General features: G+C 74.8%; 48 protein-coding genes and 1 tRNA gene (1 of these 49 running past the window's edge). 30 read left to right on the top strand and 19 right to left on the bottom strand.

The window, feature by feature from the left end:
• The 6 genes in view from G6553_RS06365 to G6553_RS06340 are tightly spaced (at most 18 nt apart) and all read left to right on the top strand, a layout consistent with a single transcriptional unit that may run on beyond the window.
• Positions 1-940, top strand: partial view of a molybdopterin oxidoreductase family protein gene (locus G6553_RS06365; RefSeq protein ID WP_347565542.1) — the 3' portion only. It extends 1127 nt beyond the left edge of the window; 940 of the gene's 2067 nt are visible here — the last part of the coding sequence; its start codon lies beyond the left edge, outside the window; the stop codon is at positions 938-940.
• On the top strand, positions 937-2346 hold the full coding sequence (locus tag G6553_RS06360) for an FAD-dependent oxidoreductase (protein WP_166190231.1): 1410 nt from the start codon (positions 937-939) through the stop codon (positions 2344-2346). The genes G6553_RS06365 and G6553_RS06360 overlap by 4 nt, the downstream gene beginning before the upstream one ends.
• Entirely contained in the window at positions 2343-4862 is a 2520-nt protein-coding gene (gene nirB / locus G6553_RS06355; RefSeq protein ID WP_166190229.1) for a nitrite reductase large subunit NirB, read from the top strand. Before G6553_RS06360 ends, nirB begins: the two co-directional genes overlap by 4 nt.
• Positions 4859-5236, top strand: a complete 378-nt coding sequence (nirD, locus tag G6553_RS06350; protein WP_347565541.1) for a nitrite reductase small subunit NirD — start codon at positions 4859-4861, stop codon at positions 5234-5236. The genes nirB and nirD overlap by 4 nt, the downstream gene beginning before the upstream one ends.
• The gene (locus G6553_RS06345; RefSeq protein WP_166190227.1) at positions 5233-6348 is read left to right on the top strand and encodes a uroporphyrinogen-III synthase; all 1116 of its coding nucleotides are present in this window, start codon (positions 5233-5235) and stop codon (positions 6346-6348) included. Before nirD ends, G6553_RS06345 begins: the two co-directional genes overlap by 4 nt.
• Positions 6349-6366: 18 nt before the next feature.
• Positions 6367-7038: a CbiX/SirB N-terminal domain-containing protein gene (locus tag G6553_RS06340; protein ID WP_166190226.1), complete on the top strand. Its 672-nt coding sequence runs from the start codon at positions 6367-6369 to the stop codon at positions 7036-7038.
• Between the two features lie 101 nt (positions 7039-7139).
• On the opposite strand, the gene G6553_RS06335 is transcribed toward G6553_RS06340, so the two are convergent.
• Genes G6553_RS06335 through G6553_RS06315 form a run of 5 tightly spaced genes read right to left on the bottom strand, consistent with a single transcriptional unit; the run spans position 7140 to position 11886 of the window.
• Entirely contained in the window at positions 7140-8663 is a 1524-nt protein-coding gene (locus tag G6553_RS06335; RefSeq protein WP_166190224.1) for a cation acetate symporter, read from the bottom strand.
• Entirely contained in the window at positions 8660-9091 is a 432-nt protein-coding gene (locus tag G6553_RS06330) for a hypothetical protein (RefSeq protein WP_207619433.1), read from the bottom strand. Before G6553_RS06330 ends, G6553_RS06335 begins: the two co-directional genes overlap by 4 nt.
• Positions 9088-9837 (bottom strand): LytTR family DNA-binding domain-containing protein, encoded by a 750-nt coding sequence (locus tag G6553_RS06325; protein WP_166190222.1) that lies wholly within the window; start codon positions 9835-9837, stop codon positions 9088-9090. The genes G6553_RS06330 and G6553_RS06325 overlap by 4 nt, the downstream gene beginning before the upstream one ends.
• A 10-nt stretch (positions 9838-9847) precedes the next feature.
• Positions 9848-10963, bottom strand: a complete 1116-nt coding sequence (locus G6553_RS06320; RefSeq protein ID WP_166190220.1) for a histidine kinase — start codon at positions 10961-10963, stop codon at positions 9848-9850.
• A 32-nt stretch (positions 10964-10995) separates the two neighbouring features.
• Positions 10996-11886: a class I SAM-dependent methyltransferase gene (locus tag G6553_RS06315; protein WP_166190218.1), complete on the bottom strand. Its 891-nt coding sequence runs from the start codon at positions 11884-11886 to the stop codon at positions 10996-10998.
• Positions 11887-11921: 35 nt separating this feature from the next.
• Between G6553_RS06315 and G6553_RS06310 the strand changes: the two genes are divergently transcribed.
• Positions 11922-12641 (top strand): oxidoreductase, encoded by a 720-nt coding sequence (locus G6553_RS06310; RefSeq protein ID WP_166190216.1) that lies wholly within the window; start codon positions 11922-11924, stop codon positions 12639-12641.
• 434 nt (positions 12642-13075) lie between these two features.
• Here G6553_RS06310 and G6553_RS06305 read toward each other — a convergent pair whose 3' ends face one another.
• Entirely contained in the window at positions 13076-13873 is a 798-nt protein-coding gene (locus G6553_RS06305) for an HAD family hydrolase (RefSeq protein WP_166190214.1), read from the bottom strand.
• A gap of 124 nt (positions 13874-13997) precedes the next feature.
• On the opposite strand from G6553_RS06305, the gene ssd reads away from it, so the two are divergent.
• The 7 genes from ssd (at position 13998) to G6553_RS06270 (ending at position 18857) form a co-directional block, all read left to right on the top strand.
• The gene (gene ssd, locus G6553_RS06300) at positions 13998-15071 is read left to right on the top strand and encodes a septum site-determining protein Ssd (protein ID WP_166190212.1); all 1074 of its coding nucleotides are present in this window, start codon (positions 13998-14000) and stop codon (positions 15069-15071) included.
• Entirely contained in the window at positions 15068-16252 is a 1185-nt protein-coding gene (locus tag G6553_RS06295) for a TadA family conjugal transfer-associated ATPase (RefSeq protein WP_166190210.1), read from the top strand. The genes ssd and G6553_RS06295 overlap by 4 nt, the downstream gene beginning before the upstream one ends.
• Entirely contained in the window at positions 16249-17046 is a 798-nt protein-coding gene (locus G6553_RS06290) for a type II secretion system F family protein (RefSeq protein ID WP_166190208.1), read from the top strand. The genes G6553_RS06295 and G6553_RS06290 overlap by 4 nt, the downstream gene beginning before the upstream one ends.
• Positions 17043-17768 (top strand): type II secretion system F family protein, encoded by a 726-nt coding sequence (locus G6553_RS22065; RefSeq protein WP_166190206.1) that lies wholly within the window; start codon positions 17043-17045, stop codon positions 17766-17768. Before G6553_RS06290 ends, G6553_RS22065 begins: the two co-directional genes overlap by 4 nt.
• 149 nt (positions 17769-17917) lie before the next feature.
• Entirely contained in the window at positions 17918-18124 is a 207-nt protein-coding gene (locus G6553_RS06280; protein ID WP_166190204.1) for a DUF4244 domain-containing protein, read from the top strand.
• Positions 18121-18498 (top strand): TadE family type IV pilus minor pilin, encoded by a 378-nt coding sequence (locus G6553_RS06275; protein ID WP_166190202.1) that lies wholly within the window; start codon positions 18121-18123, stop codon positions 18496-18498. Before G6553_RS06280 ends, G6553_RS06275 begins: the two co-directional genes overlap by 4 nt.
• Entirely contained in the window at positions 18495-18857 is a 363-nt protein-coding gene (locus tag G6553_RS06270; RefSeq protein ID WP_166190200.1) for an Rv3654c family TadE-like protein, read from the top strand. The genes G6553_RS06275 and G6553_RS06270 overlap by 4 nt, the downstream gene beginning before the upstream one ends.
• Before the next feature lie 23 nt (positions 18858-18880).
• On the opposite strand, the gene G6553_RS06265 is transcribed toward G6553_RS06270, so the two are convergent.
• Positions 18881-21208 carry a DEAD/DEAH box helicase gene (locus G6553_RS06265; protein ID WP_347565540.1) on the bottom strand — a complete coding sequence of 776 codons (2328 nt, stop codon included), beginning with the start codon at positions 21206-21208 and terminating at the stop codon, positions 18881-18883.
• 152 nt (positions 21209-21360) lie between these two features.
• On the opposite strand from G6553_RS06265, the gene G6553_RS06260 reads away from it, so the two are divergent.
• Positions 21361-21699 carry an anti-sigma factor antagonist gene (locus G6553_RS06260; protein WP_166190198.1) on the top strand — a complete coding sequence of 113 codons (339 nt, stop codon included), beginning with the start codon at positions 21361-21363 and terminating at the stop codon, positions 21697-21699.
• A gap of 204 nt (positions 21700-21903) precedes the next feature.
• Complete coding sequence (locus G6553_RS06255; protein WP_166190196.1) at positions 21904-24366, top strand: sodium-translocating pyrophosphatase; 2463 nt, start codon at positions 21904-21906, stop codon at positions 24364-24366.
• Between the two features lie 81 nt (positions 24367-24447).
• On the opposite strand, the gene G6553_RS21635 is transcribed toward G6553_RS06255, so the two are convergent.
• Positions 24448-25773, bottom strand: a complete 1326-nt coding sequence (locus G6553_RS21635) for an Ig-like domain repeat protein (RefSeq protein WP_166190194.1) — start codon at positions 25771-25773, stop codon at positions 24448-24450.
• Between the two features lie 136 nt (positions 25774-25909).
• A complete protein-coding gene (locus G6553_RS06245) occupies positions 25910-27514 on the bottom strand; it encodes an Ig-like domain repeat protein (protein WP_166190192.1) in 1605 nt (534 codons plus the stop codon).
• A 257-nt stretch (positions 27515-27771) separates the two neighbouring features.
• On the opposite strand from G6553_RS06245, the gene G6553_RS06240 reads away from it, so the two are divergent.
• Both G6553_RS06240 and topA read left to right on the top strand, forming a co-directional pair.
• Positions 27772-29247, top strand: coding sequence for a methyltransferase (locus tag G6553_RS06240; RefSeq protein WP_166190190.1), 1476 nt, complete (start codon positions 27772-27774; stop codon positions 29245-29247).
• A 199-nt stretch (positions 29248-29446) separates the two neighbouring features.
• Positions 29447-32164, top strand: coding sequence for a type I DNA topoisomerase (gene topA, locus G6553_RS06235; protein WP_166190188.1), 2718 nt, complete (start codon positions 29447-29449; stop codon positions 32162-32164).
• 69 nt (positions 32165-32233) lie between these two features.
• On the opposite strand, the gene G6553_RS06230 is transcribed toward topA, so the two are convergent.
• Positions 32234-33214 (bottom strand): YihY/virulence factor BrkB family protein, encoded by a 981-nt coding sequence (locus tag G6553_RS06230; RefSeq protein WP_166190186.1) that lies wholly within the window; start codon positions 33212-33214, stop codon positions 32234-32236.
• A 64-nt stretch (positions 33215-33278) separates the two neighbouring features.
• Between G6553_RS06230 and tmk the strand changes: the two genes are divergently transcribed.
• The 3 genes from tmk to G6553_RS06215 are packed head-to-tail and all read left to right on the top strand — an operon-like array spanning position 33279 to position 36636.
• Positions 33279-33911 carry a dTMP kinase gene (gene tmk / locus G6553_RS06225; protein WP_166190184.1) on the top strand — a complete coding sequence of 211 codons (633 nt, stop codon included), beginning with the start codon at positions 33279-33281 and terminating at the stop codon, positions 33909-33911.
• The gene (locus G6553_RS06220) at positions 33908-35059 is read left to right on the top strand and encodes a DNA polymerase III subunit delta' (RefSeq protein ID WP_166190182.1); all 1152 of its coding nucleotides are present in this window, start codon (positions 33908-33910) and stop codon (positions 35057-35059) included. The genes tmk and G6553_RS06220 overlap by 4 nt, the downstream gene beginning before the upstream one ends.
• Positions 35056-36636: an alpha/beta hydrolase gene (locus tag G6553_RS06215; RefSeq protein WP_166190180.1), complete on the top strand. Its 1581-nt coding sequence runs from the start codon at positions 35056-35058 to the stop codon at positions 36634-36636. Before G6553_RS06220 ends, G6553_RS06215 begins: the two co-directional genes overlap by 4 nt.
• Before the next feature lie 64 nt (positions 36637-36700).
• Here G6553_RS06215 and G6553_RS06210 read toward each other — a convergent pair whose 3' ends face one another.
• Together G6553_RS06210 and G6553_RS06205 are read right to left on the bottom strand one after the other, a co-directional pair.
• Entirely contained in the window at positions 36701-37681 is a 981-nt protein-coding gene (locus tag G6553_RS06210) for a TauD/TfdA family dioxygenase (protein WP_166190178.1), read from the bottom strand.
• Between the two features lie 51 nt (positions 37682-37732).
• Positions 37733-38659, bottom strand: coding sequence for a LysR family transcriptional regulator (locus tag G6553_RS06205; RefSeq protein ID WP_166190176.1), 927 nt, complete (start codon positions 38657-38659; stop codon positions 37733-37735).
• Between the two features lie 104 nt (positions 38660-38763).
• Here G6553_RS06205 and G6553_RS06200 point away from each other — a divergent pair, with 104 nt between their 5' ends.
• The 3 genes from G6553_RS06200 to G6553_RS06190 all read left to right on the top strand — a co-directional run bounded on the left by G6553_RS06200 (position 38764) and on the right by G6553_RS06190 (position 41855).
• Positions 38764-38946, top strand: a complete 183-nt coding sequence (locus G6553_RS06200; RefSeq protein WP_166190174.1) for a hypothetical protein — start codon at positions 38764-38766, stop codon at positions 38944-38946.
• A gap of 103 nt (positions 38947-39049) precedes the next feature.
• Positions 39050-39122, top strand: a tRNA-Thr gene (locus tag G6553_RS06195).
• 138 nt (positions 39123-39260) lie between these two features.
• The gene (locus G6553_RS06190) at positions 39261-41855 is read left to right on the top strand and encodes a SpoIIE family protein phosphatase (RefSeq protein WP_166190171.1); all 2595 of its coding nucleotides are present in this window, start codon (positions 39261-39263) and stop codon (positions 41853-41855) included.
• 27 nt (positions 41856-41882) lie between these two features.
• Here the strand turns inward: G6553_RS06190 and G6553_RS06185 are convergent, their stop codons facing one another.
• The 5 genes from G6553_RS06185 to G6553_RS06165 all read right to left on the bottom strand — a co-directional run bounded on the left by G6553_RS06185 (position 41883) and on the right by G6553_RS06165 (position 46738).
• On the bottom strand, positions 41883-43901 hold the full coding sequence (locus G6553_RS06185; protein ID WP_166190169.1) for a cytochrome c oxidase assembly protein: 2019 nt from the start codon (positions 43899-43901) through the stop codon (positions 41883-41885).
• Positions 43902-43912: 11 nt separating this feature from the next.
• Entirely contained in the window at positions 43913-44494 is a 582-nt protein-coding gene (locus tag G6553_RS06180) for a copper resistance CopC family protein (RefSeq protein WP_166190168.1), read from the bottom strand.
• The gene (locus G6553_RS06175) at positions 44491-45138 is read right to left on the bottom strand and encodes a vitamin K epoxide reductase family protein (protein WP_166190166.1); all 648 of its coding nucleotides are present in this window, start codon (positions 45136-45138) and stop codon (positions 44491-44493) included. The genes G6553_RS06180 and G6553_RS06175 overlap by 4 nt, the downstream gene beginning before the upstream one ends.
• Positions 45135-45941 (bottom strand): thioredoxin domain-containing protein, encoded by an 807-nt coding sequence (locus G6553_RS06170; protein ID WP_166190164.1) that lies wholly within the window; start codon positions 45939-45941, stop codon positions 45135-45137. Before G6553_RS06170 ends, G6553_RS06175 begins: the two co-directional genes overlap by 4 nt.
• 107 nt (positions 45942-46048) lie before the next feature.
• Positions 46049-46738, bottom strand: coding sequence for a hypothetical protein (locus G6553_RS06165; RefSeq protein ID WP_166190163.1), 690 nt, complete (start codon positions 46736-46738; stop codon positions 46049-46051).
• 339 nt (positions 46739-47077) lie between these two features.
• Here G6553_RS06165 and G6553_RS06160 point away from each other — a divergent pair, with 339 nt between their 5' ends.
• The 4 genes from G6553_RS06160 (at position 47078) to uvrA (ending at position 52538) form a co-directional block, all read left to right on the top strand.
• Positions 47078-48025 carry a MetQ/NlpA family ABC transporter substrate-binding protein gene (locus G6553_RS06160; RefSeq protein WP_166190161.1) on the top strand — a complete coding sequence of 316 codons (948 nt, stop codon included), beginning with the start codon at positions 47078-47080 and terminating at the stop codon, positions 48023-48025.
• Positions 48026-48038: 13 nt separating this feature from the next.
• A complete protein-coding gene (locus G6553_RS06155; protein WP_347565539.1) occupies positions 48039-49130 on the top strand; it encodes a methionine ABC transporter ATP-binding protein in 1092 nt (363 codons plus the stop codon).
• Positions 49130-49789, top strand: coding sequence for an ABC transporter permease subunit (locus G6553_RS06150; RefSeq protein WP_166190159.1), 660 nt, complete (start codon positions 49130-49132; stop codon positions 49787-49789). Before G6553_RS06155 ends, G6553_RS06150 begins: the two co-directional genes overlap by 1 nt.
• 271 nt (positions 49790-50060) lie before the next feature.
• Positions 50061-52538 carry an excinuclease ABC subunit UvrA gene (gene uvrA / locus G6553_RS06145; RefSeq protein ID WP_166190157.1) on the top strand — a complete coding sequence of 826 codons (2478 nt, stop codon included), beginning with the start codon at positions 50061-50063 and terminating at the stop codon, positions 52536-52538.
• A 450-nt stretch (positions 52539-52988) separates the two neighbouring features.
• On the opposite strand, the gene G6553_RS20985 is transcribed toward uvrA, so the two are convergent.
• Complete coding sequence (locus tag G6553_RS20985; protein WP_242680066.1) at positions 52989-53213, bottom strand: hypothetical protein; 225 nt, start codon at positions 53211-53213, stop codon at positions 52989-52991.
• A gap of 125 nt (positions 53214-53338) precedes the next feature.
• Here G6553_RS20985 and G6553_RS06135 point away from each other — a divergent pair, with 125 nt between their 5' ends.
• Both G6553_RS06135 and G6553_RS06130 read left to right on the top strand, forming a co-directional pair.
• Positions 53339-55237 (top strand): sigma-70 family RNA polymerase sigma factor, encoded by a 1899-nt coding sequence (locus tag G6553_RS06135; protein WP_166190155.1) that lies wholly within the window; start codon positions 53339-53341, stop codon positions 55235-55237.
• A 239-nt stretch (positions 55238-55476) separates the two neighbouring features.
• Positions 55477-56223, top strand: coding sequence for a response regulator transcription factor (locus G6553_RS06130; protein ID WP_166190153.1), 747 nt, complete (start codon positions 55477-55479; stop codon positions 56221-56223).
• Between the two features lie 68 nt (positions 56224-56291).
• Here the strand turns inward: G6553_RS06130 and G6553_RS06125 are convergent.
• The coding region (locus tag G6553_RS06125; RefSeq protein WP_166190151.1) for a DUF1116 domain-containing protein at positions 56292-57671 on the bottom strand (1380 nt) is incomplete at its 5' end.

The following is a 57671-nucleotide window of genomic DNA, read 5'->3' as shown; positions in this document are numbered from 1 at the left end:
CTCCCTGCCGGGCCCCGGCCGGTCGGCGTACGAGCTGCTCGACACGCTCGGGACCGACGACGGCGCCCGGGCGCTGCTCGTGCTGGGCAGCAACCTCGTGGTCTCCGCGCCGAACGCCACCCACGTCACCGAGCGGCTCGCCGCGCTCGACCTGCTCGTCGTCGCCGACATCGTCATGTCGGAGACCGCCGCGCTGGCCGACGTCGTGCTGCCGGTGACGCAGTGGGCCGAGGAGACCGGCACGATGACCAACCTCGAGGGGCGGGTGGTGCTGCGCGAGCAGGCCGTCGCCCCGCCCGAGGGGGTCCGCAGCGACCTCGAGGTGATGGCCGGGCTGTCGGAGCGGCTCGGCTCGCCGGTGCCGTTCTCGACCGACCCGGCGGAGGTCTTCGCCGAGCTGGGGCGAGCCTCGGCGGGCGGACGGGCCGACTACGCGGGCATCACCTACGACCGGATCCGCGCCGGGCACGGGGTGTTCTGGCCCTGCCCGGACACGGACCACCCGGGGACGCCCCGGCTGTTCGCGGACGCCTTCGCCACGCCGGACGGCCGCGCGCGGTTCGTCGCGGTCGACCACGTCGGCGCCGCGGAGCAGCCGGACGCGGCGTACCCCCTGCATCTGACGACGGGGCGGGTGCTCGCGCAGTACCAGTCCGGCGCCCAGACCCGCCGCGTCCGCGACCTGCCCGACGACGGCCCGTTCGTGGAGCTGCACCCGCTGCTTGCCGAGCGGATCGGCGCGCGCGACGGGGAGCCGGTGGTGGTGACGACGCGGCGCGGCGAGCTGAAGGCGCCCGCCCGCGTGGTGACGACCATCCGGCCCGACACGGTGTTCGTGCCGTTCCACTGGGTCGGCGCGAACCGGCTGACCAACGACGCGCTCGACCCTTCCTCGCGGATGCCGGAGTTCAAGGCCTGCTCGTGCGCGGTGCGCGCATGACCGGGCCGGGGACGCGGGAGCGGGTGGTCGTCGTCGGCGCCGGGATGGCGGCGGTGCGGCTGGCCGAGCTGCTCGTGGCCGGCGGACGGCACGAGGTGGTGCTGCTCGGTGACGAGCCGCACGCGCCGTACAACCGGATCCTGCTCTCCGCCGTGCTGGAGGGCACCCACGACCCGGCGGCACTCGCGATGCGACTGCCCGACGGGGTCGACCTGCGGCTCGGCACCCGCGTGGTGGACGTGCACCGGGCCGAGCGCGAGGTGGAGCTCGCGGACCGCAGCCGGGTGCCCTACGACCGACTCGTGCTGGCGACCGGCAGCATCCCGACGCTGCCGCCGATCCGCGGGCTCGTCCGCGTCGACGGCCGGCTCGACGAGCGGGTGCACGCCTTCCGCAGCCTCGAGGACTGCCGCCGGCTCGATGCCGCCGTGCCCGGCGCCCGCCGCGCGGTCGTGGTCGGCGGCGGCCTGCTCGGCCTGCAGGTCGCTCGCGCGCTGGCCGTCCGCGGCCTGGCCACCGAGGTGGTCGAGGGCGGCGAGCACCTGCTGCGCAGCCAGGTCGGCCCGGCCGCCGGGTCCGTGCTTGCGCGCGGGCTGCGCCGGCTCGGGACGAACGTCTACACCGGGGCACGGGCGGTCCGGCTCGTCGACGAGGGTCCCACCTGTCGCCTGAGGCTCGACAACGGGCACACGCTCGAGACCGACCTGGTCGTGCTGACCGCCGGCGGTCGACCGTCGACGTCGCTCGCCCGCCGGGCCGGCCTCGAGGTGCGCCGCGGGGTCGTCGTCGACGAGCACCTGCGCACCAGCGACGAGCGGGTCTCCGCGATCGGTGACTGCGCCCAGCGCGGCGACCGGACGACCGGGTTCGTGCCGCCGGCGTGGGAGCAGGCCGGCGTGCTGGCCCGGCACCTGCGCGGCGAGGACGCGACGTACGACGGGTCGCGCGTCGTCGCCCGCCTGCGCGCCACCGACCTCGACGTCGCCGTGCTCGGCGACCCGACCACCGCCGAGGGCGAGGTCGTCGAGGTGACCAACCCGGTCGTCGGCTCGCACCGGCGCCTCGTGGTCCGCGGCGGCCGGATCGTCGCCGGGACCCTCGTCGGCGACCTCTCCCGGATCGGCCTGATCACCCAGCACTACGACCGCGGCACCGTGCTCGGCCCGACCGAGCCCGGCCACCTGCTCATGCCCGACCGCGTCACCGCGGCCGAGCCGGCCGTGCTCCCCGACGACGCCGAGGTGTGCTCCTGCGCCGGCGTCAGCGCCGGCGCGGTCCGCGCCTGCGCGTCCCTCGACGAGGTCCGGGCCACCACCCGGGCCACCACCGGCTGCGGCGGCTGCTCCGACGCGGTCCGGCAGCTGCTCCGCACCCGCACCACCCAGCTGGAAGGAACCCCCCGATGAGCCCCCACCTGCGCAGGACCCTCGTGGTCGTCGGCCACGGCATGGTCGGCCACCGCTTCGTCCAGGCCGCGATCGAGCGCGGCCTGACCGAGACCCACGACGTCGTCGTGGTCGGCGAGGAGCCACGGCCGGCCTACGACCGGGTTGCGCTCACCTCGTTCTTCGACGTCGGCGCCGAGGCGCTGTCCTTCCTGCCCGATGGCGAGTACGACGACCCGCGGGTGCGGCTGCTGCTCGGCACCACCGTCGAGGAGGTCGACCCGGCCGCTCGAACCCTGCGCCTCTCCGACGGCGGCGAGCTCGCGTACGACGAGCTGGTGCTCGCCACGGGGGCGGCGCCGTTCGTGCCGCCGGTCCCAGGGCACGACCTGCCCGGCTGCTTCGTCTACCGGACGATCGAGGACCTCGAGGCGATCCGCGAGGCCGCGGCCGGCGCTCGGACCGGCGCGGTCGTCGGCGGCGGGCTGCTCGGCCTGGAGGCGGCCAACGCGCTGCACGGGCTCGGGCTGGAGACCCACGTCGTCGAGATGGCACCGCGGCTGATGCCGGTGCAGGTCGACGACGCCGGTGGCGCGACGCTGGCCCGCCACGTCGAGGCGCTGGGGCTGCGGCTGCACACCGGTGTGGCGACCGAGGCCGTCGTCGAGCGGGACGGCCGGGCTGCCGGCCTGGACCTCGGCGAGGAGACCGTCGAGGCCGACGTCGTCGTCTTCTCCGCCGGCATCCGGCCCCGGGACGCGCTGGCCCGGGCGGCCGGGCTCGACGTGGCCGAGCGCGGCGGCGTGCTGGTCGACGAGCAGTGCCGCACCTCCGACCCGCACGTGTGGGCTGTGGGGGAGTGCGCGGCGCCGGGCGGGCGGATGTACGGCTTGGTCGCCCCCGGCTACGCCATGGCCGAGGTGGTCGTCGACGCGCTGCTCGGCGGCGCCGGGGCGTTCACGGGCGCCGACATGTCGACCAAGCTGAAGCTGATGGGCGTGGACGTGGCGTCCTTCGGGGACGCGTTCGCGACGACGGACGGCGCGCTGGAGCTGGTGCTGGCCGACGCCGTGGCCGGGCTCTACAAGAAGCTCGTGGTCTCCGAGGACGGTCGCCGCCTGCTCGGCGGGATCCTGGTCGGCGACGCGTCGGCGTACGGCGTGCTCCGCCCGATGGTCAGCTCCGGCATCGAGCTTCCCGACAACCCCGAGGAGCTGATCCTCCCGGCGGCCCGCGGCGGTGGGGCGGAGGTCGTGCTGCCCGACGAGGCGCAGGTCTGCTCCTGCAACGACGTCAGCAAGGCCGACATCGTCGCGGCCGCCGCCTGCGACGGCACCACCCGGGCCGGCGCGACCTGCGGCTCGTGCAAGCCGTTGGTCAAGAAGGTGGTCGAGGACTACTACGCGTCCCAGGGCCGCACCGTCGACCGCAGCCTGTGCGAGCACTTCGCGATGACCCGGCAGGAGCTCTTCGACGCGGTCGCCGTCCACGGGCACACGTCGTTCGACGAGGTCGTCGCCGCGCACGGCACCGGCCGCGGCTGCGACGTCTGCAAGCCGACCGTCGCGTCGGTGCTGGCCTCGCAGCTCGGCCGGCACGTGCTCGGCGAGGGACGGGCGGTGCTCCAGGACACCAACGACGCCTACCTCGCCAACATCCAGCGCGACGGCACCTACTCCGTCGTCCCCCGCGTCCCGGGCGGCGAGATCACTCCGGACGGGCTCATCGTCATCGGCGAGGTCGCCCGCGACTTCGGGCTCTACACCAAGATCACCGGCGGGCAGCGGATCGACCTCTTCGGTGCCCGGCTGGAGCAGCTGCCCGACATCTGGCGCCGGCTGGTGGACGCCGGCTTCGAGTCCGGCCACGCCTACGGCAAGTCGCTGCGCACGGTGAAGTCGTGCGTCGGGTCGACCTGGTGCCGGTACGGCGTGCAGGACTCGGTCCGGATGGCGATCGACCTGGAGCTGCGCTACCGCGGGCTGCGGTCGCCGCACAAGCTCAAGGGCGGCGTCAGCGGCTGCGCGCGGGAGTGCGCCGAGGCGCGGGCCAAGGACTTCGGGATCATCGCCACCGAGAAGGGCTGGAACCTCTACGTCGGCGGCAACGGCGGCGCCACCCCCGCCCACGCGCGGCTGCTCGCCGGCGACCTCGACGACGAGACGCTGGTGCGCTACCTCGACCGGTTCCTCCTCTACTACATCCGCACCGCCGACCGGTTGCAGCGGACCGCGCCGTGGATCGACTCCCTCGACGGCGGGCTCGACCGGGTCCGCGAGGTGGTCGTCGACGACGCGCTCGGCCTCGGCGCGGAGCTGGAGGCGGCGATGGCGCGGCACGTCGCGGGCTACCGCGACGAGTGGCGCGACACGTTGGAGGACCCCGAGAAGCTCGCGCGGTTCGTGTCCTTCGTCAACGCCCCGGACGTGCCCGACCCGCACATCGGGTTCCGGGTCGAGCGCGACCAGCAGGTGCCGGCCGAGCCCGGCGGCCCGGTCGTCCTCGGCTCGGCCATCCCGGTCGGGGCGCCCCGGTGAGCGGCCAGGCGGCGGCGGCCGACGTGGCGGCGCACACGCTGGTCTGCCGGCTCGAGCGGATCCCCCGCGAGGCCGGGGTGTGCGCGCTGGTCGACGGGCGCGCGGTCGCGGTGTTCCGGACGCACGACGACGAGGTCTTCGCCCTGGGCAACTACGATCCCTTCTCGCGGGCCTCGGTGCTGGCCCGCGGCATCGTCGGCACGCGCGGGGACGTCCCGTTCGTCGCCTCCCCGATGCACAAGCAGGGCTTCGACCTGCGCACCGGGCAGTGCCTCGACGACGCGGCGGTCCGGGTACCGACGTACGACGTCGCCGTCCGCGACGGGACGGTCCTCGTGGGACCGGCCAGGGAGAGCCCCGGGGAGGGACCGTGACCGAGCCGCTCCCGCTGCGCGGCTACCGTGTCGGTGTCACTGCCGCGCGCAAGGTCGACGAGCAGATCTCCCTGCTCGAGCGTCGCGGGGCCGAGGTCGTGTGGGCGCCCGCGCTCTCGCTCGAGCCCAACCAGGTCGACGACGCCTCGCTGCGTGCCGCGACCGAGGAGGTGCTGGCGCGTCCGGTCGACATGTTCCTGGCGACGACCGGGATCGGGATGCGGACGTGGTTCGAGGCCGCCGACGGGTGGGGCCTGGGCGACGCGCTGGTCGCCGCCCTCGAGAGGGCGGAGATTCTCGCGCGCGGACCGAAGTCGGTCGGCGCGCTGCGGCGACGCGGCCTGCGCGAGCTGTGGGCGCCGGAGTCGGAGTGCTTCGAGGACGTGCTCGAGCACCTGCGCGGCCGCTCGCTCGAGGGGCTGCGGATCGTCGTGCAGGAGCACGGCCAGTCGCTCTCGATGGTCGCGCACGCGCTGCGCCGCCAGGGGGCCGACGTGACCGTGGTGACGGTCTACCGCGTGGAGTCCGCCGAGGACCTGGACCCGCTCTTCCGGTTGATCGACCTGGTCGCCGACCGCGCGCTCGACGCGGTGACCTTCACCTCCGCGCCCGCGGTCGCCGCGCTCATGGACGCCGCCGGGCCCACCGGGAGGCGTGACGACCTGGTCGCGGCGTTCCAGGCCGACGTCGTCGCGTCCTGCGTCGGGCCGGTCACCGCCGCCGCGTTCGAGCTGTGGGGCGTGCCGACCATCCACCCCGAGCGGAACCGGCTCGTCGCGATGGTCAAGCAGCTCGAGACCGAGCTGCCCTCCCGCAGTGCCGGCGTCAGCATCGAGGTCGCCGGCCACACGCTGCTGCTGCACGGCGACGAGGTGCTGCTCGACGGCGCGCCGGTGCGGCTCTCGCCCGCGCCGTTCGCGCTGCTCCAGGCGCTGGTGGTCAACCCCGGGCACGTCGTCTCGCGGCGCGAGCTGCTCGCCGCCCTGCCGTCGGGCACCGCCGGCTCGGAGCACGCCGTCGAGATGGCCGTCGCCCGGCTGCGGGCCGCCCTCGGCACCCGGATCGTGCAGACGGTCGTCAAGCGGGGCTACCGGCTCGCGGTGTCCGTGTGAGCCCGTGGTGAGCCCCTCGTGACGCTGCTCGTCACCGTCGCGCACGGCACGCGGACCGCGGCCGGCAACGAGGTCGCCCGCGAGGTGACCGCGCTCGCCGCCGCCCGGCTCGGCCTGCCCGGTGTCGCGGCGTACGTCGAGCTGGCGGAGCCGCTCCTCGCCGACGTCGCAGGCTCGGCGGCCGGTCGGGGCGAGCCCGGGGTGGTCGTGCCGCTGCTGCTCTCGACCGGGATGCACGTGCGCTCGGACCTGCCGGCGATGGTGCGCGGGTCGTCGCTGCGGCTGGGCCGGCAGCTGGGGCCGCACCCGCTGCTCGCCTCGGCCATGGTCGCGCGGCTGCTCTCGGCCGGTGCCGAGCCGGGCTCGCCCGTGGTCCTGGTCGCCGCCGGCTCGACCGACCCCCTGGCGGTGCGCGACCTGGAACGGTCCGCCGAGCTGGTCGGCCGCGCCTGGGGCACGCCCGTCCGCTGGGCGACGCTGACCGGCCTCGGGCCGCGCCCGGCCGACGTCGTACGCCGGGGGGACGCGGTCGCGCCGTACCTCCTGGCCACCGGCTACTTCGACCGCCGCCTGCGCGAGACCTGCCTCGACGCCGGCGCCACCCTCGTCGCCGACGTCATCGGCCCCCACCCGCTCGTGGTGGACCTGGTCGTCTCGCGGGCGAGCGCGTTGCTCCGCGGCCATTTCTGACGCTTCGCGGCCATGGCGATGGCCGTGGAGCGTCAGCATCCCAAGTCAACTTGGGATGCCTGCTGCTTCGCGGCCATCCTGTGGCCCCCGGCTACCCCCGGCTACCCCCGGTCGAGGTCGAGCGCCTCGGGCGTGTGGAGCCGGACCATGAACCGTCCGGCGTGGGCGGGCACGCGGGAGCGGGTGGCGAGCGAGACGCCGACCATCGTGGCGAAGGCGAGTGGCACCGACCACGCGGCCGGCTGCTCGAGCAGCACCGACGGCCAGCCGGCCGGAGCGGCGGCGGTGAGCGTCGCGAGCACGGCGGCGCCGGAGCCGAGCCCGCCCACGGCCAGCCCGGCGACCGCCCCGGCGGCGGTGAGGCCGCGCCACCAGATGCCGAGGAGCAGCAGCGGGCAGAACGTCGACGCGGCCACCGCGAACGCCAGTCCGACCGCCCGGGCCACCCCGACGTGCGGCGCGGCGAGCGCCATCAGGGTCGGCACGACCACCGCGACGACGGCGCCGAGCCGGAAGGCGGTGACGCCTGCGAGCCGGCGGCCCCGCCACGGCCGGCCGGTGACGTCCTGCGACAGCACGCCGGCGACCGCGATGCACAGGCCGGAGGAGGTCGAGAGGAAGGCCGCGAACGCGCCGGCGGTCACCAGCCCGGTCAGCGCGTCGCCGAGCAGCCCGGGGACCATCAGCCGCGGCAGCTCGAGCACCAGCACGTCGGAACGGCCGGCGGCGGCCAGCTCGGCGGCGTACGCCCGGCCGAGCGCGCCGTACACCGGCGGCAGCAGGTAGAAGAGGCCGAGCAGCGCGAGGACGACGAGCGTCGTGCGGCGGGCGGCGCGGCCGTCGGGGTTGGTGTAGAAGCGCACGACCACGTGGGGCAGGCCCATGGTGCCGAGGAAGGTGGCGACGATGAGGGAGTACGTCACGTAGAGCCCCTGCCCGCCACCGCTCGCCAGGGGCGCGGACCAGTCGCCGACCGGCGCGCCTGCGAGCGAGGACGCGGCGCCGGGCCGGCCGTCGGAGAACCACACGGCGACGAGGACGGCGGCGGGGAGCAGGAGCGCCCACAGCTTCAGCCAGTACTGGAACGCCTGGACGAAGGTGATGCTCCGCATCCCGCCGGAGGTGACGTTGGCGAGCACGACCGCGCCGACGATCACCGGCCCGACCCACGTGGGCGCGCCGACCGCCGAGCGCAGGGTCAGGCCGGCGCCCTGGAACTGCGGGTAGAGGTAGAGCAGCCCGATCGCCACGACCAGCACCGAGCAGACCGACCGGACGTGCCGCGACCCGAAGCGTGCCTCGGCGAAGTCCGGCAGCGTGTAGGCGCCCGAGCGCCGCAGCGGGGCGGCGACCAGGACGAGGAGGACGAGGTAGCCGGCGGTCCAGCCGATCGGGTACCACAGCATGTCCGCGCCGAAGGTCAGCACGAGGCCGGCGACGCCGAGGAACGACGCGGCCGAGAGGTACTCCCCGCCGATCGCGCTCGCGTTCAGCCGCGGCCCGACCGAACGCGACGCGACGAGGAAGTCGCTCGTCGTCCGCGAGACCCGCAGCCCCCAGGTGCCGATCGCGAGCGTCGCCAGCGCGACCACGACGACCGCCACGATCCCCGGCACGCTGGTCACTCGGCCACCTCGCTGAGCAGGTCGAGGAAGTGCTGCTCGTTGCGCTCCGCGCGCCGCACGTAGCGCCAGCCCAGCAGCACCAGGAACGGGTAGACCGCGACGCCGAGCAGCAACCAGGGCAGCGGCGCGCCGAGCAGGCGCACCTCGGTCAGGCCCGGCCACAGGTGGAAGGCCAGCGGGAGCGACCCGACCGCCGCGGCCAGCACCGAGAGCACCCGGACCGCGAGCCACAGCTGCTCGCGCAGCAGCGAGCCCATGTAGACCCCGCCCAGCCGGGTCTCGGCGTCGATGTCGCGCGTCCGCGCGCCAGGGGTACGCCGCCGGGGCGGGCCGGTCACGCGGACCCGCTCGACCCGCACCCGCTCGGGTCGGCCCGGCCGGTCGGGCCGCTCCGGCCGCTCGGGTCGGCCCGGCGGCTGGCCGGTCATGCCCCCGACCGGCGCAGCAGCAGGTCGCGCAGCTCGCGGGTGTGCCGCCGGCTGACCCCCAGCTCGGTGCCGCCCGCGACGACGACCGAGCAGCGGCCGCCGTCCATCCGCAGCTCGGCGACGTGCGCGAGCGAGACGAGCAGCGAGCGGTGGATGCGGACGAAGCCGGCCGGCCCCCACTCGTCCTCCAGCTGCGAGAGCGGCGTCCGCACCAGGTAGGACCCGTCGGGAAGGTGCAGCCGCGCGTAGTCGCCCTGCGCCTCGACGTGGCTGATCGACGACCGGTCGACGAACCGGGTCACCCCGCCGCGCTCGACCGCCACCTGGACCTCGTCGCGCGGCCGTGCCTGGTTCCGCGCCTGCTCGGCCCCCGCCGGCCGCGCGCCGCCCCCGGCCGCGACCACGCGGCGTACCGCCTCGGCCAGGCGGTCGGCCCGGACCGGCTTGAGCACGTAGTCGACCGCCCGCACCTCGAAGGCCTCGACCGCGTGCTCCTCGTGGGCGGTGACGAAGACGATCGCGGGCGGGGTGCGGAAGCGGCTCAGCACCTGCGCGAGCTCCAGCCCGGTGAGGCCCGGCATCTGCACGTCGAGGAACACCACGTCCACGTCGGCGTCCTGGAGGATCCGCAGCCCCTCGGTCGCAGAGTCGCTGGTCAGCACCTCACGGATCCGCGGCTCCTGCTCCAGCAGGTAGCGCAGCTCGTCGAGCGCCGGTCGCTCGTCGTCGACCACCAGCGCTCTCACCGGGCGGCCCTCACGGGTGCACCCCGGGCGCGAACTTGGGCACCCGCACGACGACCTTCGTGCCGGCGCCGGGCGCGGTCTCCACGACCAGCCCGAAGTCGTCGCCGAAGGCGTTGCGCAGTCGCGCGTCGACGTTCCCGAGCCCGACGGAGTCGCTCGAGGCGTCGCCGGCGAGCGCTCGCCGCACCTTCTCCGGGTCCTCGCCCACGCCGTCGTCCTCCACCTCGATCACGCACTCCTGGCCGCGGTCGTGCGCGGTGATCCGGATGTGCCCGACACCCTCGGCGGACTCGAGGCCGTGACGCACGGCGTTCTCGACGAGGGGCTGGATGCAGAGGAAGGGTACGGCGACCGGCAGCACCTCTGGGGCGATCCCGAGCGTCAGCTGCAGCCGGTCGCCGAAGCGGGCCTGCTCGAGGAGGAGGTACCGCTCGACCGAGCGCAGCTCCTCGGCGAGCGTGGTGAAGTCGCCGTGGCGGCGGAAGGAGTAGCGGGTGAAGTCGGCGAACTCCAGCAGCAGGTCGCGGGCGCGGTCGGGGTCGGTGCGCACGAAGCTGGCGATCGCGCCGAGGGAGTTGTAGATGAAGTGCGGGCTGATCTGGGCCCGCAGCGCGCGCACCTCGGCCTCCATCAGCCGGGTGCGCGAGGCGTCGAGCTCGGCGAGCTCCAGCTGGCCCGACACCCACTGGGCGACCTCGTCGTTGGCCCGGGCGAGGCCGGCGGTGGGGTACGGCGCGAACGCCTGCAGCGTGCCGACGACCCGCTCCTCGACGACCAGGGTCGAGACGACCGCGGTCCGCAGCGGGCACCCGGCCTCCTGGCACGGCAGGTCGGCGCGGTCGAAGCCACGGGTGCCGCCGCGCTCGAGCGTCGCGGCGACCAGGGCAGGGACCTGGTCCTCGTGGTGCTGCCCCGTCCCGTCCCAGGCGAGCAGCCCGGCGGTGTCGGTGATCGCCAACGCCGGCGTCCCGAGGAGCGCCCGCAGGTGCCGGATGCTGCGCTCGGCGGACCCGGTGGTCAGCCCCTCCCGCAGCGCCGGGCTCGCCAGCGAGGCGGAGTGCAGCGCGCGGAACGTCGCCCGGTCGGCCTCGCTGCCGAGGTGGGTGCGCCGCCAGGCCCGAACCAACGCTGTCGCCCCTCGTCCGTCCGTGCGGCCGGTCAGCGGAAGTCGATGAGGAGCATGTCGGTGTCGGTGCCGTCGGAGATGGTGTCCGTCATCGGGTCGCGCGCGCCCTCCGGCTCCTCGTCCTGCTCCCCGGCCGGGCCTGCGTCCTCGCGGACGACCATGGCGCGGAAGCACCGGGCGAGGTACGGCAGCTGCATGCCGTCCATCCCGCGGCCGTAGTCGTCGTAGAACGCCACGACCTCGGCCACCTTCGCGGCCCGCTCCGGCTCGTCGAGCAGCGCGACGTTCGACCGGGACCGCACGAGGTCCTGGATCGACTCGCGGTCCACGACCTGCCAGTGCTTGAACGAGGCCTCCTCGACGAACCCGAAGTGCGGCGAGGTCACGACCGCGGCCGCCGGGTCCTCCCCGTGCTCGCCGGTGCCGATCAGCGCACCGAGCCGGCGGACCCACGGGATCCGGGTGTCGGTGACGTTCCAGACCAGCGCCAGCCGACCGCCCGGGCGCAGCACGCGCGCGATCTCCGGCAGCGCCCGCTCGTGGTCGAACCAGTGGAAGCTCTGCGCGGCCACGACCACGTCGACCGACGCGTCGGGCAGCGGCAGCTGCTCGGCCGGCGACTCGCTCACCGGGACGTCGGGCAGGTCGCGCTTGAGGATCTCCAGCAGGGCCGGGTCGGGCTCGGTCGCGTGGACGTCGTGGCCGAGGTCGACCAGGGCCCTCGTCAGCTTGCCGGTGCCGGCCCCGACCTCGAGGACCGTGCAGGCGTCGGTGCCGGCCAGCCAGGCCGCCGCCTCGCGGGGGTACGACGGCCGGCCGCGGTCGTAGGCGTCCGCCACGGCGCCGAAGGAACGCGCGGGACCGGTCGCCGGGCCGTCTGACGCGCCGGGCGACGGGCTGGTCTCGGGGGCCTGGTCTGCCATCGGCCCGAGGCTACCGGCTGCGTACCCTTCTCGCCGTGACCGCCGATCCCCTCGCCTGGCTGGTGTCCCTCGAGGGCGTGCCGTCCGCGTACGCCGCGGCGCGCGACGGCATCGACGTCATGCTCCGCGACCGTGGGCTGCGCAAGACGTCGCCCGAGACGACCGCCGAGTCGCTGCTGCGCGGTGCCCACGCGAGCGCGGTGCTGGAGGGCTCGACGTCGACCCTCGAGCAGGTCCGGGCCGGTGAGGGCGACGCCGTCGCGCAGGACGCGGTGCGCCTCTCCACCGAGCTGCTCGGCCTCTCCCCGCTGCTCTCCCGCGCGCCGCTCCAGGCCTTCGCCCGGCTGCACGCGCTGGCCGCCCGCGGCACGCTCGCCGACGACGAGCTCGGCCGCCCCCGCGACGCCGAGTCCGCCGGTCGGTTGCGCGACATCGCCGCGCTGCTGACCAGCACCACCTCCGCCCCCGCACTGCTGCTCGCCGCGGTCGTCCACGCCGATCTCGTCTCGGTGGCGGCCTTCCCGTCCCACAACGGGCTCGTCGCCCGCGCGGTCGAGCGTCTCGTGCTCGTCGCCCGCGGGGTCGACGAGAAGTCGCTCGTCGTCCCGGAGGCCGGCCACCTCGCCAACCGTGCGGCGTACGAGTCGAACCTGCGCGGGTACGCCGGCGGCACCCGCAACGGCGTCCACTCCTGGCTGCTCTACGCCCCCGAGGCGTACGCCGCCGGCGCCGACGCCAGCCCGCTCCGCGACTGATCCCCCGGACGGACGGTCGGCGTAGTCCGTGACGCTTGCGCGGTTGCCGCGGGTTGTCGGGGTAGTCCGTGACGTTTGCGCGGTGATCCGGGCCCGAACCCCTGCGGAACGTCACGGACTACGCCGCCGCCGGACCGCGACCTGTGGAAGAACGCCCACCACGACAGCCATGCCCACCACATGCAGGTGGCACCCGAATCCCAATCGACTCGAGTGCCACCGCTGACACGTGGATCGTGGCTACCAAGCGTGCATCTCAACTGCTGCCGCGGAAGTCTTCCGAGTGCCAGCGCCCTGAAAAAGGGTGGATCGCCGCGTGGGTACCTCGGTCCCCGTGTACGTCTCTGGAGTTCTGACTCCCGTTCTACGCCGGTCCGGCGGCCCGATCAACCCTTGACATCGGGCCGTCGCACTGGGCGGGCGTGTCGCGCGGGTCAGGCCTCGAGGCGGCGACGGCGGGCGTTGGCCCAGAGCACCCCGCCGACCGCGGCGAGCCCGCCGACGGCCAGCGCGGCGAGCGTCGGGCCGGCCGGCGGCAGCGGCACGCGGGCCCGCAGGGCGACCGGCTTGACGAAGACCAGCACGGGCCAGCCGTTGGTCGCGGCGACCTTGCGCAGGTCGCGGTCGGGGTTGACGGCGTACGGGTGGCCCACGGCCTCGAGCATCGGCACGTCGGTGATGGAGTCGCTGTAGGCGTAGCACTCGGCGAGGTCGTAGCCGCGCTCCTCGGCGAGCTGTCGGACGGCGACGGCCTTCTCCTCGGCGTAGGCGTAGTACTCGATCTCGCCGGTGTAGCGGCCGTCGACGATCTCCAGCCGGGTCGCGACGACGTGGTCGGCGCCGAGCATCTCGCCGATCGGCTCGACGACCTCGCTGCCGGAGGTGGAGACGATGACGACGTCGCGGCCGGCGAGGCGGTGGTCCTCGATGAGGGAGACGGCCTCGTCGTAGACGAGCGGGTCGACGACGTGGTGGAGCGTGTCGGCGACGATCTCGCGGACGGTGGCGACGTCCCAGCCGCCGACGAGGGCGGAGAGGAACTGCCGCAGCTTCTCCATCTGGTCGTGGTCGGCGCCGCCGACGAGGTAGACGAACTGCGCGTACGCCGAGCGCAGCACCGCGCGCCGCGAGATCAGCCCGCCGGCCTGGAACGGCTTGCTGAACGCGAGCGTGCTCGACTTGGCGATGATCGTCTTGTCGAGGTCGAAGAAGGCCGCGGTCGGGCGGGGCATGCCGCCATCGTAGGGCGCCGCGCCCGGCCCCGGAGCCGTCCACAGCGAGCGGCCGAGTGGGGTTGTCCACAACGCCGGGTGCGCCGGGCGGAGGTGGTCGGTGCGCCCGGGAACGGTTCGGGCCATGCATCCCTCACTCCTCGCCACCTCCGACGCCGCCCTCCTCGACGACCTGCGCCGCCTCGCCGCGGCCGCGGGCGTCGACGTGGAGACCGCCGCCGACGCGCCGGGCGCGCTGCGCCGGTGGACGGGTCCTCCCCTGGTGCTGGTCGGCGCGGACCTCGCCGCGGAGCTGGTCGCCCTCGGGCCCGCACGTCGGGCCGGCGTGCACCTGGTGACATGGGGTCCGCCGGGGGAGGGGGCCTACCGCGACGCGGTCGCCGTCGGCGCCGAGTCCGTCCTCGGCCTGCCCGAGGCCGGCCCGCGCGTGACCGAGCTGCTGACCGACGTCGGCGAGGGCGGCTCCGTGCCCGGGGTCGTCGTGGGCACGATCGGTGGGTCGGGAGGTGCCGGGGCGACGACCTTCGCGTGTGCGCTGGGGCAGGTCGCGGCCCGCTCCGGACGCGCCCTGGTCGTCGACGCCGACCCGCTCGGCCCCGGCGCCGACCGGGTGCTGGGGCTGGACGGGTGCGAGGGCTTCCGCTGGGACGCCCTGGGCCGGACGAGCGGACGGCTGAGCGGGCGCGCCCTGCGCGAGGCGCTGCCGCGGCGCGGCGGGCTCGGGGTGCTGGGGTGGTACGCCGGCTCGACCGAGCCGCTGCAACCGACCGCGGTCCGCGAGGTGCTCTCCGCCGCCCGTCGCGGGCACGACACGGTCGTGGTCGACCTGCCCCGGTCGGTCGACGGCCGGCCCGGGTCGGTCACGGACGAGGTGCTGCCCCGCTGCGACCAGGTGCTCGTCGTGGTGCGACCCGACGTGGCGGGGGTGTCGTCGGCCGCACGGTTGTGCGCCCGGCTGCCCGACCGTGACCGGGTCGGCCTCGTGGTCCGCGGTCGAGGGGTCGCGTCAGCCGAGGTCGCCGCCGTCTGCGGCGTGCCCGTCGTCGCCACCGTGGCCGACCAGCGGGGCCTCCACGAGTCCATCGACCTCGGCCTCGGGCCGGTGCGGTCGCCGCGCTGCCACCTCGGCCGTGCGGCCGGTGCCGTGCTCGCGCGCCTGGCCGTCACGGGCACCGCCTCCCTCGGGACCGCGGCGTGAGCCCGCCGGTCGGCGCCCCGGAGGTCGGACCCGACCTCGTGGACGCCGTGCGCGAACGGCTGGCGCGCACGCCGGGCGACCTCACCCCCCACCGCGTCGCCGAGGCGCTGCGCGCTGCGGGTCGACCGGTCGGCGACGCCACGGTCCTGGCCGTCCACGACCTGCTCCGCCGCGACGTCCTGGGCGCCGGCCCGCTGGAGCCCCTGCTGCGCCTGCCCGACGTGACCGACGTGCTCGTCAACGGCCCGGACGCGGTGTACGTCGACCGCGGCGACGGCCTCCGGCGCACCGACGTGCGGTTCCCCGACGACGCGGCCGTGCGCCGGCTCGCGCAACGGCTGGCCGCCCTCGGCGGGCGCCGGCTCGACGACGCCGTGCCGCACGTGGACCTCCGGCTCGCCGACGGCTCCCGGCTGCACGCCGTGCTCGCGCCCGTGGCCCGGCCGGGGACGACCATCTCGTTGCGCGTGCCCCGCGCCCGGACGTTCACCGTGGCGGAGCTGGTCGCGGCGGGGATGCTCACCGGCGAGACGGCCCGGCTGGTCCGGGCCGTCGTCGACGCGCGGCTCGCGTTCCTCGTCACCGGCGGCACCGGCACCGGCAAGACCACGCTGCTCGCGGCGCTCCTGGCGCTCGTGGACGCCGGCGAGCGGCTGGTGGTCGTGGAGGACTCCTCCGAGCTGCGTCCCGACCATCCGCACGTGGTCGGCCTCGAGGCCCGCCCGGCGAACGTGGAGGGCGCCGGCGCGGTCGACCTGCGGACGTTGGTGCGGCAGGCGCTGCGGATGCGGCCCGACCGGATCGTGGTCGGCGAGGTCCGCGGCGGCGAGGTCGTCGACCTGCTCGCGGCGCTCAACACCGGCCACGACGGGGGCTGCGGCACCCTCCACGCGAACTCCGCGGTCGACGTCCCCGCCCGCGTCGAGGCGCTCGCGCTGGCCGGCGGTCTCGACCGGGCAGCCGCCCACAGCCAGCTCGCCTCCGCGCTGGACGTCGTGCTGCACCTGGCGCGGCCGCGTGGCGGGCAGCGACGACTGGCGCAGGTGGCGGTGACGACGCGGTCGGACGACGGCAGGGTGGCGCTCGTGCCCGCGGTCGAGGTCGGGCCCGACGGCTCGGTCCGCGCCGGACCGGGCGCCGGGCGGCTCGAGGAGCTCCTCGACCGCCGGAGCGGGAGGTGACCGGGTCCGGCGGGGCCGCGGTCCTGCTCGCTGCGACTGCAGCCGGGCTGGCGGTGCTGCTGCTCGTCCCGGCGCGCCCGCGCTTGGTCGTGCCGGCCGTCCGTCCGGGCAGGTTGGTCCCGCTGGGGGTCGCCGCGCCGCTCGCCGGGGTTCTCCTGGTGCTGGGCGCGGGCGCCACCACGACCGTGCTGGTGCTGATCGTGCTGGGCGCCGGGCTCGGGGCACGGACCCTGCTCGCCACGCGCCGCCGCCGCTCGGAGGCGCTGGCGACCGGCGACCACGTGCTGGAGACCTGCGAGCAGCTCGCCTCCGAGCTCGCCTCCGGCCAGCCGCCGGCCGCCGCCCTCGACCGGGCGGCCGAGGGCTGGCCACCGCTGCGTCCCGCGGCGGCCGCGCACCGGATGGGCGCGGACGTGCCGGCCGCCCTCCGCGCGGTCTCCGACCGGCCGGGGGCGCGCGACCTGCGCCTGGTCGCCGCGGCGTGGCAGGTCGCGGCGCGCACGGGCCAGGGTCTCGCCGACGCGGTCGACCGGGTCGCTGCCGACCTGCGGGCCGCGCACGCGACCCGGCGGATCGTGCGCGGCGAGCTGGCCTCGGCACGCGCGACCGCTCGGCTGGTCGCCTGCCTGCCGGTGCTAGCGCTGCTGATGGGTTCGGGGGCCGGAGGCGACCCGTGGGGCTTCCTGCTCGGTCACCCGGTCGGGCTCGCGTGCCTCGCCGCCGGGCTCGCTCTCGGTTGGGCCGGCCTGGCCTGGATCGAGGCGATCGCCCGCGACGTGGACGGCGCGACGTGACCGGCCCCGTCGCCGCCCTCGCGGTCCTCGCCGCGGCGATCGCCGCAGCGCTCCTCCCGCCGGCCCGCGAACGGCTGCCCGCGGCCGGCCCGCCGGTCGCCGCCACGGCCGACGAGGGGGGCTGGCTGCGCCGCCAACGGCCGGCCCTCGCGCTGCTGAGCGGTGTGGCGGCGTACCTCTTCGTGGGTGGGGTGGCCGCGCCCGTCGCCGGCGTCGCAGCCACGATCGGCGCCTGGGTGGTGCTGACCCGCGCCGAGCCACCGGAGGTACGCCGCCGGCGTGAGGCCGTCCGCCGGGAGCTGCCCCACGTCGTCACGTTGCTCGCGACCGCCCTCCGGTCCGGCTCGGCGCCGGGGGAGGCCGTCGCGCTGGTGTGCCGGGCCCTGCCGGGACCGGCCGCGGACCGGCTCGCCACCACCTCGGCCCGGCTCGCGCTCGGCGTCGACCCTGCCACGGTGTGGTCCGGACTCGGTGAGGACCCCGAGCTCGCGCCGCTGGGGCGCGCCCTCGCGCGGGCGCACGCGACCGGTGCGCCGGTCGTCGCCACGGTCGAGCGGCTCGCCGAGGAGCTGGCCGCCCGGTCCCGCGCCGAGGTGGAGGACCGCGCGCGCACCGTCGGGGTGCGCGCGGCGGTGCCGCTGGGCCTGTGCCTGCTGCCGGCGTTCCTGCTGGTCGGGATCGTGCCGCTGGTCGCGGGCCTGCTCGGGGAGCTGGCCCGATGACCCGCCTGACGAGCCGCCCTGCGTCCACAACAGCGCGGACCGCACAGCCCTCCACAGCGGCCGCCGGGCTCCCCGCGCGACCCGTCCCCGGACGGCGACGCTCGTCCTCGTCCGGCCACGTCCGTGGCCCTCGACCGAAGGAGCGACGCATGACCCGCACACCCCTCCCCGCCCGCAGAGTCCGCGACCGCAGCCGCAGCCGCGAGGACGGCATCACCACCGCGGAGTACGCCGTCGGCACGGCCGCGGGGGCCGGCCTGGCCGGCCTGCTCTACAAGATGCTCAGCGGCGGCTTCGGCAACGAGCTGCTCACCACCCTGTTCGACCACGTCCTCGGCCTGCTGGGCATCGGGTGAGTCGCCGCACCGGCCGCGGGCGGGACGAGCGCGGAGCGGCCACCGCGGAGCTCGCCCTCGTGCTGCCGGCCCTCGTCGCCGTGACCGCCGGGCTCGTCTGGTTGCTCGCGGTCGGTGCGGCCCAGGTCCGGGTCGTCGACGCCGCCCGGGAGACCGCGCGAGCGGCGGCCCGCGGCGACGACGACGGCTCCGCCGTCGCCCGAGGCGAGCGGGTGGCGCCGCCGGGCAGCACGGTCGCGCTCAGCCGGTCCGGCGGCGAGGTGGTCGTCGAGGCCAGCGGTCGGGTCGACGGCCCTGGCGGGCTCTTCGACGTCCTTCCGGGCGTCCGGGTGCACGCGACCGCCTACGCCCTGGACGAGGAGGCCGGGCCGTGACCCGCGGTCGCGCGGAGGAGAGCGAGGCCGGCTCGGTGACGCTGTTCGCGGTCGGCTGCCTGGCGCTGCTCCTGCTGGTCGGGTCGGCGCTCGGGGTGGTGGCGGCGATGGTCCGGGCCCATCGGGCCGCCCAGTCCGCGGCCGACCTGGCTGCACTGGCGGGTGCTGCCTCCGTCGGCGGCGCGGGACGGGGCGACCCGTGCGCCGCTGCGGCCTCCGTCGCCGAGCGCAACGGCGCCACGCTGCTCGGCTGCACGCTCGCGGGCCGCGACGTCCGCGTCCGCACCGAGGTGCCCGGCCCCCGCTGGCTCGGGCAGGTCGCCGACCTCACCGCCGAGGCCCGCGGCGGTCCCGGATGAGCAACCGGGCCCGGCCGCGGGACTCAGCCGTCGCCGAGCAGGACGTCGAGCAGGGCGGCGGCGCCGTGCTTGTCGAGCGGGTTGTTCTGGTTGCCGCACTTGGGCGACTGGATGCAGGAGGGGCAGCCCTCGACGCAGGCGCAGGAGCGGATGGCGTCGCGGGTGGCGGTCAGCCACTCCCGCGCGGCGGCGTACCCGCGCTCGGCGAACCCGGCGCCGCCCGGGTGCCCGTCGTGGACGAAGACGGTGAGCATGCCGGTGTCGGCGTGCAGCGCGGTGGAGACGCCACCGATGTCCCACCGGTCGCAGGTGGCGAACAGCGGCAGCAGCCCGATGGAGCAGTGCTCCGCGGCGTGGGCGGCGCCGGGCAGGTCCCGCTTGTCGAGCCCGGCCTCCTGCAGCGCGTGGTCCGGCACGGTCCACCAGACCGCGGTGGTGCGCAGCGAGCGGGCCGGGAGGTCGAGCGGTTCCTCGCTGACGACCTCGCCGCTGGGCTGGCGCCGCTTGAGGAAGGAGACGACCTGGTGGGACACGTCGACGTCGCCGAAGGACAGCCGGCAGTCACCCCAGCGCCGGGACTCGCGCTCGGCGACGATCGTGATGTCGGTGACCTCGCGGGCCGAGGTGGAGTAGTCGACCTCGGCGCGGTCGACCACCGCGACGTGCTCGACGAGGTCGAGGTCGGCGACGAGGTAGGTCTCCCCGCGGTGCACGTAGACGGCGCCGGCGTGGGCGGTGCCGTGCGCGCTCGAGGCGTCGACGGTGCCGACGACCCGGCCGGTCCCGCCCTCGACGAGCTGCACGGGGCGACCGCCGGCCGAGCGGATGTCGGCCAGGTCCGCGGCGCGGCGCCGGTCGGTCCAGAACCAGCCGCGCGGGCGCTTGCGGAGCAGGCCGGCCGCGGCCAGCTGGTCGACCACCGCCGGGGCGGTCGGTCCGAACAGCTCGAGCTCGTCGGCGGTCAGTGGGATCTCCTGCGCCGCGGCGCACAGGTGCGGTCCGAGGACGTAGGGGTTGCCGGGGTCGAAGACGGTCGCCTCGACGGGGCGGCCGAGCAGCGTCTCCGGGTGGTGGACGAGGTAGGTGTCCAGCGGGTCGTCGCGGGCGACGAGCACGCCGAGGGCGTCCTGCGCCCCGCGGCCGGCCCGGCCCACCTGCTGCCACAGCGCCGCGCGGGTGCCGGGGAAGCCGGCCATCAGCACCGCGTCGAGCCCGCTGACGTCGATGCCGAGCTCGAGGGCGTTCGTCGCCGCCATCCCGGTGATGTCGCCGCGGCGCAGCGCCTGCTCGAGGTCGCGACGCTCCTCCGGCAGGTAGCCGCCGCGGTACGACGCGACCCGTCCCGGCAGCGAGGGGTCGACGTCGGCCAGCAGCTCTGCGGCCGTCATCGCCACCTGCTCGGCGCCCCGCCGGGAGCGGATGAAGGCGAGCGTCCGCACGTCCTCGACGACGAGGTCCGCGAGCAGGTCGGCGGTCTCCGAGGAGGCCGCGCGGCGGACGGGCGCGCCGTTCTCGCCGGTGTAGGAGGTGAACGGCGGCTCCCACATCGCCAGCGACACCTCGCCCCGCGGGGAGCCGTCCCCGGTGACCGCCAGCACGTCCAGCCCGGTCAGCCGGCCGGCGGCGACCTCGGGGTCGGCGACGGTGGCCGAGGCGAGCACGAACGTCGGGGACGCGCCGTACGACGCGCACACCCGCCGCAGCCGGCGCAGCACGTGCGAGACGTGCGCGCCGAAGACGCCGCGGTAGTGGTGGCACTCGTCGACCACGACGTACTGCAGCGAGCCGAGGAACTGCGCCCACCGCTGGTGCCCCGGGAGCAGCGAGCGGTGGAGCATGTCGGGGTTGGTCAGGACGTACTCCGCGTGGTCGCGGGCCCAGTCGCGCTGGTCGCGGCCGCTGTCGCCGTCGTGGGTGGTGACGCGGACGTCGAGGCCGAGACCGCTGATGCCGGCGAGCTGGTCCTGCGCGAGCGCCTTGGTCGGCGCGAGGTAGAGCACGGTCGCGCCGCGCTGCCCACGACGGCCGCGCCCGGCGAGCGCGCAGGACAGCGCCGGGAGCTGGTAGGCGAGCGACTTGCCCGACGCGGTCCCGGTGGCGAGCACCACGTGCTGGCCGGCGTGCGCGGCGTCGGCGGCCACGGCCTGGTGCTGCCACGGCTGGTCCACCCCGCGGGCCCGGAAGGCCGCCACCACGGAGGGGTCGGCCCACTCCGGCCAGGTCGCCGTCACCGCTGGCCGGGCGGGCAGCGTCTCCAGGTGCGTGAGCCGGCCCTCGCGGCCGGGGACGGAGGAGAGCCGGTCGACCAGGTCCGCCACGGGGAGACGGGGTCGATGGGCGGTCGAGGTCACCGCGCCAGTGTCGCAGGGGCCGGGGACAGTGCCTTCTTTACTGTCTTTGTGCACCGCCTCGGTCGGCGTGGTTTCATAGGGCGGGCCGAGTGTCGGGGTGGGATGCCGACCGCGTACATTCGCCACCGACCGACAGTCTTCAGGGAGAACACGTGGACCTGACTCTTGCGACGCGCGACGTCGATGGGACGACCATCGTTGCCGTCGGTGGCGAGATCGACGTCTACACGGCTCCCAAGCTGCGCGACAAGATCACCGAGCTCGTCGCCGCAGGCGTCTACGACCTGGTCATCGACATGGAGGCCGTCGAGTTCCTCGACTCAACCGGTCTCGGCGTGCTGGTCGGCGGCCTGAAGAAGGTCCGCGCGCACGACGGGTCCCTGCAGCTGGTCTGCACCCAGGACCGCCTGCTCAAGATCTTCCGGATCACCGGCCTGGCGAAGGTGTTCGTGATCCACGACTCCGCCGACGCCGCGCTCGCCGGCAGCTGATCCTCCGCGGGCCCTCCGAGGTCCGCCCCGGCGCGACTCCGCCACCTCTCGACACCACGCCCCGCCCGCGGACGGCGCGCCGCCCGGGCCCCAGGTGGAGACACGGCATGCCTCTGCGTGCGTAGACTCCGGCCGCACGTGATCCAGGTCACGTCGACGTCACCGCCGGCGTGACCTCCGCTTGTCGAGCTCAGGAGGTAGCGCATGCCCGGGATCCATCCCGCCGTCGCCGTCGAAGGGGGGAACCTCGTCCTCGTCATCGTGGTGGCGCTGATCGCGCTCGGTGCGCTTGCGCTGGCGGTGATGTTCCGCCAGGAGGTGCTCGCCGCCGGCGAGGGCTCCCCGAGGATGAAGGAGATCGCCACGGCGGTCCAGGAGGGGGCCAACGCCTACCTCCAGCGCCAGTTCCGGACGCTGGCGGTCTTCGCGGTCATCGCGTTCTTCCTGCTGCTGGTCCTGCCCGCCGACGACGCCGTCGTCCGGGTCTTCCGCTCGGTGTTCTTCCTGGTCGGGGCCGGCTTCTCGGCGGCGATCGGCTACCTCGGCATGTCGCTGGCGGTCCGCGCCAACCTGCGCGTCGCCGCCGCGGCGGAGACCACGGGCCGCGAGCCGGCGATGACGATCGGCTTCCGCACCGGCGCGTTCGTCGGCATGGCCACGGTCGGCCTGGGCCTGCTCGGCGCCAGCCTCGTGGTGCTGTTCTTCCAGGACGACGCGCCCCAGGTGCTCGAGGGCTTCGGCTTCGGCGCCGCGCTGCTCGCGATGTTCATGCGCGTGGGCGGAGGCATCTTCACCAAGGCCGCCGACGTGGGGGCCGACCTGGTCGGCAAGGTGGAGAACAACATCCCCGAGGACGACCCGCGCAACGCCGCCACCATCGCCGACAACGTCGGCGACAACGTGGGCGACTGCGCCGGCATGGCCGCCGACCTCTTCGAGTCGTACGCCGTCACGCTGGTGGCGGCGCTCATCCTCGGGTCGCAGGCCTTCGGCGACAAGGGCCTGGTCTTCCCGCTGCTCGTCCCGGCCATCGGCGCCCTCACCGCGGTGGCCGGCGTCTACCTGTGCAAGCCGCGCGTCGGCGAGAACGGCCTGACCACCATCAACCGCGCGTTCTACATCTCCGCGGGCGTCGCCGCGCTGGCGTGCATCGTGCTGGCCTTCGTCTACCTGCCGACCAGCTTCGCCGACCTCACCGGCATCCCCGCCGGCGGCAGCCCGCTCGACCAGGCGTTCGGCTACGACCCCGCCTCGGGCAACCCGGCCCTGATCGCGGCGCTCGCCGTCGTCATCGGCGTGGTGCTCGCCGCGGCGATCCTCGCGCTGACCGGCTACTTCACCGGCACGGAGTTCAAGCCGGTCAAGGACGTCGGCCGCACCTCGCTCACCGGACCGGCGACGGTCATCCTCTCCGGCCTGGCGGTCGGCTTCGAGTCGGCGGTCTACACGACGCTCGTCATCGGCGCGGCGGTCTTCGGGGCCTTCCTCCTCGGCGGCGGGTCGCTCTCGATCGCGCTCTTCGCGGTGGCCCTCGCGGGCTGCGGCCTGCTCACCACCGTCGGCGTCATCGTCGCGATGGACACCTTCGGCCCGGTCTCCGACAACGCCCAGGGCATCGCGGAGATGTCCGGCGACGTCGGCCCGGAGGGCGCGCAGATCCTCACCGAGCTCGACGCGGTCGGCAACACCACCAAGGCGATCACCAAGGGCATCGCGATCGCGACCGCGGTGCTGGCCGCGAGCGCGTTGTTCGGCTCCTACATCGGCACGGCGGTCGACCAGCTGCGCGACGTCCGCCCGACGGAGGACGACGGGCTGATCAGCTTCTTCGTCTTCAGCCCCGACGTCCTCGTCGGTCTCCTCATCGGCGTCGCCGTGGTCTTCCTCTTCTCCGGGCTGGCGATCAACGCCGTCGGCCGGGCGGCGGGCGCGGTGGTCTTCGAGGTGCGTCGCCAGTTCCGCGAGATCCCCGGGATCATGGAGGGCACCGGCCGGCCGGAGTACGGCAAGGTCGTCGACATCGTCACCCGCGACTCGCTCCGCGAGCTCGCGACGCCGGGCATCCTCGCGATCCTGGCGCCGATCGCGGTCGGCTTCGGCCTCGGCGTGGGGCCGCTGGCCGGGTTCCTCGCCGGCGCCATCGGTGCCGGCACGCTGATGGCGGTCTTCCTCGCCAACGCGGGCGGCGCGTGGGACAACGCCAAGAAGCTCGTCGAGGACGGCCACCACGGCGGCAAGGGCTCGTTGGCCCACGAGGCCACGATCATCGGTGACACCGTCGGCGACCCGTTCAAGGACACCGCCGGCCCGGCCATCAACCCGCTGATCAAGGTGATGAACCTGGTCTCGCTGCTCATCGTCGGCGCGATCGTCTCGCTCACCGTCGGCGAGGACGCCAACCGGCCGTTGTCGGTGGTCATCGCGGTGGTCGCGACCGTCGGCATCGCCGCGGCGGTCGTGATGTCCAAGCGGCGCTCGGTCGTCATCGGCGACGACGACGGCGACCCCGCGCCGCCGCCCGCGCCGCCGGCCCCGCCGGCGGGTGCGACCGACCCGATGGTCGACCCCGCGACCGGCCTGCCGATCACCGGCACCGGCATCGGGGCCGGCGCCGGCCCGGTCGTCGACGAGCAGCCCACCCGGCCGTACCAGTCGCCGACGCCGTAGGGCCGGTCCGCACCACCCGCACGACGAGAGAGCCCCCCGACGCCGCGCGCGTCGGGGGGCTCTCCCTGGTTGTGCGGCGAGCTACTTCTTCAGCACCGTCAGGACGACCTGAGCCGACCGCGACTTCCCCGCGGTCGCGCTGCCGGCGTACACCGCGCGCAGCTTGTGCTTGCCCGGCTTCAGCTTGGGCAGCATCACCGTGCGGACGCCGTTGTCGGAGGGGCGGACGACGTACTTCTTGAGCGCCTTGCCCGCGCGCAGGATGGTGACCTGGCCCGCCGGCTTGAGGCCCTCGGCGCCGAGGCGGATCTTCAGGGCGCCCTTGGCGCCCTTCTCGATCTTCTTCTTGGGCAGGGCGAGCTTGACCGTGCTGGCGGCCTTGGCGACGCGCACGGCGTCGGTGCGGGCCCGGCCGGGCTCGTAGCCGGTGCGGGTGCCGGCGACGACCGCCCACACCTCCTGGCCGGCGTCGGCGCCCTTGAGGAGGTACGACGACTGGGTGGCGCCGAAGATCGGCTCCTGGCCGCGCATCCACTGGTAGGAGAACTGCATCGGGGTGCCGGAGCCGCTCCACGTGCCGGGGGTGACCGACAGGGTGCGGCCGATGACCGGGTTGCCGCTGAGGACGGGCCCGCTGATCGACGTCGGCGCCGCACCGAGCGCGGGGGTGACCTCGGCGGTCGAGACGGTGGTCAGGTCGCCCTTGGCGCCGGTCGCCCTGAACGTCAGCGCCTTGAGGCCGTCCTCGGGAGCGACGGTGTACGACGCGCTCGTGGCGCCCGGGATCGCGACGCCGGAGCGCAGCCACTGGTAGGTGGTGGTGACGCCGTCCTCGAACTGCGCGGCGCCGGTGAGGACCTCGCCGACCTTCGGGGTGCCGGTGACCTTCGCGGCGGTGACGACCTTCGGCGCGGTGGGCTCGGCGCCCGGCAGCTGGATGGCCGAGGTGATCATCTCCAGCGGCAGGAAGCCGAGGAGCGTGGTGGTCACCTTCGCGGCGATCTGGCAGCCCTCCTGCGCCTGCGTGGGCACGAACTTCCACGGGTCGGCGCCGGCGGGCAGCGTGATGAGGGAGCCGTCGCAGAGCCACGAGACGTCGAGCGACAGCAGCTTCTGCAGGTCGATGGGCAGCAGGTCGAAGACCGGCGCCAGCAGCGTGAGGGGGCTGCCGATGCCGGGGACGCCCTCGAGCTTCGGCGGGCTGGTCAGCAGCTGCAGCAGGTCGAGGCCGGGCAGCCCGGGCAGCGGCAGGTCAGGGATGCCCGGAATGCCGGGGATGGCCGCTTCGGCGACAGACGGCTGTGCCGGGGCGGCATGCACCGGGGTGACGGCGGAGCCCGCCACCAGCCCGGTGCTGATCAGCGAAGCGGTGGCGACGGCGCCCAGGGCGCGCTTGTACGACTGCATGTTTCCCTCCCATGTCGGCGCCCTCCCAGGCGCCGGAGATGTGCTTCCTCCGCTCGCGACCGTACGGCGGAGCGTGACCGGGGGCACACGGTTCGCCCGCATGCCCCCGGTGGTCTGGACCGGACGGGCCCGACCGCTACTTCTTCTTGTTCTTCTTGACGACCTTGAGCACGACGACCTTCGAGGTCGACGGAGCCGTGGTCCTCGAGCCGACGTAGGTGACCTTGATCCGGTGCTTGCCCACGCCCATCTTCGGCAGCGTGACGGTGCGCTTGCCGGCGACCGACAGGGTCTTGACCACGCGCTTGCCGTCGTAGATCCGGACCTGGCCGGTCCGCGCGACGCCGGCGGCGCGGAGCGTCACGACGAGCTTGGCCTTGGCGCCCTTGCTGACCTTCTTCTTGGCGAGCTTCGCGGCGGTCACCGAGGTGAGGCGGTTGACGGTGCCGGCGGTGGTCGCGCTCGCGACGGTCTCGGTGAAGCCGGTCGCGGTGGCGGTCACGTCGACGGTCAGGCGCTTGCCGATGTCGGCGAGCTGGACGACGTACGTCGGCCGGGTCTCACCCGGGATCGTGATGCCGTCGCGGCGCCACGCGTAGGTGAACTCGGCGTCCGGCGCGCTCCACGAGCCGGGGCTCGCGGTCAGCGTGCGACCGACCTCCGTGAAGCCGGAGATCGACGGCGCGACCGTCGGGGTCATCGGCTTGTCCACCGCGGTCACGGTGACCGGCGCGCTGGTGGCGGTGCCGTCGGCGTACCCGGCGCGCTTGGCGGTGGCCTTCACGGTGATCACCTTGCCGGCGTCGGCGTCGGTGACGACGTAGGTGGGCGCGGTCGCGCCGGTGACCGGCTGGCCGTCACGCAGCCACTGGTAGGTGTTGGCCGTGGTGCCGGTGCCCGACCAGGTCGGGGCGTTGACGGTGAGCGTCTCGCCGACCTTCGGGGTGCCGGCGATCGACGGCTGCACCGTCGCGGTCGGGGCGTCGCCCTGGGCGACGGTGACGGTGTTGCTGAGCGAGTCCGTCGTGGCAGGGGCCTTCTCGCGGGTGCCGGTCGCGCGCACCGAGAGCGCCTTGCCGAGGTCCTCGACGGTCGGGGTGTAGGTCTGGAGCGTCGCGCCCGGGATGACCGCGCCGGCCCGCAGCCACTGGTAGGTGGTGACGGTCTTGACCTCGCCCGAGTCGTCCCAGGTGGGGGCCGTCGCGGCGAGCGGCGTGCCGACCTTGGCGGTGGTGGGGATCGTGACGGCCTTGGTCGCGACCGGGGCCTTCACGGAGCCCGGCAGACCGGGGATCGCGGGAAGCTGGATCGCGTTGGTGATCCGCTCGATCGGCAGGAGGCCCAGGATGCTGCCGACCACCTTGGCGGTGATGTCGCAGCCCTCCTTCACCTGCTCCGGCACCGGGAAGGTCCACTGGCCCTGCGACCCGGGAATCGCGTTGCCGTCGCAGAACCACTCGATGTCGAGGGTCGCGGCGGCGAGCAGCCCGTCGAGGAGCGGCTTGGTCACGGAGACGACCCGGTCGCCCCCCGGGACGGCGGTCAGGCCGGCGAGCAGGGTCTCGAGCAGGTCGCGCACCGGAGACAGGATCGGGTCGAGCGGACCTGACTGCTGGGCGCGGACGAGCGAAGCCGGCTCGGCCGGTGCGGCCGAGGCCGGCGCGGCGGTCCCGAGCGCGAGGCCCGAGGACAGCAGTGCGGTGGTGGCGAGCGCGCTCAGGGCGCGGTGGTGCGTGGGCATGCGGGTTTCCTCCCCATCGGACGCCCGGTTCCCCACCGGACGTGTCGTCGCGACGCGTCGTGCGCGCCCTGTGTTCCCCCAGGCCTCGCAACCTAGGGGCTCGCCGCGGGGGTAGGAGGCCTCTTTGACTGGACATGGCCCGATCGGACTAGTCCGTCTGGGCTACGTCCCGGACCAGGTCGAACCGTCCGGATGACTCACCCGGGTAGTGCGCCTGGGTGGCGTCGGTGCCCCGTCCAGGCCCTAGGCTCGATCCGATGAGCACCTCCGACCTGCCGGCACGCCTCCGCGCCGCGCTCACCGTCGCCGGCTTCACCTACGACGCGGTCGCCGAGCTGCTCGGACCGCGCACCCACGAGGCGCTCGCGCGCAACGAGACGACGCCGGGGCTGCGGCGTACCCAGGGCGGCTCGCCGCTCGAGACGCTCGTCCGCCTGTTCCTGCTGCAGACCCCGGTCGAGCTGGCGGCGGCCGAGCGGGCGCTGCCCGACCTCGTGGAGCGGATGGCCGCGGAGGGCCTGGTCGAGCAGACGGTGGGTGAGGTGGCGGCGCGCCTGGACGTCCGTCCGTACGCCGCCGACGGCCGCGACCTGTGGGTGGTCAGCGACCTGACCCCCGGCCTCGACGGCGGCCCGCAGGCGGTCGGCGCCGACCACGTGCTCGGCATCAGCCCCGCGTCGACGTCCCTCGCGCAGCTCACCCTCCGCCGGCCGGTCGGCCGCGCGCTCGACCTCGGCACCGGCTGCGGCGTGCAGGCGCTGCACCTCGCCACCCATGCCGACCGGGTGGTCGCGACCGACGTCAACCGCCGAGCGCTGTGGGTGACCCGCTTCAACGCCGCGCTCAACGAGGTGGCCGACCGCGTCGACGTGCGGGACGGGTCGTACTTCGAGCCGGTCGCGGGCGAGACCTTCGACCTCATCGCCACCAACCCGCCGTTCGTGATCTCCCCGGCGACCGGCGAGCGGCTGGTCTACCGCGACTCCGGACTGCCCGGGGACCGCGTGGTCGAGGACATCGTCCGCGCCGCGCCGACGCACCTCGCCGACGACGGCTGGTGCCAGGTGCTGGCCAACTGGGCGGTCCTCGACGGCCGGCCGTGGGACGAGCGGCTGGCGCCGTGGATCGCGGACGACTGCGACGCGCTCGTCGTGCAGCGCGAGCTGCTCGACCCCGCGGCGTACGTCGAGCTGTGGCTCAAGGACGCCGGCCAGCACGGCGCCCCGGACTACCTGGTGCGGTACGACACCTGGCTCTCGTGGTTCGAGGAGCAGGGCGTCGAGGCGATCGGCTTCGGCTGGGTCAACCTGCACAAGGTCGGAGCGGGCGCGAGCCGGCGCACCTTCCTGGACTGGCCGTACGACGTCGAGCAGCCGATCGGCCCGGCGATCGAGGCCTGGGGCGGGGCGGGCCCGGTGCTGGCGGCAGGCGTCGGCGCGGACGCGCGGCTCACGACCCGCGAGGACGTGCGGCAGGAGACCACCGGCCCGGTCGGCGCCGAGGACCCCGAGACGATCGTGCTGCGCCAGCAGCGCGGGCTGCGGCGCGCCCGCCAGGTCGACACCGTCGAGGCCGCCCTGGTGGGTGCCTGCGACGGCGAGCTGACCGTCGGCCAGATCCTCGACGCCGTGGCGCAGCTGCTCGACCGCGACGCCGCCGAGACCCGCGCGACCTACCTGCCGGTGGTCGGCGAGCTGGTCGAGGAGGGGTTCCTCACCGCAGCTCGCCCCTGAGCAGCCATGGCCGGCGGGCCGCGGGACGTCGACGCCGGGTCGTGTGCCCGAGGTCGCGGTCGGGCGAGTCGTGGGGCACACGACCCGTCCGGACCGGGACCCACGGAAGCGGCGCGGTCGGCGCCACGCGCTACCGTGACCGGCTGTGAGTCCCCCGAGCGCGGGGAACCACCCGGCAACGTGAGGAAATGACAGGTCCGTGGCACACAAGTTGGTGATCGTCGAGTCCCCGGCGAAGGCCCAGAAGATCGGGAGCTACCTCGGTCAGGGGTACGTCGTCGAGTCCTCGATCGGCCACATCCGGGACCTGCCCCAGTCCGCAGCCGACATCCCGGCCAAGATCAAGGACAAGTGGTGGGGCCGGTTCGGGGTCGACATCGACAACGGGTTCGAGCCCTACTACGTCGTCCCGAAGCGCTCCAAGGACCAGGTCAAGAAGCTCAAGTCGCTCCTCAAGGACGCCGACGAGCTCTTCCTCGCCACCGACGAGGACCGCGAGGGGGAGGCGATCGCCTGGCACCTGCTCGACGAGCTGAAGCCGAAGGGCATCCCGGTGCGCCGGATGGTCTTCCACGAGATCACCGAGCCCGCGATCCTCGCCGCCGCCGAGAACCCCCGCGACCTCGACATGGACCTCGTCGAGGCCCAGGAGGCGCGCCGCATCCTCGACCGGCTCTACGGCTACGAGGTCAGCCCGGTGCTGTGGAAGAAGGTCATGTCCGGCCTCTCCGCCGGCCGTGTCCAGTCGGTCGCGACCCGCCTGGTCGTCGACCGCGAGCGCGAGCGGATGCGCTTCCACGTGGCGTCCTACTGGGACCTCGACGCGACCTTCGACGCCGGCGCCAAGAACGACCAGCGCATGTTCCCCGCCAAGCTGCACTCGGTCGACGACGTCCGCGTCGCGCGCGGTTCCGACTTCACCCAGGACGGCGTCCTCAAGGACGGCGCGAAGGTCGTCCACCTGGACCGGACCCGTGCCGAGACGCTCGCCGGTGCACTGCAGGAGAGCACCTTCGAGGTGCGCTCGGTGGAGTCCAAGCCCTACCGCCGCTCGCCCTATGCGCCGTTCCGCACCACGACGCTGCAGCAGGAGGCCAGCCGCAAGCTCGGCATGAGCGCCAGCGTGACGATGTCGGTCGCGCAGCGCCTCTACGAGAACGGCTTCATCACCTACATGCGCACCGACTCCTCGACGCTGTCGGGGGCCGCGATCGACGCGGCGCGGTCGCAGGTGCGCGAGCTGTACGGCGCGGAGTACCTCCCCGACGCCCCCCGCACCTATGCCGGCAAGGTCAAGAACGCCCAGGAGGCGCACGAGGCGATCCGCCCCGCGGGCGACACCTTCCGCACCCCCGGCCAGACCGGCCTGACCGGTGAGCAGTTCCGCCTCTACGAGCTGATCTGGATGCGCACCGTCGCCTCCCAGATGAAGGACGCCACCGGCCAGTCGGTCTCGGTCCGCATCGGCGGCGCCGCGGCGACCGGCGAGGACGTCGTCTTCTCCGCGAGCGGCCGCACCATCACCTTCCACGGGTTCCTCAAGGCATACGTCGAGGGCACCGACGACGGCGGGCAGAAGGACGACGCGGAGACCCGGCTGCCGGTGCTGACCGAGGGCGACGCGCTGTCGGCCGCCTCGATCGCGGCTGCCGGCCACGAGACCAAGCCGCCCGCGCGCTACACCGAGGCCACGCTGGTCAAGGAGCTCGAGGAGCGCGAGATCGGCCGCCCGTCGACGTACGCCTCGATCATCAAGACGATCGTCGACCGCGGCTACGTCTACAAGAAGGGCAACGCGCTCGTGCCGGCGTGGCTGGCCTTCTCGGTGATCCGCCTGATGGAGGAGCACTTCCCGCGGCAGATCTCCTACGAGTTCACCGCGCAGATGGAGGACGTGCTCGACGAGATCGCGGCCGGGCGCAAGGAGCGGAAGACCGAGCTCGCGGAGTTCTACTTCGGCTCCGGCGACGTCGAGGGGCTCAAGAAGCTCGTCGACGGCCTCGGCGACATCGACGCCCGCGAGCTGGCGACGTTCCCGATCGGTGGCCCCGACTCCGGCATCCACCTGCGGGTGGGTCGCTACGGGCCCTACCTCGAGGCCGTGCCGACCGACGGGGGCGACGACGACGGCAGCCTCGCCGGCAAGCGCGCGAACGTCCCCGACGACCTGCCGCCGGACGAGCTGACGCTGGAGAAGGCCAAGGAGCTCTTCGCCAACCCCGCCGGCGAGGAGATCCAGCTCGGCCGCCACCCGGAGTCCGGCCTCGAGGTCGTGGCGAAGAACGGCCGCTACGGGCCGTACGTCACCGAGGTGCTGCCCGAGGACGCCAAGAAGTCGGCCAAGCCGCGCACCGGCTCGCTGTTCAAGTCCATGTCGCTCGACACCATCTCGCTCGAGGACGCCGTCAAGCTGCTGTCGCTGCCGCGGGTGGTCGGCACCGCCGAGGACGGCGAGGAGATCACCGCCCAGAACGGCCGCTACGGCCCGTACCTGAAGAAGGGCACCGACTCCCGCACGCTCCCCGCCGAGGAGCAGCTGCTCACGATCACGCTCGACGAGGCGCTGAAGATCTACGCCCAGCCCAAGCAGCGGGGCCGGGCGGCGGCCGCGCCGCCGCTCAAGGAGCTCGGCAACGACCCCGTCTCGGGCCAGCCGGTGGTCGTGAAGTCCGGCCGGTTCGGCGAGTACGTCACCGACGGCGAGTACAACGCCACCCTCCGCAAGGACGACTCGGTCGAGTCGATCACCCTCGAGCGTGCCGCCGAGCTGCTCGCGGAGCGGCGCGAGCGCGGCCCCGCCAAGAAGGGCGCGAAGAAGGCGGCCAAGAAGGCCCCGGCGAAGAAGGCGGCCGCGAAGAAGACCACCGCCAAGAAGGCCGCCACGAAGACGACGAAGGCCGCGGCGAAGAAGGCGTAGCCGCCGAGCTTCCTCGGCTGGTTGAGGAAGGCGCGCAGCGCCTGTCTAGAAACCCGCGGCCCGGCCGGCTCAGAGGTCCCCGACCGCCCGCCCGTGCGGGCGGCCGGGGTCGTCGTACGCCGGCTCCGTCTCGCCGGCGCGGTAGGCCTCGAGCTGTGCGCAGACCGCGGTCCCGTAGAACAGCCCGGTCGCGCTCAGCCACGACCACAGCAGCAGCGCCATGATGCCCGCGAGCGGGCCGTAGGTCTCGCCGAACGACCCGCTCAGCCGGACGTACGCCGCTAGGCCGGCTGCCGCGAGCAGGCTGACCAGCACGGCGGTGGCCGAGCCGAGCGCCAGCCACGACAGCGCCGGCTGGCGTCGCCGCGGCGCGTGGTCGAGCAGCACCGCGATCGTGACGACGAGCAGCGCCAGTCCGAGCGGCCAGCGGGCGATGTCCCACGCGAGCTCGGTGCCCGCGGACCAGCCGTAGACCTCGACCATCGCCTCCCCGAACGCCCCGCCCGCGACGAGCAGCAGGAACCCGAGCCCGACCGGCACGGCGAGCAGGGCGGTGAGCACCGCGGCCCGGCCGTACTTGTGCAGCGCGGGCCGGTCGCGGCGGATGCCGTAGATCCGGTTCGTGCCGCGCTCGACCTGCCCCATCGCGGTCGCCATCGACACCAGCGACAGCAGCAGGCCGAGCACAAGGGCGACCTCGCCGGCGTCCTCGCTGCTGTCGCCGCCGGCCACGGCACCCGCGAGGGCGTCGCCGCCGCCGTGACCGGGCGAGACCTGCTGGACGGTGAGTGCGACGACCTCCGCCAGCCGCTCCTGGTCGAGGTCGGCGGTGAGCCCCGTCAGCGCCAGCAGGAACGGCACGACCGCCAGGCAGGCCTGCAGGGCGAGTGCCCGGCTGTTGGTGAACCCGTCGCCGTACCGGAACCGCACGAACGAGTCGACCGCCACCCGCCGCAGCCCGTGGTGGCGCGCCAGGTGCCAGGCGTCCTCGGCGTCGAGCTCGTCGCCGTCCATCTCGGTCGTGACCGGGACGGTGCGCGCGGTGGTCATGGCCGGGGAGTCTGGCAGGCGCCCGGCGTTGGCCGCCGTCGGTGCCCCCACGTAGGTTCGGCGCGTGCACGCATCGACCGGCGTCCTCGTCTGCTTCGAGGGTGGGGAGGGCTCGGGGAAGTCCACCCAGTCCCGCCGGCTGCAGTCGTGGCTGGAGTCCGAGGGGTACGCCGTCGTGCTGACCTTCGAGCCCGGCGACACCGAGGTCGGGCAGGTGCTGCGGCGCCTGGTGCTCGACCCGGCGACCGGTGCGCTCGACCCGCACACCGAGGCGCTGCTGTACGCCGCGGACCGCGCCGAGCACGTCGCGCGGGTCGTGCGGCCCGCGCTGGAGCGGGGCGAGGTCGTGGTGATGGACCGGTACGTCGACTCCTCGCTCGCCTACCAGGGCGCCGGCCGCGACCTCGACGTGGCGATGGTCGAGCGGATCTCGCGGTGGGCGACCGACGACCTGCGCCCGCACCTGACCGTCGTGCTCGACCTCGAGCCGGAGCAGGGGCTGGGCCGGTTCGCGGAGCGGGACAAGATCGAGGGGGAGTCGCTGGCGTTCCACCGGCGGGTGCGCGAGGCGTTCGTGCGGATGGCCGCGGCGGACCCCGACCACTACGTCGTGCTCGACGCACGCGCCCCCGTCGACGAGATCGCCGCGGCCGTGCGCGCGCGGGTCGAGCCGCTGCTCGGGCAGGCGTCCCGATGACCGTCTGGGAGTCCCTGGTCGGGCAGGCCAGGCCGGTCGAGGCGCTCCGGGCCGCCGCCGGGGGGCAGGGGATGAGCCACGCGTGGCTGTTCACCGGTCCGCCGGGCTCGGGCCGGTCGAACGCCGCCATCGCCTTCGCCGCCGCCCTCCAGTGCGAGCAGGCCGGCTGCGGCGCCTGCCACTCCTGCCGCACGGTCCTCGCCGGCTCCCACGCCGACGTCGTCGTGGTGAGCACCGAGTCGGTGCAGTTCCGCGTCGGCGAGGCCCGGGAGCTGGTCCGCCGGGCGGCGCTCAGCCCGGTCGGCCAGCGGTGGCAGGTCATCGTGGTCGAGGACGCCGACCGCTTCAACGACCACTCGGGCAACGCGATGCTCAAGGCGATCGAGGAGCCGAACGCCCGCACCGTGTGGCTGCTCTGCGCCCCGACCGTCGACGACGTGCTGCCGACGATCCGCTCGCGCTGCCGGCTCGTGACGCTGTCGACGCCGTCCACCCCCGACGTCGCCGCGTTCCTGGAGCGGACCGACGGGGTCGACCCCGCGCTGGCCTCTCGGGCGGCCCGCGCCAGCCAGGGCCACATCGGCCGGGCCCGCGCCCTCGCCCGCGACGAGGGGGCGCGGCGGCGGCGCGACGAGGTCGTGGCGATCCCGGCCAGGCTCACCAGCCTCGGTGCGTGCATGAGCGCCGCGACGAAGCTCGCCGAGGTCACCAAGGAGGAGGCCGAGGCGATCACCTCCGACCGCGACGCGCGGGACAAGGCCGACCTGGACCAGGCGTTCGGCTACGAGGACCGTGGCCGGCGGGCCCGGGAGTACGCCGCCGCGCTGAAGAGCCTTCAGGAGGACCAGAAGCGGCGAGCCAAGCGACGGGTCCTGGACGTCGTCGACCGGGCGCTGATGGACCTCGTGTCGGTCTACCGCGACGCGGTCGCGCTCGGGACGGGTGCGCCCGGTGAGCTGGTGAACGCCGAGCTCCGCGCCGACCTCGCCGAGATCGTCCGCACCTCGACCCCGGAGCTGAACCTGCGCCGGATCGGCTGGATCTTCGAGGCCCGCCAGCAGATGCTGGAGTTCAACGTGCCGGTGCCGCTGGCGCTGGAGTCGATGATGGTCGCGCTGCGGACGCCGGCCCAGGGGAGTGCCCGATGAAGCAGGGAACCGTCCGCCTCATCGTGCTGGTGCTGGTCGCCGCGCTCGTCCTCGGCGGCATCGGCATCGCGATCGCGGGCCTGTCCTCGGGCGACGGCTCGAGCACCCCCGGCTCGGAGTCGTCGGAGGCCGCCCGCACGGTGCCGGCGCCGACCACGACGCCGGAGCCGGGCGCGCAGGACCCGCCGCGGCCGGCGCTCGCCCGCTTCTACGAGCAGGAGCTGGCCTGGCAGGCCTGCGGGGACCAGGAGTGCACCCGGCTCACGGTGCCCCTCGACTACGCCCGCCCCAGCGGCGAGACGATCGAGGTCGCGGTCCTGCGGGTGCCGGCGGCCGACCCGGAGCAGCGGATCGGCTCGCTCGTGGTCAACCCCGGCGGCCCCGGCGCACCCGGCACGACGTACGCCTCCCAGGCCGGGCTGGTGTTCGGGCAACCGCTGCTGCAGCGCTTCGACGTCGTCGGGTTCGACCCGCGCGGCACCGGCTTCTCGACCGCCGTCGACTGCGTCTCCGACGAGCAGCTCGACGTCTTCCTCGCCGCCGACCCCGCCCCCGACGACCGCGAGGAGGCGGAGGCGCTCGAGCAGGCCCAGCGCGCCTTCAACGCCGGCTGCGCGGAGGAGTCCGGCGAGCTGGCGAACCACGTGACCACGGTCGAGGCCGCGATGGACATGGACGTGCTGCGATCCGCCCTGGGCGAGTCGACGCTGACGTACTTCGGGGCGTCGTACGGCACCAAGCTCGGTGCGACGTACGCCGAGCTGTTCCCCGACCGCGCCGGCCGGCTCGTCCTCGACGGGGCGGTGGACCTCTCCCTCGACCTGCGGCAGCAGAGCCTCGGGCAGGCGCGCGGCTTCGAGACCGCGATCCGGGCGTACGTCGAGAACTGCGTCGCCACCGGCGGCTGCCCGCTCGGCGACTCCGTCGAGGCGGGGCTGCAGCGGCTGACCGACTTCCTCGACGAGGTGGACGCGCAGCCGCTCCCCGCCGGAGGCCGGGAGCTCGCCGTCGGCAACGCCTTCTACGGGATCGTCGCGCCGCTCTACAACCGGGACTACTGGTTGCTCCTGACCCGCGCGCTGGGAGCGGCCTTCGGCGGGGACGGCCGGTTGCTGCTGCAGCTCGCCGACCTCTACTCCTCCCGCGGACCGGACGGCTACACCGACAACAGCGCCGAGGCGATCCTCGCGATCAACTGCCTCGACGACCCGACCGCGGTCGACCCCGCCGACATCCCGGCGCAGGTGCCGGCCTTCGAGCGGGTCTCGCCGACCTTCGGCGAGGTGTTCGCCTGGGGGCTGGCCGGCTGCGTCGGGGTCCGCGCCCGGGCGACGGTCGAGACGCCCGAGGTCGACGCATCCGGCGCGCCGCCGATCGTCGTCGTCGGCACGACGCGCGACCCGGCCACGCCGTACGCCTGGGCCGAGGCGCTCGCCGACCGGCTCGAGCCTGGCGTCCTCGTCACCCGCGAAGGCGACGGCCACACCGGCTACAACGCCGGCAACGCCTGCGTCGACGAGGCGATCGAGTCCTACCTCCTCGACGGCACCGTCCCCGAGGACGGGCTGCGCTGCTGACCCGCTCCGGCCGGTGCCGCCGGCTGGTCGAGGAGGTCCCGCTGGGAACCGTTCGAGACCCGCCTCAGCTGATCAGCTCGTCGATCCGGGTGTAGGCATCGGAGCTGCCGGCGACCACGCGGCTGGTGCGCCCGTCGATCGCGACCGGCACGTCGCCGACGAGGGTCACGCGGCGTACCTCGCGACGGTGGTTGTCGAAGTCGGCGACCGCGTAGTGCTGGGTCGCCCGGTTGTCCCACATCGCGACGTCGCCCTCCTGCCACTGCCAGCGGACGGTGTTCTCGAGCCTGGTGACCCGGTCCTGGAGCAGCTTGAACAGCGCACTGGACTCGGCGGTGTTGAGCCCGACGAACCGCTTGACGAAGTGACCGAGCACGAGCGAGCGCTCGCCGGTCTCGGGATGGACCCGGACGACGGGGTGCTCGGTCTCGTAGTACGTCGCGCGGAACTGGCCGCGGTCGAGCGCGTCGCGGTCCGGTGAGTCGCCCTCGGGGTCCTCCGAGCTGGCGACGTAGTCGTACTCGTTGGTGTGCACCGCCCACAGGTCGTCGACGAGGGCGCGCAGCGGCGGGGTGAGGGCGTCGTACGCCGTGACGGTGTTGGCCCAGACGGTGTTGCCGCCGTAGGGCGGGATCGTGACGCCGCGCAGGATGCTGATCGCCGGGATCCTGTCGACGAAGGTGACGTCGGTGTGCCAGCTGTTGGCGGCCATCCCCTTCGTGGCGTTGAGGCTGAGCACGTGCGCGCTGCCGGTGTTGACGGTCGGGTGGGCGGTCGTGAGCGTGCCGAGCTGCTCGGCGAACGCGAGCTGGCCGGCGTCGTCGAGGTGGTGCTGGCCGCGGAAGAAGACGACCTTGTGGGTGAGCAGGGCGGCACGGACCGCCGCGACGGCCTCCGGGTGCAGGTCGGGGCCGAGGGTCACGTCCTCGACCACGGCGCCGATGCGTCCGCCGACCTTGCGGACGGTGGGCAGCGGAGGCGCGGCGGTGGCGGACGGACGAGCGGTAGGGGTCGAGCCGGCGGAACGGTCCAGCGTGCTGGTCATGCTTCCTCCTGCTAAGTCGAGTGAATAACTAGACAATAACAGGAGGAGGGCTCACCGGGGCCGGACCGGCTCGCAGATCTCCTGGATGCGGCGCGTCGCGAGCTCGATCATCAGCTGGGCGGCGGGCGAGAGGATCGCGTCGGCGCGGTGCACGATCGCGAGGATGTCGTGCTGTCGCGGGCGCAGTGACGTCCAGCCGGCGTTCGGCGCCAGCCGCGGGAGCAGCTGGTCGACCACGCCTCGGGGCACGACGCTGTCGGCCAGGCCCATGCCGACCAGCTCGACGGCGGTCTCGACGTCCTCGACCTCGATCCGGGTCGCCGGGTTGCGGCCGACCTCGTGGAGCATCTGGCGCAGCACGATCCGGGTGGAGTCGTTCGCGCGCCAGGTCGTCTCCGGCATGACCAGCGAGGCCTGCGAGAGCCGCGCGGCGGTGACCGGCGACGCGACCCGATCGGGGTCGGCGGAGATGTAGACGAGCTCGTCGCGGGCGACCGGCGTGATCGTCATGCCCTCGCTGGACGCGGCTGCCACGGCGATCATCGCGGCCTCGAGCCGCCCGCGGCGCAGCTCCTCCTGGACGTCGGTGGAGTTCTGGCCGACGAGCTCCACGCGGACGCCGGGGTAGCGCTCGAGCACGTCGGCGACCAGGTCGGCGCCGGCGTACAGGCGGGCGGTGCCGAACATGCCGAACCGGATCGTGCCGGTCTCCAGCGACCGGACGCTCTGCACCGCCCGCTCCGCCTCGTCGATCGAGGCGAGCACGCGCTCGGCGTACGGCCGCAGCGTGTCGGCGACCGTCGTCGGGGTCACGCCCCGGCCGATGCGTCGGAAGAGCTGGACGCCGAGCGACTTCTCCAGTGCGCGGATCTGCTCGGAGACCGACGGCTGCGCGTAGCCGAGCTCCTCCGCCGCGCGGGTCAGCGAGCCCTGCTCGTACGCCGCCAGGAAGCATGTGAGCTGGTGCACAGAAAGCATAGGTGGATCCTATGTCGAGCGAAGGAAGGTCAGGCTACCCCTATGGCTTGAACTCCTCCAGAATGGAGTCAGCACTCCTGCACCCGAGAACGAAAGGATCCGCCGTGTTCACCCACGTCTGCACCGCTTGCGCGAAGCGCCAGCTCATCTTCCCCTCCCAGGTCACGGCGGTCGCCGAGAGCGAGCAGGGCCCGGTCGCCACCTTCACCTGCTGGTGCGGCGCCGAGCAGTCGGCGCTCTACACCCTCGCCCCGGCGACGTCCGACAAGGTCGTCCTCGCGGCCTGAGCACGGCCCACCGCCACCGGCACCCGCCGGTTTCGCTCCCGGCAGGCGGCCTCCGTATACTCACCCGGGTTGCCCGGCAGGTCCCGACCGCGCCGGGCAGCGCGCCGCCTTAGCTCAGTCGGTAGAGCGATTCACTCGTAATGAATAGGTCGTCGGTTCGATTCCGACAGGCGGCTCCCTGACGGGCCCTCGATCGCAGCGATGCGGTCGAGGGCCTTGCTCGTCATCGGGGTCCTCGAGCAGCTCCCGCCGGGCAGTGGCCCGGCGATGCGCCCGCGCTGTCGTTAGATTGCAGGGGGGAGCGGGAGGCTGCAGTGGATGATGCGTCGACGGGCGACCCCGTCACGCGGTCGGGCGCGCCGTCGTCGTCCGGTCGAGCCCTCGAGGCGCGCCGGTTGCTGGCGTCGCTCGGAGGGGCCGCGGGCACCGGCCTGGACGAGCGGCCGGGTCGTCCGGCTCCTGCTGCGGCGGGGACGGGCCTGGACCGCCTGGCCGACCTCGCTCGGCGGTTGCTCGACGCCCAGGCCGCCCAGGTCGTGCTCCTGAGCGAGGTGCAGACGGTGGTGGCCTCCGCCGGGCCGGCGCCGCGCAGGCCCGAAGCCACCGGTCCGCTCGACGAGGGCCTGTGTGCGCGGGTCCTCCTCGAGGACGGTCCGGTGCGCCGGGACACCACTACGGACGCCGCCGGCTCCCGCCTCGGCGTGCCACTGCGGACGGGCGGACACGTCGTCGGCGCGCTGTGCGTCTCCGACCGGGCGCCCCGCCGCTGGTCCGGACGCGACGTGGCCCTGCTCGAGGAGCTCGCCGGCCCGGTCGTGGCCGAGCTGGAGCTGGGCGCCCTGGTGGCGACGTACGAGGACGACCGCCTGGTGTGGCAGCTCGCCGTCGACGCGGGTGGCGTCGGGGCGTTCGACTGGGACCTCGTGACCGGGGAGCTGCGCTGGGACGACCGGCTGCTCGACCTGTTCGGGCTGGACCGTGACGCGTTCGCGGGCACCATCGAGGCGTTCCGCGCGTGCGTGCATCCCGAGGACCGGGTGCGGGTCGAGTCGGCGCTCGGGGCCGCGATCGACACCTGCGGCACGTTCGAGTCCGAGTACCGGATCCTGCTGCCGGGCGGTCGCACCCGATGGGTGGAAGCCCGGGGCCAGGCCGTCGCCGGACCGGACGGTTCCGCGGTGCGCCTCCTGGGGGCCGCCCACGACTCGACGGCGCGCCGGGACGGCGACGCGCGGGTCGCCCGGGTGCTGGAGTCGATGCCGACCGCCTTCTACCAGCTCGATGCCGACTGGCGGTTCGGCTACGTCAACGGCGAGGCCGAGCGGCTGCTGGCCGCCACCCGGGACAGCCTGATCGGGGAGGTCGTCTGGGACCGCTTCCCGGCCGCTGTCGGCGGCACCTTCGAGGAGCACTACCGACGGGCGGTCGAGACGGGCGACCCGGTGGCCTTCGAGGCGTACTACCCGGCGCCGCTGGACGGTTGGTACGAGGTGCGTGCCTGGCCGTCGCCGGACGGCCTGGCGGTGTACTTCATCGACATCACCGACCGCCGACGGGCCCACGACCGGCTGCAAGAGGGGGCGGAGCAGACGCAGCTGCTCTCGGACGTCAGCGCGTCCCTGGCGACCACGCTGGACACCGAGGAGGCGGTACGCCGACTGCCCCAGCTCATCACCCCCCGGGTCGCGGACTGGTCGATCGTCACGCTCCTGACCGAGCCGGCCGGCGCCGGGACGACCGCCCCCCGCTCGTGGCGGACGAACCTGCGCGACGCGGGCCACTGGCACCACGACCCGGTCAAGCGGGCGCTCGTGACCGCCTACGCCTCCACCCGGCTGCGCGCGCTGAGCGACTCCGCGCCCCTGGCACGGGCGGCGACCGGCCAGCAGCCGGTGATCCACCGCACCGACGCCACCCAGGCCCTGCTGGGCTCGCTGTCGCCCGGACCCGCGCGCGACGCGATCGCCGCCCTGGCGCCGCGGTCCGGTGCCTTCATCCCGCTGCGTGCGCGCGGCCGCGTGGTGGGCCTCCTCAGCGCCTTCCGCGGGGAGGGGCGGGCGCCGTTCACGGACGAGGACGTCGCGCTCCTGCTCGACCTCGGGAACCGAGCGGGACTCGCGATCGACAACACCCGCCTCTTCGGGCTGCAGCGCGACCTGGCCGAGGGCTTGCAGCGCAGCATGCTGACCGCGCCTCCCGCGATCGACCACCTCCAGGTCGCGGTGCGCTACGCGCCCGCCGCCGTCGCCGCCCGGGTGGGCGGGGACTGGTACGACGCGTTCCGCCAGCAGGACGGCGCCACCGTGGTCGTCATCGGCGACGTGATCGGGCACGACGTCGCCGCGGCCGCCGCCATGGGCCAGGCGCGGACGCTGCTGCGCGGCATCGCCGTGACCACGGGCGCCGGGCCGGCGGCGGTCCTGCACGACCTGGAGGGCGCGATGCGCCTGTTGGAGGTCGACGTGCTCGCGACCGCGCTGGTGGCGCGTCTCGACCGGCCGGACTCGGGTGCGCCGGGTCCCACCCGGCTGCGCTGGTCGAACGCCGGGCACCTCGACCCCGTCGCTGTGCACCCTGACGGCCGGGTCGAGACGCTGGAGCCGGCCGTGCGCGACCCCTTGCTCGGCATCGGCGAGGGGCCGGGCCGCACGGAGCAGGAGGTCGTGCTCGGCCCCGGCAGCACGGTCGTGTTCTACACCGACGGCTTGGTCGAGCGTCGCGGCGAGCACCTGGACGCCGGGCTCGCGCGGCTGAGCGAGGCCGTGCGCGAGCTCGCCGCCGAGGACCTCACGCTCGACGAGCTCTGCGACCGCCTGCTGACCCGGCTGGTGCCGAGCGGTGCGGCCGACGACGTCGCCCTCGTCGCGGTGCGGCTCGGCGCGGACGGCGGGTCTCGAGACAGGCGCTAGCGCGCCTTCCTCGACCAGCCGGTGCTGTCAGTCCTCGGGGGACGAGGAGCGGGCGGCGCGCGCCAGCATGGCGTTGTACGCCGCGAGCTCGGCGTCGTCGGTGCGGTCGGCGTGCCGGTCCTGGCGCTTGGCCTGACGGCGGTCGTCGCGGGCCCACTGCGCGAGCAGGACGACGAGCACCATGACCATCGGGACCTCGCCGAGGGCCCAGGTCATCGAGGCGCCGACGTACTGGTCCTGGAGCAGGTCGGTGGCGTACGGCCGGTCCAGCATGGCGTAGTAGGACTCGGCGACGACGCCGTCGGAGCCCATCAGCACGACCGCGAAGAACGCGTGGAACGGCATGACGACGAGCAGCATCCCGAGCCGCGCGAAGTGGCCGACGCGGTGGGGGATCGGGGCGTCGCCGACGAGCACCTCGAAGAGCAGGTAGCCCGAGACCAGGAAGTGCACCTCCATGAGCGTGTGGCCCAGGTGGTTCTCCATCAGTGCGCCGTAGAGCCCGGTGAAGTAGACGGCGTACAGGCTCGCGACCGACACCGCCGCTGCGGTGATCGGGTGCACGACGACCCGCGAGACGCGCGACTGCAGGGCCGCGGCGAGCCACTGCCGTGGCCCCTGCCCGCCGGGCACGTCGCTGCCGGGCAGCGCCCGCAGCGCGAGAGTCACGGGTGCGCCGAGCACGAGGAAGATCGGCGCGACCATCGACAGCACCATGTGCGCGGCCATGTGGGCGCTGAACATCACGTGCGAGTAGGTGCCGAGCCCGCCCATCGTCGCGTAGGCGACGAGCGCGATGCCGACGAACCACGAGATCGTCCGGCCGACCGACCACGGGACACCACGCCGGCGCAGCGCGAGGAGGCCGACGACGTACGCCGCGCCGCCGAGGCCGAGGGCGGTGAGGCCCAGCGCCGAGGGCGTGTACGCCGTGAGGAGGCGCCAGAGGTCGGGTGCGGGCGGGAGCGGCCCGCCGAGCAGGCTCTCCGCGGCGCTCGTGTACGGCTCACCGACCGGCGGCGGGGTGCGGCCGAGGGCGACGCCGAGCCCGCCGGCGACCGCCATCAGGCCGAGCTCGACCCCGGTCAGGCCGAGCAGCGGCCCGGTGGTCGAGCGGCCCGCGTCGGAGGACGCACCGGCCCGCGCGAGCACGCCGCGCCGCAGCCGGGCGGCGAGCACCGCGACCGCGGCGACGACGAGCAGCTTCGCCAGGACGCCGTGCCCGTAGCCGGTGGTGAGGACCTCGGCCGGGGAGCCGAGGCGGACCAGCGCGTTGACGACGCCGGAGGCCACGACCAGCACGAGGCACCACGCCGCGAGTCCGGAGAAGCGCGAAGCGGCGCGGGCGCGGGCCTCGTCCGCGGCGGACCCGTTGGTCCGGCCGGCAGCCCGGGGGCCGAGGTGCCACCACAGCGCGACGACGCCGCCGGTCCACACCGCGGCGGCGCCGACGTGCAGGAGCAGGCTGACGACGGCGGTGTCGTGGCTGCCCGAGGCCGCGGAGTGCCCGGTGAGCACCGGCGGGAGCAGTCCGACCAGTGCGAGGGCGAGCACGAAGCCGCTCTCGCGGACGGTCAGCACCCACCTGCTCACCAGCCCGACGAGCAGCGCGACGAACGCCTGCACGAGCAGCGCCTGGCCCTGGTCGACCTGGCGGGCGAAGCCGGACAGCTCCGACCACCGCACGTCGCCCAGCGGCACCGCGAACTGGTCGGATAACGTCAGCACCAGCTCGGCGAGCACGACGACGGCCCAGGTGAGGCCGAGCCGGCGCACCAGTCGCACGGCCGCGACCGAGCGGCCGGCGAGCCGGTCGTCGGCGCGGTCCGCGGTCAGCGCGGGCACCAGGAGGCTGCCGACGGCGAGGACGCCGAGCACCAGGCCGGCGTAGCCCAGCAGCGGCAGGCCCCACCCGGTGACCCGGCCGGGATCGGGCAGACCGGCCGGCACCGGCTGCGGCGAGCCGCCGCCGTGCACGAGCAGCCCCAGCAGCGCGACCAGGCCGGCGGCGAGCGCGCCGGCGGCGCCGAGGGTCCGCGGGCTCACGGCCGCCGGGCTCATCGGGCGGCCCGTCGGCGGCGCACGACGAGGACGGCCGCGACCGCGACCGCCGCCGCGCCGACGCCGATCGCCGCGGCCACGACGACCTCGGTCGTCGACCAGCCGTCGTCCTCCTGCGCCGAGGGCTCGACCGGCGTGGCCGGCTCGGGCTCCTCGCTCGCGGGCGGCTCGGCCGGTTCGGCGGACGCCGTGGGCTCGGCGGACCGGGCGGGCGCGGCGACGGTGAACGCGATCTCGACCGTGACCGGGTGGCCGTCGGAGGAGACGGCGCGGACGGCCGTGGTCCACGCGCCGGCCGGCCCGCCGGGGCGGACCCTCTGGCGGACGGTGGTGCCGTCGACGACCGGCGTGCCGACGAGCACGTCGGAGCCGTCGGGCGGGGTGACGGCGACGTACGCCGGCTCCGACATCGCCTCGGTGAACTCGAAGGTCACCACGCTCGGCGCCTCGGCCAGCCGCTCGCCCTGCTCGGGGTCGGAGTCGACGAGCCCGGCGTGCGCGGCGGCCGGGACGGGGTGGACGACCAGCAGCGTCAGTGCGGTCGCGGCGAGGAGGCGGAGGGAGGGCAGGGGTCTCACAGCAGGGTGCTCCAGTAGTCCCAGAAGCGCTCGAGGACGAGGACGACGACGAGGAGGTACCAGGCCAGCAGCACCAGGTAGCGCACCGACCACACCGCCTCGACGACGCGGCCGCCGACGGCCAGGCGCAGGGCGACGAGCGCCGACCACAGGGCGATCGGCGCCGTCACCGCCCACACGACCAGGCACCACGGGCACAGCGCGTCGATGCGGTAGAGGCTCTCGAAGGCCAGCCAGTGCACGAAGCCCCACGCGACCAGCGACACCGTCGCGAGCCCGCCTAGCACCCAGGTCGGCACCCGCGTGCCGGCGGCGAGCAGCACGCCGAGGGTGACGACGACGCTGAAGCCGAGGATGCCCAGCAGCGGGTTGGGGAAGCCGAGCACCGACGCCTGGTCGGTGACCATCACCGAGCCGCAGGACAGCACCGGGTTGAAGTTGCACGACGGGGTGTACGACGGGTCCTGGAGCAGCTTGATCCGGTCGACGGTCAGCGTGAACGCCGCCAGCAGTCCCAGCGCGCCGAGGACGACCAGCCCGACGCCGTACGGCCGCAGCCGCACGCCCTCGTCCCCGCGCTGGTCCGGGCCCTCGTCCCAGGCGGGCTCCGGCTCGTGCTCGTCCGTGACGGGGGAGTCGGTCACGACCGGGCCGCCTCGACCGCCGCCTCGAGCTCGCCGTTCGGGACCTGCTCGCCGTTGACGAGGACGGTCGGGGTGCTGCTGACGCCGGAGTCGAAGACGCGGTCGGTCTGCTCCTCGGCCCAGTCGTCGTAGGTGCGGTCCTCGATGCAGGAGGTGACGGCGTCGCCCTCGGCGCCGGCGTCCGCGGCGAGCGCGACCAGGGTGGCGTCGTCGAGGCCCGCGCCGCCCTCGGCGGGCTGCTGGGCGAAGAGCGACTCGTGCATCGTCATCCACGCGTCGGCGCCGGCGTCCTCGAGGACGCACATCGAGGCGTTGAGGGCGCGCGTGGAGTACTCGTCGGTGGAGGCGCGGTCGAGGAACGCGATCGGGCGGTACTCCACCGCGACGTCGTCGGAGGCGCGGTAGTCGGCGAGCACGTCGCCCATCGCGGCCTCGAACGCCCCGCAGGCCGGGCACTGGAAGTCCTCGACGACCTGCACGGTCACGTCGGCGTCCGCGGCCCCGAACCGGACCGAGCCGTCGGAGGTGAGGCGGGACGGCGCGGCGGCGGGCTCGTCGGGACCACGGTTCGCCAGCACCGCGATCGTCACGCCGACGACCAGCGCCACGACGACGGCGCCGATGCCGACCTGGGTCAGCACGGTGCGGCGGCGCTCGGCGCGCTTGCGCTCGGCCATCAGCTCGGCCATCTCGGCCCGGCGCGACTGCTGCTTCTGGCGGGCGGCTCCGCCGTCGACCGGCGGGAGGTTGGGGGACTTCTTCTGGTTCTTCTTCTGGCTCTGCTGGGGCTTCTTCTTGCTCATGACGCGTCCTTGCGTGCTCGGTACGCCGGCCACACCTGCGGGCGCATGCCGGCGCGAGGTGCTCGACGGGTGGGATGGCCGGTGGAGGTGCCGGCCGGGAGTCGGGGTCAGGCCGCGAGCAGCGGTGGACCGCGCCGGCTGGCCGGCCGGACGAGCCAGGGGTCGCGCAGCACCGGCACGCGGTGCGCGGCCGCCGGGCGGAGACGGGTGGGCTCGGCGCGCACGGGGCGGGCCAGGACGACGAGGCGCAGGACCACGCGGCGGGTCAGCGCGAGCACGGTGAACAGGCACCGCTCGCCGCGCGCCAGCCACAACCCGACGAGGACCGCGACGCCCACGTGGACGAGCATCATCGGCGCGTGCGCCTGCAGCTCGGCCAGCACCCGGCCGACCGGCAGGGCCGGTGCCGGCGCGGCCTCGCCGGCCATGGCGGCGTACGCGTCGTGCAGCGAGCCGACCCGCCGCCCGTCCACCGTCGGCAGCGCGTCGAGCGCTCCCGCGCGCGGGGCCGGGGCGGCGGCCACCGGGTCGCCGGCGTGGCCCGCGGTGAGGGTCAGCCCGAGGTGCAGCAGCGCCTGCCCGCCGACCGTGACCACCACCAGCCGGAGGGCCGAGGCCGGGCGGGCGAGCAGCGGGACCGCCAGGAGCACCGCGCCGACGAGCATCGCGGCCAGCAGGCCGAGCCCGGGCAGCAGGCCGTCGGCGGAGACGTGCCCGGCGACCCCGAGCAGGACCGCGACGGAGCCGACGGCGGTGGCACGAAGCCACAGCACGGCTGCATCGACCCGGTCGCTCACCTCTCCATGGTCACACGCGGTGCGCGGCCGCGACGAAGCCACGGAGCGCGCTTCAGGACACCTTCAGAGCGTCCTCAGCCCCCGCTCAGGAGCGGCCGGAGGGCGGCCTCCGAGCGGGGCGTGCGCCGCCGCGTCCGCCTCACCGCGCCGGCCCGGTGTGACCGAGTCGACGCCGCCGTTCCGCCCGAGCCAGGAATGAAGCGCCCCGCTCGCCGTTGGACCCACCGTCCCCCTCGTGCCCGGCGACGTGACCCGTCGCCGTGCGCTGCCGCGGGACCGGCAGACCACGACTCTCCACCACGAGCCGCCACGAGCGGCTCCTCCGACGAAGGACCACGCATGTCGAACACCTCCGGAAGCAGCACCCCCCTCATCGAGGCACCGAGCCGCCGCCGCTGGCCGCTCCTGCTGGCGGCACTCGTCGCGGTCGCCGTCGTCGTCGGCCTGGTCGTCGTCCTCACCGGCGGTGACGACGAGGCCGCCGAGGACCGCCGCAGCGTGCGGCTCGGCGTCGTCGGCGCGAGCGACCCCTACTGGACCGACTTCCAGGAGGCCGCCGCGGACGAGGGCATCGACGTCGAGGTCATCGACTTCTCCGACTACAACCAGCCCAACCCGGCCGTCTCCGAGGGCGAGCTGGACATGAACCAGTTCCAGCACATCGTCTTCCTCGCCGACTACAACGTCGCGGCCGACGACGACCTGCAGCCGGTCGGCGCGACCGCGATCTACCCGCTCGGCCTGCACTCCAAGCAGTACGACTCCGTCGAGGACATCCCCGACGGCGCCACGGTCGCGGTGCCGAACGACGCCAGCAACCAGGCCCGCGCGCTGGTGCTGCTCCAGTCGGCCGGCCTCATCGAGCTGACGTCCGGCGGCACGATCTTCTCCGACCTCGCCGACGTCGACGAGGCCGCCTCCCGCGTCGAGGTCACCGCGCTGGACGCCGCGCTGACCGCCACCTCGCTCGACGACCTCGCCGGCGCCGTCGTCAACAACGACTTCGTCGAGCGGGCCGGCCTCGACTTCGACGACGCGCTGGCCCAGGACGACCCGGCCGACCCGAAGGCGCTGCCGTACGCCAACATCTTCGCCGTCCGTGCCGACGACGTCGACGACCCGACGTACCGCGAGCTGGTCGAGATCTACCAGGAGACCCAGGCCGTCCAGGACGGCGTCGTCGAGGTCTCCGGCGGCACCGCGGTCATGCTCGACACCCCCGTCGAGGAGCTCCAGGCCTCGCTGCGCGAGGTCGAGGACGACACCCGCGCCGCCGAGCAGGACTGAGCAGGAGCCACCGGTGACCGCCACCCCCAGCACCCCGGCGACCGGGGACCCGCTGATCCGCCTCGCGGACGTCAGCCGGGTCTTCCCGGCGCGCTCCCGGCAGGGCGCCGCCGTGACCGCGCTCGACCACGTCGACCTCGACGTGCGGGCCGGCGAGGTGCTGGGGGTGGTGGGCTACTCCGGTGCCGGCAAGTCGACGCTGCTGCGGCTGGTCAACGCGCTCGACCGGCCGACCAGCGGCACCGTCACCGTCGCCGGCCGTGAGGTCAGCGGCCTCTCCGAGCGCGCGCTGCGCGAGGTGCGCCGCGACATCGGGATGATCTTCCAGCAGTTCAACCTGTTCGCCTCGCGCACCGTGTGGGGCAACATCGCCTACCCGCTCACCGTCGCCGGCGTCCCCAAGGACCAGCACCGCGAGCGGATCTCGCAGCTGCTGCACTTCGTCGGTCTCGCCGACAAGGCGCACGTGCACGTCGAGCAGCTCTCCGGCGGGCAGAAGCAGCGCGTCGGCATCGCCCGCGCGCTCGCCACCGACCCGCAGATCCTCCTCGCCGACGAGCCCACCAGCGCCCTCGACCCGCAGACCACCGCCGAGGTGCTCGCGCTGCTCCGGCGGGTCAACGAGGAGCTCGGCGTCACCATCGTGCTCATCACCCACGAGATGGAGGTCGTCCGCTCGCTCGCCCACCGGGTCGCGGTGATGGAGGGCGGCCGGATCGTCGAGCTGGGCGACACCTACGACGTCTTCGCCGCGCCGCAGCACCCCGCGACGCAGCGGTTCGTCAGCACGCTCGTGGAGAAGGGCCCGCAGCCGCGGGCGCTCGACCGGCTGCGCGAGCGCCACGCCGGCCGGATGGTCACGCTGTCCTTCCGCGACGGCGACGCCTCCCCGGCCGACGTGTTCGCGGCGTTCATCGACCGCGGCGTGACCTTCGAGCTGGTGCACGGCGGCGTCGAGGACGTCCACGGCCGCACCTTCGGCCACCTCACCTTCGCGCTCACCGGCGCGGACGCCGCTGTCGCCGACGCCGTGTCGTACGTCGCCACGCTGGTCGAGGTCACCACCCCGGCCTCCGCGGCCGAGATCGGGACGGAGGCTCCCTGATGGACCGACTGATCGAGCTGGACTCCCTCTTCTGGGAGGCCACCCGCGAGACCCTCGGCATCGTCGCGGCCACACTGCTCATCGGTGGCGTCGCCGGGCTGGTCCTGGGGCTCCTGCTCCACACGACGCGACCGGGCGGCATCGCCCCGAACCGGGTCGTGCACGTCGTGCTCAACCTGCTCGTGAACTTCTTCCGGCCGATCCCGTTCGTCATCTTCATCGCCGCCGCCCAGCCGGCCGCGCGACTCGTCGTGGGCACCGGCATCGGCAACCCGGCGATCATCTTCGCGCTCTCCGTGGCCGCGGCCTTCGGCATCAGCCGGATCGTCGAGCAGAACCTGGTCTCGGTCGACCCCGGCGTGCTCGAGGCCTCCCGCGCGATGGGCGCCGGTCGGCTCCGCACGACGCTGACCGTCCTGCTGCCCGAGGCCCTCGGCCCGCTGATCCTCGGCTACACCTTCGCGCTCGTCGCGATCGTCGACATGTCCGCGGTCGCCAGCGTCGTCGGCGGCGGTGGGCTCGGCTCGTTCGCGCTCACCTACGGCTACCGGCAGTACGAGCCGGTCGTCACCTGGGCGGCGGTCCTGCTCATCGTGGCGCTCGTCCAGGTCTGCCAGTTCGCCGGCAACCGCCTCGCCCGCACCGCCATGCGCCGCTGACCCCGGCCTCCCGGCTGGTCGAGCGGCGAGCCCCTGTCGAGCGTCGGCGGGACCCGGGGATCGTCGGCCGACTACCCGAAGTCCACCCGGCGGAACATCTCTGCAGGTCGCACGGCGGACGACCGGGCTCTGGTCGTTCGTCGACGAGGAAGGCACCCGCGGGAGCGCGCTCCCCGCTCGACCAGCGCAGGCCGGCGCGGTGCTGAGGGCGTCGGATGGCCGGGAGACGGGTATCGAGTCCGCGGTGCCTCCCCGGCCTTGGAAGGACGACATGGAGCAGCAGGACCCGATCGACGGGTGCGTGCGGGTCCGAGGTGCGAGCGAGCACAACCTGAAGGACGTCGACGTCGACCTGCCGCGGGACGCGATGGTGGCGTTCACCGGGGTGTCCGGCTCGGGGAAGTCCTCGCTCGCGTTCGGGACGTTGTACGCCGAGGCGCAGCGCCGCTACTTCGAGTCGGTGGCGCCGTACGCCCGCCGCCTGCTGCACCAGGTCGGCGTCCCGCACGTCGAGGAGATCACCGGGCTGCCGCCGGCGGTGGCCCTCCAGCAGCGGCGCGGCGGGACCAGCTCGCGCTCGACCGTCGGCACGATCACGACCCTGTCGAACCTGCTGCGCATCCTCTACTCCCGCGCCGGCACCTACCCCGAGGGTGCGGAGCACCTGGCGGCGGAGGCGTTCTCGCCGAACACCGCGGCCGGGTCCTGCCCGCAGTGCCACGGCGTCGGCGTCACCCACGACGTCGCCGAGGACCTGCTCGTCCCCGACACCTCGCTGAGCATCCGCGAGGGTGCGATCGCCGCGTGGCCGGGCGCCTGGCAGGCCCACAACCTGCGCCGGATCGTGAAGAACCTCGGCATCGACGTCGACCGGCCCTGGCGCGAGCTGGCCGCGGAGGACCGGCACTGGCTGCTGTTCACCGACGAGCAGCCGCGGGTGCTGATCCGGCCGCAGGACAAGGACGGCGGAGGTGGCCGGGACTACATGGGCACCTTCCGCAGCGCGCGCCGCCACGTGCAGCAGACCCTCGCGAGCTCCCCGAGCGAGAAGATGCGCGAGCAGATGCTCGCGTTCGTCCGCAGCGCACCCTGCCCGACGTGCGGCGGGAGCGGTCTGCGACCCGAGGCGCTCGCGGTCACCTTCGCCGGCATGTCGATCGCCGAGGCCAACGCGACTCCCTTCACCGACCTCGTCGAGCTGCTCCGACCCGAGGCGGAGGGCGACCCGGACGAGGCGTCGGTGCGGATCAGCGCCGACCTGGTCGCGCGGATCGAGGTCCTGCTCGGGCTCGGCCTGGGCTACCTCTCGCTCGGCCGGGGCTCGACCACGCTCTCCCCGGGCGAGGCCCAGCGGCTGCGGATCGCCACCCAGCTGCGATCGGGGCTGTTCGGCGTCGTCTACGTCCTCGACGAGCCGTCCGCCGGACTCCACCCCGCCGACGCCGAGCCGCTGCTCGCGGTGCTCGACCAGCTCAAGGCGGCGGGCAACACGCTCTTCGTCGTCGAGCACGACATGGACGTCGTGCGCCGCGCGGACTGGGTCGTCGACATAGGTCCCGGGGCCGGCGAGGGCGGCGGGCAGGTGCTCTACTCCGGTCCGGTCGCCGGGCTCGAGGAGGTCGCGGAGTCGCTGACGAGCGCCCACCTCTTCGGCCGCGCCGAGCCGCTCGAGCACGAGCCGCGGGAGCCGGCGGGGAGGCTCCGGCTCGAGGGCGTCACGCGGCACAACCTCCACGACGTCACCGTCGAGCTGCCGCTGGGCGCGTTCACCGCCGTCACGGGACCGTCCGGCTCGGGCAAGTCCACGCTGGTGGTCCAGGTCCTCGCCGAGGTCGTCCGCCGCCACCTCGGCCAGCCGGCGGTCGAGCCGCAGGACGCGGACGGCGAGGAGGAGGCCCGCCCGGCCGGCACGCTCGACGTCCGGGCGACCAGCGGCCTCGACCAGGTCGACCGCCTGGTGCTGGTCGACCAGCGGCCGATCGGCCGGACGCCGCGGTCCAACCTGGCGACGTACACCGGGCTCTTCGACGCCGTCCGTCGGCTCTTCGCCGCGACGCCCGAGGCGAAGGCGCGGGGGTACGGCGCCGGCCGGTTCTCCTTCAACGTCGCCGAGGGCCGCTGCCCGACCTGCCAGGGCGAGGGGTTCGTGTCGGTGGAGCTGGTGTTCCTGCCGAGCACCTACGCGCCGTGCCCGACCTGCCACGGGTCGCGGTACGACGCCGAGACGCTCGAGGTGACCTACCGCGGTCGCAGCATCGCCGACGTGCTGGCGATGCCGGTCGACGAGGCCGCCGGGCTCCTCGCCGACGTGCCGGCGGCCTCCCGCGGGCTGGAGGCGCTGCGCGAGGTCGGGCTGGGCTACCTCCGGCTGGGCCAGCCGGCCACGGAGCTCAGCGGCGGCGAGGCGCAGCGGATCAAGCTGGCGACCGAGCTGCAGCGCGCCCGCCGCGGCCACACCCTCTACGTCCTCGACGAGCCGACCGCGGGCCTGCACCCGGCCGACACGGCCCGGCTGCTGCGGCAGCTGCACCGGCTGGTCGACGCGGGCAACACCGTGGTGCTCGTCGAGCACGACCTCGACACGATCGCCACCGCCGACCACGTCGTCGACCTCGGTCCCGGCGGCGGCGACACCGGCGGCCGCGTGGTCGCGACGGGTACGCCGCGCGAGGTCGCCGCCGCGGGGGTCGGGGCGACGGCGCCGTACCTCGCCCGCCGGCTGGCCGCGCGGCCCGACGGCGCGGGCTGAGGGGCCGCTCGTCAGCGCGGGCTGCTCGCGGCGAGCCCGGCGCCCACCCCGGCTGACGCGCCGGTCGACGCTCCCCTCGAGGCCATGACCCGTCGCCCGGCGAGGCCGTCGACGGTGCCGAGCAGGTCGTCGACGCGGAACGGCTTGGTGAGGTAGGCGTCCGCACCCGCCCGCAGGCCGGCCGACCTCGCCTCCGGGCGTGCGTCCCGCTCAGGAGCAGGACCGGGAGGGTCCGTGTCGAGCGCCGGCCGCGCAGCCAGCGGACGAGGTCGAGCCCCGACCTGCCGTTGAGCCGGACGTCGGCGACCACCAGCTGCACCGGCGCGGTGTCGAGCACCCGTCGCGCCTCCTGCTCGGTGGCGACCGCGACCGGCGTGCAGCCGTGCCGCCGCAGCAGCGTCCGCAGCAGCAGCCGCAGCTCGGCGTCGTCCTCGACGCACAGCACCGTCGTCACGGCCGGCCCCGCGTGCGCAGCAGCCAGACGGCGTCCTCCAGGTCCTCCGCGCGGGGCAGCCAGCCGCGGCGCAGCTCGTCCCACCACAGCAGCGCGACCTGCTCGCGCTCGGTGTGGGACAGCGCACCCCAGGCGGCGCCGAAGTCGGCCCTGCGACGGTCGGCCCGTCGTCGGAACGGGTGGCACCGGCGCGCGGCCGCGGTGCCCGGTCGGGTCCTCATGCCCTCCGGACGTCGGTGGGGGCCGGTTCCTTACGCCGCCGAGTCTTCAGGATTCCTCAAGTTCTCGAGCCCGGCGGCCCGGCCGGTGACGCCGCACCGCGACGTGCGGAAGACTCCGGGGTGCCATGACCACCGCACCCCTCGCAGGCTCGCCGTCCGACCACCCGGACGGGACGGGCGACGGACGCAGCGACCTCGACCTCGTCGAGCTGGCGCGGTCGGCCGACGGCCTCGCGGTGGAGGAGCTCTACCGGCGCCACTACGACGCCGCGCTCCGGTTCGCGCACGGGCTGGCCGACCCGGCGACGGCCGAGGACGTCGTCTCCGATGCCTTCGCGAAGGTCTTCGGCGTGCTGCGGTCCGGCGGCGGGCCGACGGCGTCGTTCCGCAGCTACCTGCTGACGACCGTCCGGCGCTGCCACGTCGACCGCGTGCGCCGCGACGCCCGGCACGTGCTGACCGACGACGACACCGACCTCGAACCCGCCCTGGCCGGGAGCGCGGGCGAGCTCGACGGTCGGGAGGAGTCGCGGCTGCTGGCCCGGGCGTTCCAGAGCCTGCCCGAGCGCTGGCAGGCCGTGCTGTGGCACACCGCGGTCGAGGGTGACGACCAGGCGACGGTCGGTCGGCTGCTCGGCATCCGGGCGAACGCCGTCGCCGCGCTCGCCTTCCGCGCCCGCGACGGCTTGCGGGAGGCCTACCTCGCCGCTCACCTGGCCGAGGGCGTCGGTGAGTGCCGTCCCACGCACGACCTGCTCGCGCCGTACGTCCGAGGCCGCCTCCCCGGTCGCAAGCGCACCCTCGTCGAGGACCACCTCGCCGACTGCCGCCGGTGCGCCGGCGCGGTCGTCGAGCTCACCGCCATGAACACCCGGCTCGGTGCCCTCCTCGCCCCCGCCCTCCTCGGCGCCGCCGGGACGGCGTACGTCGCCGGCAGCGCGCTCCCCGTCGGGGCCGCGCTCGGCGGCGGATCGCCGCGCCTGCGCCGGCTCCGCGAACCCTCCGTCGCCACGTCCGCCGTCGTCGCCGGCGCGGTCGCGGCCTGCGCCGCCGTCGCCGTCGGGATCGTGGCGACCTCGTCGTCGCCCGCGCCGGCCGACGACGTCGCCGCCAGCCCGATCACGGTGCCCCGGGGCTCTCCGGGCTCCCCGACCCCCTCGGCGGCCCCGCCGGCGGCACTGTCGCCGTCTGCGGACCCGGCGCCCGCCGCGGACGTGCCGGACGCCGTGCTCGTCACCGCCCCGGTCACGGTGCCGGACACCGCCCCGCCGGCGCCCGGGCCGTCCGTCGTGCCCGACGTCGACGCGCCGCCGCCGCAGCCGCAGCCCGCGCCGCAGCCGGCGCCGGAGCCGGCGCCGGAGCCCGAGCCGCAGCCGGAGCCCGAGCCGCAGCCGCAGCCGGAGCCCGAGCCGGAACCGGAGCCGGAGCCGCAGCCGGAGCCGCAGCCGGAGCCGCAGCCAGAACCGGAGCCGGAGCCGGAGCCCGAGCCGGAGCCCGAGCCGGAGCCCGAGCCGGAGCCCGAGCCGCAGCCGGAGCCGGAGCCCGAGCCGGAGCCCGAGCCGCAGCCGGAGCCGCAGCCGGAGCCGCAGCCGGAGCCCGAGCCGCAGCCGGAACCGGAGCCGGAGCCCGAGCCCGAGCCCGAGCCCGAGCCCGAGCCCGAGCCCGAGCCCGAGCCGGAGCCGGAGCCCGAGCGGACGACGTACGACCTGGTGACGTCGGGCGGCCGGGTCATCGATTACGGCACGCACCACCACCTGGAGCTGCGGGTGGACGCGCCGGTGGCGACGGCGCAGGTGACGATCACGGTGCCGGGCCTGGTGTCGTACGAGGTCCACGCCGGACCGAGCACGTGCGAGCAGCTGGCCGGCACGACGACGCTCTCGTGCACGGTGGCGACGGGAACCACGTTCCAGGTCGACGTCGTCGTCGAGGGCCCGGTCGACGCGACCGCGACGGTGTCCCTGGCGGACAACGACGACCCGGACCCGACCAACGACGTCGTGAGGTTCCAGGCACCAGCGTGACCCTGGCGCGGCGGTCTGGACCACCGCGCGCACCGCGTAAGCGCCTCCCCGCCCTCCCCGTCTGACCGGCGACCGACCCGTCACCGACCACCGGGGGGAACCATGTCCGTGCTCGTCCTCGCCCATCTCGCCTTGCTGGCGCTCGGCCTGTACGCCGCGGGCGTGCGGTCGTGACGGGCGCCCACGGGCGACGCGGCCCGATGACGCCCGGGGGCCGGGGTGCACGACGCGGGCCTTCCGTGGACCGCCGGGTGGCCGTCGTGATGGAGGACGACCCGGACCAGGCCCGGCTCCTGGTGACCGCCCTGGAGCGCGCCGGCTTCCGGGTGGCCGCCGCTCGGACGGGGCAGCGGGCCCGCGAGCTCGTGGCGCGCCATCGGCCCGAGCTGGTCACCGTCGACCTGGGACTGCCGGACATCGACGGTCTCGAGGTGTGCCGGCAGGTGCGGCAGCTGAGCGACTGCTACCTGCTGGTGGCCTCGGCCCGCGTGGACGAGGCCAGCCGGCTGGCCAGCCTCGAGGCCGGGGCCGACGACGTCGTCACCAAGCCGATCTCCCTCCGCGAGCTGCAGGTGCGGGTCGCGGCCGTCCTGCGGCGGCCCGCCCGCATCCACCGCCCCGGACGGCCGCAGGCGCGGTCCACCCGGCCCGGCAGCGCCGGCCCGGACCGCCGCCGCACGGCGCGGATCGACGCGACCTCCCGGCGGGTGCTCGTGGGCGAGGACGAGGTGGTCCTGACATCGACCGAGCTCGCGATGCTGGCGCGCCTGGTCGGCCGCGCGGGCGCGGTCTGCACGCGCGAGGAGCTCCAGGCGCTGACGTACGCCTCGGACGGCCTCGGCCCCACCAACGTCGTCAGCGTCCACGTGTCGAACCTGCGCGCCAAGCTGCGGCGGATCGGGCTGGGGGAGACGATCAGCACCGTCCGCGGCGTGGGCTACCGGCTCGACCAGTCGGCCGACGTCCGGGTCCTGCTCGAGTCGTGAACGACGACGGCGCGCGCCCCCGGGAAGACCGGGGTGCGCGCGCCGTACGTCGTGCGGGCGGTCGGGGGCTAGGCGCCGGCCCGCTCCCGGGTGCGCTCGGCCAGCGCGGCGAGCGCGGCGGGGAAGATCGACGCCGGGGGCGTGACGAGACCCGCGCCGACCTGGCCGACGCCGGCCTGCTTGCCGGCCATGCCGGTGTTGATCTGCGGCAGGATGCCGGTCCGGCAGACCGACGACACGTCGATGCCCGTGGCGGCGCCGGCGAAGTCGAGCACGGGGATCGGCCAGCGGTCGTTCTCGCCGATGGTGATCTCGCGCATCCGGCGGCTGGTCGCCAGCGCGTCGGGCACGGTGCCGCCGACGAACCGCACGATCGCGGGCGCCGCGGCCATCGCGAAGCCGCCGATGCCGGCGGTCTCGGTGATCGCGGAGTCGCCGATGTCGGGGTTGGCGTCGTCCGGGCCGTAGTCGCCGAGGAACAGGCCGTCGGCGAGCTGGGCGGGGCCGGTGAACCACTGGTCGCCGGTGCCGGAGACCTGGATGCCGAAGTCCGTGCCGTTGCGGGCCATCGCCACGACCATCGTGCTGCCCTCGATGTCGCGGGCGGCGTCGAGCGCCAGCTTGCAGGCCGGCATCGCGACGTTGAGGAAGAAGTGGTCGTTGCCGCCCACGAACGCGAAGGCCTCGGCCACCTCCTCGGCCGGGCGCGAGGAGCGCACCAGGTGCGGCGCGAGGTCGCGCATCAGCATGAGCGTGCCGGCCCGGTTGCGGTTGTGCGCCTCGTCGCCCATCTGCAGCATCTGACCGAGGATCGCGGTCGCGTCGATCGGGCCGGCGGCGGTGACGGCCTCCGCGAGCAGCGGGCCGAGCGAGTCGCGCATCCAGCGCAGCCGGGTGAGCACCTCGGCGGAGTAGGCGCCGTAGCGCAGCACCTTGCCGAGGCCCTCGTTGAGCGAGCAGTAGGTACGCCGGCCGGTGGCCGGGTCCTCGAGCACGAACATCCACATCGACGGCGAGACCACGCCGGCCATCGGGCCGACCGCGCCGCGGTGGTGGCACGGCTCGAGGGTCACCTCGGTTCCGGACTCGAAGAGCGCGACGGCGTCCTCGGGGTCCTCGACGAGGCCCTCGAAGGCGGCCGCACCCATGAGCGCGCCGCGCAGCGGGCCGGAGGCGCGGGCCCACTCGATCGGCGGACCCGCGTGGAGGAACTGGCCCTTCTCGAGGCCGAGCAGCTCCGAGGCCGGCGCGACGCCGACGAGCATCGCCTGCACGTCGAGCATCCGCTTGACCGCGAGCGCGTTGGCGTCGCGGCGCAGCGGGTCGGCGGCGACGGTGGCGAGGTCGTCGACCGTGCCCTCCATCGGCGGCTTCCAGTCGACGCGCTCGACGGGGACGGCCTGCGCCTCGACGGCCGCGGCGAACATGTCCGCGCCGACGGCGGCGAC

Origin of the sequence: Nocardioides sp. IC4_145, assembly GCF_011250565.1 — a bacterium.
Lineage (GTDB): Bacteria > Actinomycetota > Actinomycetes > Propionibacteriales > Nocardioidaceae > Nocardioides.
The sequence above is the reverse complement of the archived record's forward strand: the minus strand, read 5'-3'. Positions and strand labels throughout refer to the sequence as shown.

Excerpts from the sequence above, each read along its gene's own strand:
- G6553_RS06360 (WP_166190231.1), top strand. The coding sequence starts at position 937 with ATGACCGGGCCGGGGACGCGGGAGCGGGTGGTCGTCGTCGGCGCCGGG.
- nirB (WP_166190229.1), top strand. The coding sequence starts at position 2,343 with ATGAGCCCCCACCTGCGCAGGACCCTCGTGGTCGTCGGCCACGGCATG.
- G6553_RS06330 (WP_207619433.1), bottom strand. The coding sequence starts at position 9,091 with ATGACCGGCCAGCCGCCGGGCCGACCCGAGCGGCCGGAGCGGCCCGAC.
- G6553_RS06315 (WP_166190218.1), bottom strand. The coding sequence starts at position 11,886 with ATGGCAGACCAGGCCCCCGAGACCAGCCCGTCGCCCGGCGCGTCAGAC.
- G6553_RS06305 (WP_166190214.1), bottom strand. The coding sequence starts at position 13,873 with ATGCCCCGCCCGACCGCGGCCTTCTTCGACCTCGACAAGACGATCATC.
- ssd (WP_166190212.1), top strand. The coding sequence starts at position 13,998 with ATGCATCCCTCACTCCTCGCCACCTCCGACGCCGCCCTCCTCGACGAC.
- G6553_RS06280 (WP_166190204.1), top strand. The coding sequence starts at position 17,918 with ATGACCCGCACACCCCTCCCCGCCCGCAGAGTCCGCGACCGCAGCCGC.
- G6553_RS06255 (WP_166190196.1), top strand. The coding sequence starts at position 21,904 with ATGCCCGGGATCCATCCCGCCGTCGCCGTCGAAGGGGGGAACCTCGTC.
- G6553_RS21635 (WP_166190194.1), bottom strand. The coding sequence starts at position 25,773 with ATGCAGTCGTACAAGCGCGCCCTGGGCGCCGTCGCCACCGCTTCGCTG.
- G6553_RS06245 (WP_166190192.1), bottom strand. The coding sequence starts at position 27,514 with ATGCCCACGCACCACCGCGCCCTGAGCGCGCTCGCCACCACCGCACTG.
- G6553_RS06240 (WP_166190190.1), top strand. The coding sequence starts at position 27,772 with ATGAGCACCTCCGACCTGCCGGCACGCCTCCGCGCCGCGCTCACCGTC.
- G6553_RS06230 (WP_166190186.1), bottom strand. The coding sequence starts at position 33,214 with ATGACCACCGCGCGCACCGTCCCGGTCACGACCGAGATGGACGGCGAC.
- G6553_RS06220 (WP_166190182.1), top strand. The coding sequence starts at position 33,908 with ATGACCGTCTGGGAGTCCCTGGTCGGGCAGGCCAGGCCGGTCGAGGCG.
- G6553_RS06215 (WP_166190180.1), top strand. The coding sequence starts at position 35,056 with ATGAAGCAGGGAACCGTCCGCCTCATCGTGCTGGTGCTGGTCGCCGCG.
- G6553_RS06210 (WP_166190178.1), bottom strand. The coding sequence starts at position 37,681 with ATGACCAGCACGCTGGACCGTTCCGCCGGCTCGACCCCTACCGCTCGT.
- G6553_RS06205 (WP_166190176.1), bottom strand. The coding sequence starts at position 38,659 with ATGCTTTCTGTGCACCAGCTCACATGCTTCCTGGCGGCGTACGAGCAG.
- G6553_RS06170 (WP_166190164.1), bottom strand. The coding sequence starts at position 45,941 with ATGAGCAAGAAGAAGCCCCAGCAGAGCCAGAAGAAGAACCAGAAGAAG.
- G6553_RS06160 (WP_166190161.1), top strand. The coding sequence starts at position 47,078 with ATGTCGAACACCTCCGGAAGCAGCACCCCCCTCATCGAGGCACCGAGC.
- G6553_RS06150 (WP_166190159.1), top strand. The coding sequence starts at position 49,130 with ATGGACCGACTGATCGAGCTGGACTCCCTCTTCTGGGAGGCCACCCGC.
- uvrA (WP_166190157.1), top strand. The coding sequence starts at position 50,061 with ATGGAGCAGCAGGACCCGATCGACGGGTGCGTGCGGGTCCGAGGTGCG.
- G6553_RS20985 (WP_242680066.1), bottom strand. The coding sequence starts at position 53,213 with ATGAGGACCCGACCGGGCACCGCGGCCGCGCGCCGGTGCCACCCGTTC.
- G6553_RS06135 (WP_166190155.1), top strand. The coding sequence starts at position 53,339 with ATGACCACCGCACCCCTCGCAGGCTCGCCGTCCGACCACCCGGACGGG.